We start from the raw sequence: 56,009 nt of genomic DNA, 5'->3' as shown, positions 1-56,009 counted from the left end.
GGCCTGCATCAGCGCGTAGCAGGTCGTCGGGCCGAGGAAGACGAAGCCGCGCTTCTTCAGCTCCTTGGCCATCGCCTTGGACTCGTCGGTGATGGCCGGGACGTCGGCCATCGTCTTCGGGCGCCGGTGCGAAGCGGGCGCGAACGACCACAGCAGCTCGTCCAGCGGCGTGTCCAGGGTGGCGATCGCCTGCGCGTTCTTGATCGCGGCCAGGATCTTCGCCCGGTTCCGCACGATCGATGCGTCCTGCATCAGCCGCTCGACGTCGGCGTCGCCGAACTTCGCCACTTTCGCCGGCTTGAACTGCTTGAACGCCTTCCGGAAGCCCTCCCGCTTGCGCAGGATCGTGATCCACGACAGCCCCGATTGGAACGACTCGAGGCAGAGCCGCTCGTACAGCTCGTCCTGCCCGTGGAGCGGGACGCCCCACTCCGTGTCGTGGTACTCGACGTAGTCCGGGGCCGAATTGCCCCAGCTGCACCGCGCGACGCCGTCGGCGCCGGCCAGCTCACTCATCCGCGCTCCCACCCACCGAATAGCTCTCCGCGAACCGCGCGAACCGCCGCAGCGACTGGCGCACGCCCAGCGCGAACGCCGGCCGCACGACCGGCCAGCCGAGCCGGCCCAGCGGCCCGAACGGCAGCCGCAGGTGCTCGGCCCAGACGAACGTCGAGTGCGTGCCGCCCTTCGGCACCACCTGGAACACGCCGGTGCCCTGCACGAAACTGCCGAGGTGCCGGACGCCGCACCGCACCGGCGGCTCCCAGCTGGTGATCTCCATGGTGTCGGTGAAGCCGATGCCGGCGACGCCGGTGAACGCCGACAACCGCGAGCCGACGCTGCGGCCGTTGCCCTCGACGACCTCGACCTCGGTGCCGAGCATCCACTCGCCCTGGCGCGTCCAGTCGGTCAGCGCGAGCCAGGTCGTCCCGGCCGGGGCGCGGACGTCGACCGAGAGGATCAGGTCCGTCACTGGGCGCCTTCCGGCGAGCTCTCCCGCTCCTGCTCGCGCTGCTCCAGTTCGGCGACGCGGGCGCGCAGCTCGTCGAGCTCGGCGCCGAGCCGCCGCATCACCCAGTCGACCTCGGACATCTTGTAGCCGCGCAGCACCATCTGGAACCGGACCTCGGCCATGTCCTCGCCGGTGATGTCCTCGGCGGGCAGCCGCGTCGGCGAGCTGCCGGGCGGCAGCGGGGCCAGCTCCTCACCCCGGCCGAAGACCACCGCGGCGAGCAGGAACACCACGGCGGCCACCAGCAGCATGACTACGAGGTAGATCAGCGCGGTCGTCACGCGACGATCGTGGCATACCCACCCCAGGATCGTCTCGCGAGCACGACGAGCCGGACGGAAAGCAGCACCCAGGCGACCATCAGCAGGACGCACGGAACGCTCAGGAACAGCCGCGAGACGTCGACGAGGCCGGTCGAGCCGATCACCAGCCCCACCGAGGCCAGGTTGATGCCGACGGCCAGCGCGATCAGCGCGCCGCAGAACCGGGCGAGCCGGACGGCGTCGAGCCGGCGTGACAGCCACCGGATGCCGAGCAGGGCGATCACGCCGATCACCGGCACGACGAACACGGCCCCGTGCGTGGCGTGCGCGATCACGCGGTACCACTCGGGCGTCGGGGTGGACAGCCTCGTCCACTCGCCGAAGGTGAGGATCCGCGCGTAGTCCCACGCGATCTGCATCGCCGGGACGCCGAGCACGAGCTTCCACAGCGTCCGGACGCCGCTGAGCATGCCGAGCTCGGCCTGGTAGTCGCGGGCGACGACGGCCGCGGGGCCGAAGTCGGCGACCGCCCGGCGCTGCGCGTCCTCGTCGCTCCAGCCGCCCGCGCGGTAGGCGTCGGCGGCGTCGTGCAGGCCGTCACGGGCCTCTTCGAGCAGGTCGGCCTTGAACTTGCCGCAGCCGTGCAGCCGGCGGTCCAGCTCCCCCAGGTACTCGTCGATCATGCGCCCAGCACTCCCCCGATGACCGCGGTGAACTCCCGCCACTCGGTGCGCTCGGCGGCCAGGGCCTGCTCGCCGGAGCGGGTGAGCCGGTACGTGCGGCGCTTGCGGCCGGACACGACGTCCCATTCGCTGGCCAGCCAGCCGGCCCGCTCGAGCCGGCGCAGCGCCGGGTACACGGTGCCGGTGGGCAGGTCGAGCGCGCCGTCGCTGCGCAGCTGGAGCGCCTCGATGATCGCGTAGCCGTGCAGTTTCCGGCCGTCGAGCACGGCCAGCAGCAACGCGTCGAGGTGTCCGCGCAGGGTGTCCGCCTTCATGAGTACGCAGTCTACACGTCGCCTTGCTACATGTAGCCAGACTATGTGTAGCCTGTCTACATGAACGCCCTCCCGGTCGCGAGACTCCAGTTCGCGACGACGACTTCGTTCCACTTCCTGTTCGTGCTGCTCACGCTGGGGTTGGTCACGCTGGTGGCCGTGATGCAGACGCGGTGGACGCTCGGCGGCCGGCCCGAGCTGCTGCGGATGACGCGCTTCTGGGGCCGGCTGTACGTGATCAACTACGCGCTCGGGATCGTCACCGGCATCGTGATGGAGTTCCAGTTCGGGCTGACGTGGACCGGTCTGTCGGCCTTCGCCGGTGACGTCTTCGGCGCGCCGTTGGCCATCGAGACGCTGGTCGCGTTCTTCCTGGAGTCGACCTTCCTCGGCCTGTGGATCTTCGGCTTCGGACGGCTGCCCAAGTGGCTGCACCTGACGCTGATCTGGCTGGTCACGCTGACCGCGTACGCGTCGGCGCTGTTCATCATGCTGGCGAACTCGTTCCTGCAGAACCCGGTCGGCAGCCACGTCGAGCACGGCACGCTGCGCCTCGACGACTTCGGCGCGCTGTTCTCGAACCCGGCGCTGGTGGCGTCGCTGCCCCACGTGCTCGGCGCCGCGCTGGTGACCGGCGGGTTCTTCGTCGTCGGCGTCAGCGCGTGGCACTTCCTCAAGCGCACCACCGAGGTCGAGTTCTTCCGGCGGTCGATGCGCATCGGCGTGGTCACCGCGCTGGTCGGCTCGATCTTCGTGGTCAACCAGGGCTTCGCGCAGTTCGGCGAACTGAAGATGTACCAGCCGGACAAGCTGGGCGTGAAAGCCGTCGGCGCGCCACTGGGGGCCATGATCGGGCTCGGGTTCCTGATGTTCCTCTGCGCGCTCCTGGGCACGCTGCTGCTGGTCCGGAACTGGCTCACGAAGGCGCGGTTCCTGCACTACCTGATGGTCGCCGCGATCCCGTTGCCGTTCATCGCCGCGATCATGGGCTGGCTCGTGCGCGAACTCGGCCGTCAGCCGTGGCTGGTCTGGGGGAAGCTGCGGACCGCCGACGCCGTCGCGGGCGTCCCGGCGGGCCAGATCCTGTTCTCCTTCATCGCTTTCACCCTGCTGTTCGCCGGGCTCGCGGTGGCCGACTGGGTGCTCATGGCGCGGGTCGCCAAGCGCGGCCCGGAGCCGGCCGGCGAGCCCGCCGAACTGCCCGTCCTGAGCGGAGTCTGACCCGTGGTGACCTTCTGGTGGTGTCTGCTGGGCCTGCTGACGTGCGGCTACTTCGCGCTGGCGGGGTACGACTACGGCGTCGGCATGCTCCTGCCCGGGTTCGAATCCGGCGAGCGGCGGCGACGGCTGACGCTCGGCGCGCTCGGGCCGTTCTTCCTGGCCAACGAGGTGTGGCTGGTGGCGGCGGTCGGCCTGCTGTTCGGCGCGTTCCCCCACTTGGAGGGCCGGGTGTTCGCCGGGGCGTACGTGCTGGTCGTGACGCTGCTGCTGGGCCTGGTGACGTTCACGGCGTCGATGCAGCTGCGCAGTCGCCGCCCGGACGCCCGGCGCGGCGCCTGGACGGCGGGCATCGTCGGCGGCGCGCTGGTGACGGCGCTGTCGTGGGGCCTGTTCCTCGGCAACCTCGTCGTCGGGCTGCCGCCGGTCACCGACGTGCTCGCCCTCTTCAACCCGTATGCGGCGCTGTGGGGGCTCGGGTTCGTCGCGCTGTTCTGCCTGCAGGGCGCGGTGTTCCTGGCGGTGCGGGCGCCGGCCGAGCTGACCGGCCGTGCGGTGCGGCTGGCCCGCGCCTTCTCGGCGCCGGTGTTCGCGTTCCTGGTGATCGCCTCGGGGTGGGGCTACCTCGCGCTCGACGGCGTTTCCGCGCTCGGCGCAGGAGTGGCCGTCCTGGCCTTCGCGGCGTTCGCCGTCACCCGCATCGGGCTGGCGGCGCGGCGGTACCGGCCCGCGCTCGTCGGCTCGATGGTGCTTTCGGCTTGCCCGGCGCTGCTCGCCGGCACCGTGCGGTTCCCGGCGGTGCTGGTGTCGGCGCAGGGCACGTTGAAGGTCGAGCAGGCGGCGACGGCGCCGGAGACGTTCGCGGTGCTGGCCTGGTTCGCGCCGCCGTCGCTGCTGGTGCTGCTGGTGGTGCAGTGGCTGACCTGGCGCGCGCACCGCCGTCCCGTCGACCAGCACTCGCTGCTGCACTTCTAGGGGGACGGCGTGCCTGCTCTGCCCGGACTGCGGCGGTATCTCTGCGTTTTGAGCGTGCTCGGGGTGTCGACCGCGTCGGCGGTGCTCCTCCAGGCCGAAGGTCTCGCCACCCTGCTGACCGGTGGCGGGGTGTCACTGTTCCTCGTCGTGGCCATCGCGGGACGGGTGGTGCTTTCGTGGGGCCACGGGTTCGTCGGTGCGCGCTTTGCGGCATCGGTCCGGGGTTCGCTGCGCCGCCGGCTGCTCCTGTCCACTTCGGACCGTGCGGGCGTCGTCGCGACGCAGATCACGCGCGGGGTCGACGCCACGGACAGCTACCTGACCGGGTACCTGCCTTCGCTGGTGGTTTCGGTCGCGGTACCGGCCGCGGTGGTCGTGCGGCTGTTCACCACGGACTTGACCTCCGCCTTGGTCGTGATGGCCACCCTGCCGCTGATCCCGGTGTTCGCGATCCTGGTCGGGAAGCACACGAAGGCGTCCACCCAGTGGCAGCTGCTGACGAAGCTGGGCGGGCACTTCCTGGACGCCGTCCGGGGTCTCGGGACGTCGAAGGTGTTCGGGCGGGCGGCGGCGCAGGCCGCGACGGTGCGGTCGATGGCGCAGGCCCATGCCGACGCGACGATGAAGACGTTGCGGGTGGCGTTCCTGTCGGCGTTGGTGCTGGAGCTGGTGGCGACGCTGTCGGTGGCGCTGGTGGCGGTGCCGATCGGCTTCCGGTTGCTTTCGGGCGGCATGGAGGCGCGTCCGGCGTTGCTGATCCTGTTGCTGACGCCCGAGGCGTACCTGCCGCTGCGGGCGGCGGGCGCGAAGTTCCACGCGGCGGCGGAGGGGCTGACGGCACTGCGGGAGGCGCTGGCGGCGCCGGTAGTTCCGGTTTTGTCCCGGGCGCGGTGCCGGCGGCGGGGTGCGCCTTCGGTGATCTTCGAACGGGTGTCCGTCGTTTACGACGGGGTACCGGCTCTGTCCGATGTGGACTTGGTGGTTCCGGCTGATTCGCGGGTGGCGCTGGTCGGGCCGAGCGGGTCGGGGAAGAGCACGTTGCTTGCCGTGCTGCTGGGTTTCGTGACGCCTTCTTCGGGACGGGTCCTGGTGGACGGGGTGGACCTGCGTTCGCTGTCGCCGTCGGACTGGCTGGCCGACGTGGCGTGGGTCCCGCAGCGGCCGACGCTGTTCCGGGGATCGCTGGCTTCGAACATCGCGCTCGGCGTTCCTTCGGCCGACATCGGCTCGGCGGCGAGGGCGGCGGCGCTGGACTCGGTCGCGGCGGGATTGCCGGACGGGTACCGGACGCCGGTGGGCGAGCTGGGCGAGGTGTTGTCGGCGGGCCAGCGGCAGCGGGTGGGTCTGGCGCGGGCGCTGGCCCGGACGTCGGCGGGGCTGGTGCTGCTGGACGAGCCGACGGCGCGGCTGGACTCGCGGACGGAGTCGGCGGTGCTGTCCGCAACCCGCCGGCTGCTGCCGGGGCGGACGGCAGTGCTGGTGGCCCACCGGCCGGCGATGGTTTCGCTGGCGGAGCGGGTGGTGGAGCTGCGCGGCGGGCGCGTTTGTACGGGGGTGGCGGCGTGATGTCAAGTTCGCCATCCACAGGCGGGCAGTTATCCACAGATCGCCGAGTGGTCCGGTTTTCCGGGCCGGTGGCGGTAGGCTGGGATCGGGGACGCCCCCCGGGATGGGCGGGGGCTGCGCTGGGAGTCTGGGGCGTGTCCACAAAGGACTTCCTCCGCCTTCTCCGCGCCGCTCTGCTCGGTGCCGGTGCCGAGCTCGCTGCCCTCGCTCTCCTGGCCACCGCTGCCTGGCTGCTCCTCCGCGCCGCCGAACGGCCTCCCCTCGGTGCCCTCACCCTCGCCATCGTCGCGGTCCGGACCCTCGCCCTGCTGCGCGGTGGCCTGCGGTACGCCGAACGGCTCGCCGGGCACGAAGTCGTCCTGCGGTGGCTCGGGGAGCTTCGGGCCCGCGTCTACCAAGCCCTCGTTCCCGGCTCCCAGTACTCCGGCGGGGACCTCGTCACCCGGCTTGTGTCCGATGTGGACGCTCTGCAGGACGCCATCCTGCGGTGGCTGTTGCCCGCTGGGGTTGCTGGCATCGTGGGTGTCGCTGCGGTTGCCCTTGCCGCCACCGCGTCGATGCAAGCCGCCGTTGCGCTGTGCGGTGGGCTGGTCGTTGCCGGGGTGCTTTTGCCGTGGCTGGTTGTTCGCAGCACCATGCGGGCCGCGCGGGAAGCCGCTCCTCAACGGGCCGAGCTCGCCGAACGGGCCGTCGAGCTCGTCACCGGGCACCGTGAGCTCGTCGCCGCCGGGGCGCTTGACGAACACCTCGGCCGGGCCGCCGCCGTCGTCGACGACATCGCCGAGAGTGAACGGACGTCCGCCCTGCCCGGGGCCGCCGGGGTGCTCGTCCAGCTCGGTACCGCCGTCGCCGTCGCGCTGCTCAGTCACGCCTCCGTTCCCTGGACCGCGGCCGTCACCCTGGCCGCCATGACCGCCTTCGAGGTCGTCCTCCCCCTGATCGGGTCCGCCCGGCGCGTACCGGAAATCCGCGCCTCCGCCCGCCGGGTGCGGGCCGTGCTGGACGAACCCGTTGCGGTCACCGGAACCCGTGGGCCGGGAAAAGGGCACTTCCGGCTGGAAAACGCCGGTGTCCGGTACCCCGGCCGCGCGCCCGCGCTCCGGGACGTCGATCTCGACCTGCCGCCCGGCAAGCGCGTCGGCGTCCTCGGGCCCAGCGGTGCCGGGAAGACGACCCTCCTGCGGCTGCTGCTCGGCAGCGAAACCGCCACCGACGGCCGGGTGACCCTCGACGGGCATCCGCTCACCGAGTACGCCGACCTGTCGGTGGTCATCTCGGGCGCCGAAGCCGACGCCCACGTCTTCCACACGACCGTCCGCGAGAACCTGCTGCTCGCGAAACCGCAAGCCGCCGACGAAGAACTACGAGCAGCCTGCGAAATCGCCGGCTTCGACCTGGACCTCGATCGCGACACCGGCCCGGACGGCGAGGCGCTCTCCGGTGGTCAACGGCAGCGGCTGGTCCTCGCCCGCGCCGTGCTCGCCCAGCCCCGGGTCCTGGTGCTCGACGAGCCCGTCGAAGGCCTCGACCCCGCCCACGGCGACGCCGTCCTGAAGCGGGTCCTCGCCGCGGCGACGGGCAGCGTCGTCCTCGTCACCCACCGTCCCGAGCACCTCGACGGCTTCGACGAGGTGCTCACCCTCGAAGACGGGCGAGCACTTCCCGCATCGGCGGCCGGTCGGCCACCCGGACGTCCGTGATGTCCGGCAGCCACTCCTCGTCCACCTGCACGAACTGGGTGAACGGGGCGTCCGCCGCCGGGACGCCGCAGCGGTCCAGGGCCGTGCCGAGGATCTGGCGGGACATCACGCCCAGCTGGTGCAGCGACCGGTTGCGGTGCTTGCGGACGCCGAGGTTGACCTGCGCCAGGCCGTCGAGGCCGTACCGCGCCTCCGCGTCGAGCAGCAGCCCGATCTCGACGCCGTAGCCGGCCGCGAACGGCACCGATCCGAGGAACTCCCGCGTGCCCGCGTACTCGCCGCCGAGGGGTTGGACCAGGCCGCCGAGAGCGGGGCGCAGCGCCGAGAGGACCGGGCGGGCGAGCAGCTCGGTGACGCGGCCGCCGCCGGTGCTCTCCAGCCGCAGCGGACGGCGGTAGAAGCCCTTGACCAGGTGCACCCCCGGTTCCGAAACCAGCGGGCCGAGCAGGGACGGCACGAACGCCGGGTCCGGGTCGACCAGGTCGGAGTCGAGGAACACGACGAAGTCGCCGCTGGTCGCGGCCAGCGAGCGCCACAGCACCTCGCCCTTGCCGGGCACCGGCGGCAGGTCCGGCAGGACGTCTTCGCGGCGCACGACACGCGCGCCCGCGGCTTCGGCCGTTTGCGCCGTGGCGTCCGTGGAACCCGAATCCATGACGACCAGCTCGTCGACGACCGAACCGAGCAGCGGCCGGACCGAGGCGACGACGTCGCCGACGGTCCGCTCTTCGTCCAGGGCCGGTAGCACGACCGAAACCGTCCGGTCACCCTTCGCGGCCAGGATGTCGTCGGGTGTCCACCCGGGCTCCTGCCACGTCCGCCGCTCGAACCAACTCACGAGTAACGATCGTGCCATGCTGGTGGCACCGCCACCGAGGAGGAGGACCACTTGATCGCGCTGCTTGTCCGGTTCGTACTGGGACCGCTGGCCAGGGCGGTGTACCGGCCCGAGGTGCACGGCGTGGAGAACGTGCCCGCCACCGGCCCGGTGCTCCTGGCGGCCAACCACCGGGCGGCGCTCGACACCGGCGTCATCACCTTCGCGACGCCGCGGCAGGTCAAGTTCCTCGGCAAGGCGGAGTACTTCGCCGGCAAGGGCCTCAAGGGCAAGGCGCTGGCCGGGTTCCTCGGCGGCCTCGGATACGTCCCGGTCGAGCGCGGCAACGCCCAGGCGGGGCTGGCCGCCCTGGAGGCGGCGCGCAAGGTGCTCGACGCCGGCGGCGTGTTCGCGATCTACCCGGAGGGCACCCGCTCCCTGGACGGCCGCCTGCACCGCGGCCACACCGGCGTCGCGGCGCTGGCCCTGGCGACCGGCGCGAAGGTGGTGCCGGTCGCACTGACCGGCACCGAAAACCTCCAGCCCGGCGGCGCGAAGATCCCGCGCCCGGCCAAGATCGGGATCACCTTCGGCAAGCCCCTCGACTTCTCGCGCTACGAGGGCCAGGACTACGCGCCGGCAATCCGCCGGTCGGTCACCGACGAGGTCATGTACGCGATCCTGGAGCTCTCGGGCCAGGAGTATGTCGACACTTACCACAAGCGCCCGAGCGAGGGCGTGGCCTAGATGCCCGGCGGTTCCTTCGTCCACTTCGGCGGGGCAGGCGGTTCGTACGTCTCGAAGCGGTCCAGCAGCGCCGCCGGGTCGGCGTCGGTGAGCAGGAGCTCTCGGTAGTCCGGTTTGACGAACCCCTCCGTCACCATGTGGTCGGCGAAGGCGACCAAGGGACCGTAGTAGCCGTCGACGTCGACCAGGCCGATCGGCTTGCCGTGCAGGCCGAGCTGGGCCCAGGTCCAGACCTCGAACAGCTCCTCCAGGGTGCCCGCGCCGCCCGGCAGGGCCAGGAAGCCGTCGGACAGGGCCGCCATCTTGGCCTTGCGCTCGTGCATGTCCGCGACCACGTGCAGCTCCGTCAGGCCGGCGTGGGCGATCTCGACCGACGACAGCGCCTCCGGGATCACGCCGATCACCTCGCCGCCCGCGGCCAGGGCCGCGTCGGCGACCACGCCCATCGTGCCGACGCTCGCGCCGCCGTAGACCAGGCCGATGCCGCGCTGGGCCAGCAGCTTGCCGAGCGCGGCCGCCTGCTCCGCGTACCGCGGCGAGAAGCCCATCGACGAGCCGCAGAAGACACAGATCCGCCGCATCAGTGGGTGTCCTCCCACGCCTGGTAGGACTCCTGGACCACGCGGACGGCGTCGTCGATGTCGTCGGTGACGTGCAGCAGGTCCAGGTCGTGCGGGCTGATCTTGCCCTCGGCCAGCACCGAGTTCTTGATCCACTCGTAGAGCCCGCCCCAGTAGTCGCTGCCGAACAGCACCACCGGGAACTTCGTGACCTTCTTCGTCTGCACCAGGGTCAGTGCCTCGAACAGCTCGTCGAGCGTGCCGAAGCCGCCCGGCAGGCAGATGAAGGCCTGCGAATACTTGATGAACATCGTCTTGCGGGCGAAGAAGTAGCGGAAGTTGACGCCGAGGTCGACCCACGGGTTCAGGCCCTGCTCGAACGGCAGCTCGATGCCGAGCCCGACGGAGAAGCCGCCGGCCTCGGCCGCGCCGCGGTTGACCGCCTCCATCGCGCCTGGTCCGCCGCCCGTCATCACCGCGAAGCCGGCGTTGGCCAGCGCCCCGCCGATCTTGCGGCCGAGCTCGTACTCCGGGTTGTCGCGCTTGGTGCGTGCCGAACCGAACACCGTGACCGCGCGCGGGACCTCGGCGAGCGCGCCGAAGCCCTCCACGAACTCGGCCTGGATGCGCAGGACGCGCCACGGGTCGGTGTGCACCCAGTCGCTCGGGCCGCGCGAGTCCAGGAGCCGCTGGTCGGTGGTGCTGCCCTGGTCGCGGCGGTCGCGACGCAGCACGACCGGGCCCTTGTGCCGCTCCACCGGGCGTTCGGGGTACTGGCCGTCCGGCCATTCAGACTGTTCGCTCACCCGGCCATGCTACGGCTTCCCCGCCAGTGAAAATGCGAGCAGCGCCGTGGCGGTGCCGTCGATGGCGGGCTCGTGACCGGGCCATGAACCCGGGCTGTCGGCGCAGCGGCTTCCCCGGCCGTCGAAGGATTCATACGGACGGGTGCATTCCCGGGCCCCCGCGCCGTGGGCCCACCGGCAGTCCAGAGTGGACAGATCGAGGCGTCCGTGCCCCGCCTTGCGCGGCTCTGTGTCCGTTTCCGCGATCGCCGCCTCGATGACCTACCGTGGGGAGATGACCAGCGCACCCGCCGAACCGCTCGGCGCGCGGATCCGGCGGCTGCGCACCGACCGCGGCTGGACCCAGCGCGAGCTGGCCGAGCCGGGTTACGACCGGGGCTTCCTGGCGAAGGTCGAGACCGGCAGCCGCCCGCCGTCGGAGGAGATGCTGGCCTACCTGGCGCAACGGCTCGGCCTCACCGTGGACGAGCTGCGGTTCGGCCGTCCGCCCGGGGTCGCCGCCGAGCTGCGCGCTTCGCTGGACGAGGGCTACCGCGACCTGGAGCAGGGCCGGGTCGCCGACGCGGGGACGCGGTTCGCCGCCGTGGCGAAGGAGGCCGCGGGCTACCACCTCGACGACGTCGAGTGCTACGCGCGGTTCTGCCAGGCCGAGGTGAAGTGGCAGCTGTTCGACGTCTCGGAGGCCCAGCGGGCGCTGGAGCATGCCGAGGAGCTGGCCGGCGCGGCGCCGCCGTGGTTGCGGGCGATGATCGTGCACCGCTGGTCCGGCTGCCGCTACCTCAGCGGCGACGCGGGCACCGCGATCGCGCGCGTCGAGGCGGAGCTGGCCGCCCGGCCTGCCGACCCGGACGCGGAGCTGTGCCTGCTCACGGCGTTGATCCACCCGCTGATGGAGATGGGCGGCCTGCACCGGGCCCGCCGCGCGGCCGACGACGGGCGACGGCTGGCCCGCGCGGCGTCGCGGCCGGACTTCGTCGCGCGGTTCCACCGCCAGGCGTCGCAGGTGTGGCAGGCGATCGGCCGCGCGGACCGGGCGGACGAGGATCTGACCGAGGCGTGCCGGCTGTTCGCGTCGGTGGGCTTCGACCGCGACGCGGCCCGCTGCCGCTGGGCCCGCGGGTACTTCCTGCGCCGGCTGGGCCGCTTGGACGAGGCTCGCGCGGAGCTGACGACGGCCCGCGACCAGCTGGCGGCGATCGGCGCGGACGAAGGCGTCGCCGGGGCGACCCTCGAGCTGGCCGAGGTCCGCCTGCGGCAGGGCGCGCCGGAGGAAGCGGCGTCGCTCGTTTCGGAGGTCTGGCCGCTGCTGGCCCGCGATGTGGAGGCTCTCGGCGAAGCCACCGGCCTGCGGGGCCAGATCGCCCGGGCCCAGGGCGACCCCGAGACGGCGACCCGGCTGCTGCGCGAGGCGTTCGAAATCCAGGCGAGGGCGTCCCTGCACGGGGCGGCGGTTTCGACGGCGCTGCGGCTCGGCGACGCGCTCCGACAACGTGGTCATCTCGACGAAGCCGTCGACGCCTACCGCCGCGGCCTCGACTCGGCAGCCGGTTCCGACAGCTGATCCCGGCGGACCAGCGGGCTCGGTGGTCCGGACCAAAGACACTTTCCTACGAAAGTCTGTGAATTGGTTCAGACCAGTACACGGTAGCCGTCTGACCTGCGAATATGCCCGAATTCGGGCGATCGTCGCGACACCGAGCTGCTCCGTTCGGCCCATTGACCCCTGCGCGGCCGGGACCTTTACTCGGACGCGTCCGGCGCAATAACAGCAGTTATTCCGCCGGGCACATTGCTCACGGTCCCCGGAAAGGTTCCCCCATGAGATCCCCACGAGGGCTGGCGGCGATCGCCGGCCTGGCCCTGACCTTCGCGGTGCCGGCGATCCCGGCCGCCGCCGCTCCCGCACCCCCCGCCGCCACCCCGCCCGAGGCGCTCGCCGCCCGCGCCGCCGACCAGGCCGCCCTCAACGGCGCCGACCGGCTCGCGAAAGGTGCCGGGGAGGCCTTCGTCCGCACCGGAGTCACCCCGGGTGGCGGCGGGCTCTACTACGCCTCCTACCAGCGCACCTACCACGGCCTGCCGGTCGTCGGCGGGGACGCCGTCGTCGTCGCCGACGGCGCCGGGCGCGTCCGCGGCACCGAAGCCGCGTCCACCGCCCCGATCACCGTCGGCACGCAGGCCGCGCTGCGGCCCGAGCAGGCCACGAAGATCGCCGCCGCCAATGTGTCCACAGTGGACAAGACGGAGGCGCCGAAGCTGGTCGTCCTGGCCGGGACCGCGCCGAAGCTCGCCTACGAGGTCGTCGTCAGCGGGCGCGCCCACGGCACGCCCACCCACCTGCACGTCTTCGTCGACAGCGCGACCGGCGCCGTCCTCGACACGCGCGACGACGTCCGCGAGGCCGGCACCGGCAACTCCTACTACGCCGGCACCGTCTCGATCGACACCTCGGGTTCCGGCAGCTCCTATTCGATGACCGACCCCGTCCACCGCGGCCTCGCCTGCGGCCGGGAGGGCGGCTCGATCTTCACCAAGAGCTCCAACACCTGGGGCAACGGCTCCGGCACCGACCTGGAAACCGCCTGCGTCGACGCCCTCTACAGCGTCCAGACCGAGTGGAAGATGCTCGGCGACTGGCTCGGCCGCAACGGCATCGACGGCGCGGGCGGCGGCTTCCGCGCGAGCGTCGGCCTCAACGACGTCAACGCCTACTGGGACGGCTCGTCGACGCACTTCGGCCACTCGCAGGACAACCAGCGTCAGGCGACGCCGATGGACGTCGTGGGCCACGAGTTCGGCCACGCGATCTTCCAGACGACGCCGGGCGGCGCGGGCTCGGGCAACGAGAACGGCGGGCTCAACGAGTCCACCGGCGACATCTTCGGCGCGCTGACCGAGTTCTACGCCAACAACCCGGTCGACCGGCCGGACTTCACCGTCGGCGAGGGCGTCAACCTGGTCGGCCAGGGCCCGATCCGCTACATGTACAACCCGAGCCAGGTCGGCGACCCGAACTGCTACTCGTCGTCGATCCCGAGCACCGAGGTGCACGCCGCCGCGGGCCCGCAGAACCACTGGTTCTACCTGCTCTCGCAGGGCAGCAACGCCTCGCCGGCCAGCCCGACGTGCAACGGCTCGTCGGTCACCGGCATCGGCATCCAGAAGGCCGGCAAGATCTTCTACAACGGCCTGCTGAAGAAGACCTCGTCGTGGAACCACAAGGCCGCCCGCAAGGCCACGCTGGAAGCCGCGATCGCGCTCTTCCCGGGCAGCTGCACGGAGTTCAACGCGACCAAGGCGGCGTGGGACGCGGTGAGCGTCACGGCCGTCAGCGGTGAGCCGACCTGCAGCGGCCAGCCGCCCGCCGGCAACGACTACTCGCTGACGCTGTCGCCGACGTCGGCGTCCGTCCAACCCGGACAGACGGCGACCACCACGGTGACCACCCGGGTCACCTCGGGCAACGCCCAGACCGTGCAGCTGGTGGCCTCGGGCCTGCCCGAGGGCGCGAAGGCGACGATCAGCCCGGCGAGCATCCAGTCCGGCGGCACGGCGACCCTGACCATCACCACTTCGGCGACCACGCCGCAGGGCACCAGCCAGGTGACGGTCAGCGGCGACGGCACCGACGCCGACCACACCGCGCAGTTCACCCTCACCGTCGGCACCGGCGGCCCGCCGCCGACCGGCTGCGACGGGCTCGCCGAGTGGGACTCCGCCAAGGCGTACGTGCCCAATGACGTCGTGGGCCACAACGGTCACAAGTGGACGTCGCTGTGGTACTCGACCGGGGCCGAGCCCGGCGCGCCCGGCTCCTGGGCCGTCTGGAGCGACAGCGGCGCCTGCTGAACCCGCACCGCGCGGTGGTGGCGTCCGCCACCACCGCGCGGCTTACCCTGGACACTCCTCCCCGGCGGAAAGGCACCTGTGTGAGCGAGAGCGTCGGCGAACGCCTGCGTGAGCTGCGCACCGAACGCGGGCTCACGCAGCGCGAACTCGCCGGGCCGCAGTATTCGGCGGCGTACGTGTCATCGGTCGAGACGGGCGCCCGGACGCCGTCGGGCGACGCGTTGCGGTTTTTCGCCCAGCAGCTGGGCATCGACCCGGGCGAGCTGCTCGGGGGCCGGTCGCCGCGCGAGCTGATCGAGCTGGACATCGAGCTGATCGAGACGGCGGAGCGGTTCCTGGCCGGCGACGCCCGCCGCGCGACCCCGCGGATGCAGCGGATCCGGCGCCGCGCCGAACGCCTCGACCGGCCGCGGCAGGCCGGGATCGCGCTGCTGTGGCTGGCCGGGTACTCGACCGGCGACGTCCGCACGAAGTACGTCGCCGACGCCGAGACGGCCTTGTCGGACGAGCCGCCGCCGGTGCGGGCGATGGTCGTGCCGCTGCGCGCGGCGGTGCTGTCCGGCTGGGGCGAGGTGCAGTATTCGGTGCACCTGCTGGAAACCTGCCACGCCGAGCTGCTGCGCGACGGCTACCCGCAGCCGTCGATCCTGCTGACGCTGCGGGCCTGCCTGGCCGAGCGGCACCTGCGCCAGGGCGACCTGGAACGCGCGGCCGAGTACGCCGGCTCGGCGTTGCGGCTCACCCGCGGCGGCCCGGCGGTGCTGGCGGAACTGACCCGCAGCCACGTCGAGGTGTGCCGCAGCCACCTGGCGGCGGACCGGTTCGCCGACGCGGCTGCGTCGGTCGCCGCGGCCTACGACCTGATGCAGGAACGGGCACTGCACCCGGCGATGGCGTACTGCCTGCTGGCCAGGGCCCGGGTCCGCGGCCGCGCGGGTGACGTCGAGGGCGCGCTGGCCGACCTCGGCGCGGCGCGGGAGACGGCGTGGCCGGACGACGTCCCGGCGATCACCGTCGAGCTCGCCGGGGAGTACCTCGCGGCGGGCCGGCTGGAGACGGCGGCCGCGTTGCTCGACCAGGTCCGCCCGGCCGTCGTGGCGGGCACGGCGCTGGCCGCGGAGCTGCGGCTGCAGCTGGGGTCGCTGGCCAGGGCCCGCGGCGACGCCCGGCGCGCGGCCGAGGACCTGCGGGCCGCCGTCGAGCTGGCCACCGGGCTGGGGGCGCGCGGGGTGCTGGTCCGCGCGCTGCGGCCGTTGAGCGAGCTGCTCGGCGAGACGGGGAAGCAGACGGAGGCGGCGGACGTGCTGCGCAACGGGCTCATCGCGCTGGGCGCGGAAGCCGACTGAAGCGATTCACCAGCGGTGGCAACGAAATCCCGGTGATCGAGATCGTCCGGCGTTCGGATGGTGTCGCGGACAATCCCTACGAAAGTCGTTCCGGGACGGAACGCGGTGAGAATCCCCAGCTGCGGCGGGGTTTGTACGAATTGATTCGATAATCCGGAACGCACCCTTGGTCCGTTCGGCGCATTGACGCCCGGATCCGCTGATCCTTTACTCGGATGCGTCCGGACGCATACCTGCTGTCAACCCGCCGGACACGTCTCCCCTTTCCCTTACCGGACCTCGATTCTGCCTTCATGGAAGGAAGACCTCGATGACCCATCGTGGGTTCAGCACGGGCTTGGCGGCCGCCGCCGGGTTCGCCATGACGCTCGCGTTACCGGTGACCCCGGCGAGCGCAGCGTCCCCCGCCCAGCCCGCCGCTCCCGAAGCGGCCGCCGCCCGCGCCGCCGACCCAGCGGCCGCCAGCGGTCTCGACGCCCTGCGCCGCGGCGCGGGCGAAGCGTTCCAGCGCGTCGGCCTGACCGCCGGTGGCGGTGGCCTCTTCTACGGCGCCTACCAGCGGACCTACCAGAGCCTGCGGGTGGTGGGCGGGGACGCGGTCGTCGTCGCCGACGGCGCCGGGCGCGTCCGCGGCACCGAAGCCGCGTCCACCGCCCCGATCACCGTCGGGACCCAGGCGCTGGTCGACGCGGCGAAGGCGGCCGCCACCGCGCGCGCTCAACTGCCCACTGTGGACAGTGTCAGCACGCCGGAGAAGGTGGTGCTGGCCGGGGCGAGCCCGAAGCTGGCCTACGAGGTCGTCGTCGCCGGGCGGACCGCCACGGCGCCGAGCAACCTGCACGTGTTCGTCGACGCGGCGACCGGCGCGGTGCTCGACAAGCGGGACGACGTGAAGACGTTCGCCTCCGGCGCTCGCACGCAGGCCAAGCCCGCCTCGGTGAACGTCGCCGGCACGGGCAACAGCTACTACGTCGGGAACGTCTCGATCGACACGACGCAGTCCGGCAGCACGTACACCATGCGTGACCCGGGCCGCACCGGCATCAGCTGCGGCCGCGAAGGCGGCTCCGTCTACAGTGGACCGGACAACAACTGGGGCAACGGCACCGGCACGGACCTCGAGACCGGCTGCGTCGACGTGCTCTACAGCGTCCAGACCGAGTGGAAGATGCTCGCCGACTGGCTCGGCCGCAACGGCATCAACGGCAGCGGCACCGGTTACCCGGCGAGCGTCGGCCTGGCCGACGTCAATGCCTACTGGAATGGCTCGTCGACGCACTTCGGCCACTCGCAGGACAACCAGCGCCAGGCCACCTCGATGGACGTCGTCGGGCACGAGTTCGGGCACGGCATCTTCCAGTTCACCCCGGGCGGCGCCGGTTCCGGCAACGAGAACGGCGGCATGAACGAGTCGACCGGCGACATCTTCGGCGCGCTGACCGAGGCGTACGCCAACAACCCGAAGGACACCCCGGACTACGAGGTCGGCGAGGGCGTCAACCTGGTCGGCCAGGGTCCGATCCGGTACATGTACCAGCCGTCGAAGGTCGGCGACCCGAACTGCTACTCGTCGTCGATCCCGAGCACCGAGGTGCACGCGGCCGCGGGCCCGCAGAACCACTGGTTCTACCTGCTGGCCGAGGGCTCGAACCCGGGTGGCGGCAAGCCGGCCAGCCCGACCTGCAACAACTCGTCGGTCACCGGCATCGGCATCCAGAAGGCCGGCAAGATCTTCTACAACGGCCTGCTGAAGAAGACCTCGTCGTGGAACCACAAGGCCGCCCGCAAGGCGACCCTCGAAGCGGCGATCGCGCTCTTCCCGGGCAGCTGCACCGAGTACAACGCCACCAAGGCCGCATGGGACGCCATCTCCGTCACGGCGGCGACCGGTGAGCCGACGTCGTGCAGCGGCGGCGGAGCGGACTTCTCGGTCGCGCTGAACCCGGCCTCGGGTTCCGTGCAGCCGGGCGCCTCGGCGACCACCACGATCAGCACCGCGATCACCTCGGGCGCGGCCCAGTCGATCACGCTGTCCGCCTCGGGCCTGCCCGCCGGCGCGACCGCGACGTTCAGCCCGGCCACGATCTCCTCGGGTGGCAGCTCGACGCTGACCGTCGCCACGACGTCGTCGACCCCGACCGGCAGCTTCCCGATCACCGTCACCGCCGACGGGGCCAGCACCGACCACACCGCGACGTACACCCTGACCGTGGGCACCACGTCGTCGTGCGCCCCGGTGACCAACTCGACCCGGCTGGACATCCCGGACTACCCGGGTGCCGCGGTCAGCAGCACCAGCACCGTGGCGGGCTGTGCGCGCAACGCGTCCGGCACCACCAAGGTCGAGGTGCACATCACCCACACCTACAGCGGTGACCTGGTCCTCGACCTGATCGCCCCGGACGGCACGGCGTACCGGCTGAAGAACTCCAGCAGCAGCTCGACGCCGAACATCAACACCACCTACACCGTCAACGCTTCTTCGGAAGCCGCGAACGGCGCGTGGAAGCTGCAGATCAAGGACGTCGGCCCGGCCGACACCGGTTACCTGTCCTCCTGGACGTTGACCGTGTAGCACCCCGACCCCGTGAAGGCCGCACCAGCCAGGTGCGGCCTTCACGGTCGTTGTCCCCAACCCCCACCGAAGGAATTCACCGCCATGAAGTGGAAGACACGACTCGGCGCCGGGGTCACCGCCCTCGCCGCCGTGCTGGGCGTCGTCAGCGCGCCGGCGGCCACCGCCGCACCCGCCGCGGCGCTCGCCGCGCCCGACATCTCGCTGGCCAACATCAAGGGCCACCTCAACCAGCTGCAGACCATCGCCAACAACAACGGTGGCACGCGCTCGGCGCGCGGCGGCGGGTACGCGGCCTCTGTGTCCTATGTGGAAAACCTCCTGAAGAACGCCGGGTACACCACGACCCGCCAGACCTGCACCAGCTGCCTCGGGCAGTCGCAGAACCTGATCGCCGAGTGGCCGCAGGGCGACGCGAGCCAGGTCATCATGCTCGGCGCGCACCTCGACTCCGTCAGCGCCGGGCCCGGCATCAACGACAACGGCTCGGGCAGCGCGTCGATCCTCGAGGTCGCGCTGACGCTGGCCCGCACCAACCCGGCGATGGCCAAGCGCGTCCGGTTCGCCTGGTGGGCCGACGAGGAGTCCGGCCTGGTCGGCTCGAAGTACTACGTCAACAACCTGCCGAGCAGCGAGCGCACGAAGATCAAGACCTACCTCAACTTCGACATGATCGGCTCGAAGAACTGGGGCTACTTCGTCTACGACGACGTCGCTTCGGTCAAGGCGATCTTCGACGAGTACTTCGCCTCCATCGGCATCCAGACCGAGGGCGACAGCGAGGGTGACGGCCGCTCCGACCACGCGTCCTTCAAGAGCGCGGGCATCCCGGTCGGCGGCCTGGCCACCGGCGCCGGCGACATCAAGAGCTCCGCGCAGGCGCAGAAATGGGGCGGCACCGCGGGTTCGCCGTTCGACAACTGCTACCACCGCGCCTGCGACACGACGGCGAACATCCCCGACCCGCCGCTGGAGAAGAACAGCGACGCCATCGGCTACGCGCTCTGGAAGCTGGCCGTCGCCCCGACGCAGGGCAACGACTTCTCCGTCTCGCTGAACCCGGCGGCCGGCACCGTCCAACCGGGACAGTCGCTGCAGGTCGCCGTCAGCACCGCGACGACGTCCGGCTCGGCGCAGTCGATCTCGCTGTCCGCCTCGGGTCTCCCGGCGGGCGCGACGGCGTCGTTCAGCCCGGCCACCGTGCAGTCGGGCGGTTCCTCGACGCTGACCATCACGACGTCGTCGAGCACCCCGACCGGCACCTTCCCGATCACGGTGACCGCGGACGGCGCGAACGCCGACCACACGGCGTCGTTCTCCCTCGGCGTCGGCAGCTCGTCGTGCGCGCCGGTGACCAACTCGACGCGCCTCGACATCCCGGACTACCCGGGTGCCGCGGTCAACAGCACCGCGAACGTGGCCGGCTGCGCGCGCAACGCGTCCGGCACCACCAAGGTGGAGGTGCACATCACCCACACCTACCGCGGTGACCTCGTCATCGACCTGGTCGCCCCGGACGGCACGGCGTACCGGCTGAAGAACTCCAGCAGCGACTCGACGCCGAACCTGGACACCACCTACACCGTGAACGCCTCCACCGAGGCCGCGAACGGTGCGTGGCAGCTCCGGATCCGCGACACCGGCCCGGCCGACACGGGCTACCTGTCCTCCTGGACCCTGACCGTCTGACCCCCGGCGGGGTGGGCACTTTCACGTGAAAGTGCCCACCCCGCGCAAATTTGTCTAGACCACCCGTTCGTAGGTAGTCAACGGATTCCCGCGGCGCTTATGTTGGGCGGACACGCCGCGTTCGCCCTTCAACGACGATGGGAGCCGGTATGCCCGGACGCAAAACCCGTTGGCTCGGAACCGTTCTGACGGCCCTGCTCGCCGTCCCGCTGTTCGTCCCGGCCTCCGCGCAGGGGGCGGTGCAGGCCGACACGTGCGCGGTCAAGTCACGGCCCGCCGGCAAGGTCCTGCAGGGGTACTGGGAGAACTGGGACGGCGCCGCGAACGGCGTTCACCCCGGCATGGGCTGGATCCCGATCACCGACAGCCGCATGGCCCAGCACGGCTACAACGTCATCAACGCCGCTTTCCCGGTGATCCGCTCCGACGGGACCGTGCTGTGGGAGGACGGGATGGACGCCGGGGTGAAGGTGTCCACGCCGGCCGAGATGTGCGCGGCGAAGGCCGCGGGCGCGACGATCCTGCTGTCCATCGGCGGCGCGGCCGCCGGGATCGACCTGTCGTCGTCAGCGGTCGCCGACCGGTTCGTCGCCACCGTCGTACCGATCCTCAAACAGTACAACTTCGACGGGATCGACATCGACATCGAGACCGGCCTGACGAACAGCGGGAACATCAAGACGCTCTCGGCGTCGCAGAGCAACCTGATACGGATCATCGACGGCGTGCTCGCGCAGATGCCGTCGAACTTCGGGCTCACGATGGCGCCGGAGACGGCGTACGTGACCGGCGGCAGCGTCGCCTACGGCTCGATCTGGGGCGCGTACCTGCCGATCATCAAGAAGTACGCGGACAACGGCCGGCTGTGGTGGCTGAACATGCAGTACTACAACGGGTCCATGTACGGCTGCTCCGGCGATTCGTACCAGGCCGGGACCGTGCAGGGCTTCACCGTGCAGACGCAGTGCCTGAACAACGGCCTGGTGGTGCAGGGCACGACGATCCGCGTCCCGTACGACAAGCAGGTCCCCGGCCTGCCCGCCCAGCCCGGCGCGGGCGGCGGGTACATGTCCCCGAGCCTGGTTTCCCAGGCGTGGCGGTCGGTTCCGGGCCTGAAGGGCCTGATGGACTGGTCGATCAACTGGGACGGCTCGAAGGGCTGGACGTTCGGCGACAACGTCAAGTCCCTGCAGGGCCGCTGACGCGGTCGTGAGTGGTAAGGCGAGTTCTAACTCGCCTTACCACTCACGAGTCGCCAGCTCGGAACGGACGAGCTCCAGGAGCCGGCCCAGCCAGTTGGCGCCGCTCGAGCTCCAGTACCTCGAAGCCCAGTCGCTGTAGAGCAGGCGGGCGTCGCCCGTGCCGAGCAACGTCGCCGCCATCGCGGGGTGACGCTCGAACTTGTCCCGCAGCAGCGCGGCCATCACGCCCAGCCGGGCCGCCGGCCAGCCCGCCCGCCGGGGCGCCTCCTCACCGAGGGACCGGGCATCGAGGCCACGCGCTGCGGCGGCGATCCGATCGTGCCAAGCGGCGTCGTCGGTGGACAGCGCCCAGTAGGCGTGCATGACGCTCGCGTACTCCCGGCCGCCGTGGATCACCGTCGCCGGGTAGTCGGTCTGCAGAACCTCCAGGCCCGCGGGATCGGGCCAGCCGCTCGGGTGGACGTGCCCGCCCACGACCAGCGGGAGGGTCGTTTCCGGTCCGTCCGCCACCCGCTGCGCCCGGGTCCTGGCGGCACCGGCCTCGCTCCGGCGGAAGTAGCCGAGTGCCTGCTCGCGGACCTCCGGGTTCACCGTGATCGTCCGGCCCGGGTTCCGGGCCGGGATCGTCTCGCCCGCCTCGGCGAGCAGGATCCGCACCGGTACGTCGTTCTGGTCCATGTCGCCGAGCACGTAAATCCGCCGGTGCTCGGGCACCGCGTGGTACGCCTCGCGGACGATCTCGAGGTTCGCCGGGGTCGGATCCGCGGCGTAATCCAGCAGCGCGTTCCAGCAGCGCCGGGAGGAATCCGGCCGGTCGTTGAGGTCGTCCACCTCGTCGGCGAGCTCGCCGATCACCAGCTCCGGGGTCAGCCACGACTCCAGTGCCGGCACGGTTCCCCGCGCCGTGCCGGTGATGAACAGCGGTGCGCCCTCGGGCGGGGTCAGGGTCAGCGTGCCGTCGTCGAACGCGGCGCGGAGACCGTCGAAATCGGTTGTTTCGTACTGCCAGCGGACGACGCCGTCCGCGAAGACGCCGAGCGTGGCGAGCGCGTAATAGTCACCTTTGTGCACGAAGACGAGGCGTTGCCGCCCCTCGACGACGTCACCGCCGGCCACGCGCGACGTCGGAGTGCTGTCCGGCATGCCGGCGAGCCTAACGGCAGATCACGAGTCGCCCGCCGGGATCGGGTCGTCGTACTCGCCCGGCGGGCCGGCGTACTCGCGGGCGCCGTCCGGGAACGGCCACGGGTTCGGGACGCAGCCGTGCAGCCCGAGCGTCTGCTGCTCCATCACCGGCGCCGGCTTGCCCGGGCCGGGGCACAGCTCGTGGCCCTGGCCCAGCCGGTGGCCGGTCTCGTGGGTGACCATGTACTGCCGGTAGACGTCGAGCGGGGCGCCGTAGTCCGGGACGGCGTTGGCCCAGCGGGCCACGTTGAGCACGACGTTGCTGCCGTTGCGGCAGGAGGTGTAGCTGTCCGGCGTGCCGCCGCACAGCTTGTCGCGGCTGGCCGGCGTCGCGAGGTAGATGGTGAAGTCGGCCATGTCGCCCGGCCCGACCTGCTGCAGCCGCCACTGCCCGCCGGCGGTCCAGCCCCGCGGGTCGCCGAGGATGGTGCGGATGCTCTTGGCGAACTCGGCGGCCCCGACACCGTCGATGTCGGTTTCGACGGCGATCCGGTAGCGCATCAGCCGGCCGGAGTTCCCGGCGACCTCGTCGCTGCCGGGGGTGAACATCCACTGGCCGGACCCGGTCCGCGGGAAGCTGATGGCGGCCGCGGCGGGCGCGGGCTGCGTCACCGGCGCCCGCTCGTCCGGCGGCGGCGGGACCGCGGTGGCGTCCCCGATGGCGGTGAGGACCGGCCCGGCCGCGGGCGCGGCCACGGGCTGTCTTTCCGCACCGCACCCGCCCACCGCCAGGGCGAGCACGGCGGCGGCCGCGGCCCGTCTCGCGGTTTTCGGCATGGGTCCTCCCGGGTGCGCGGTGTCAGAAGGACATACGGACCGCGGCCGGGAAAAGTTGCCGTGACCTGCGGTGGCGGAGCGTCACCGCAGTTCAGGACCCCTGGGTGTGACGGCGACCACAGCGGGTCAGGCCAGGAACTTGCGGAGCACCTCGGTGACCTGGCGGATCTCCGCCGTCCGGACGTTCTCCTGCTTCGTGTGCGCCAAAGTCGGGTTTCCCGGGCCGAAGTTCACCGCCGGCATGCCCCGCGCCGCGAAGCGGGCCACGTCCGTCCAGCCCAGCTTCGCCGCCGCGCGGCCGCCCGCCGCTGTCACCAGTTCCGCCGCCGCCGGGGCGGACAGGCCCGGCAGGGCGCCCGGCGACATGTCCACAACGGACAGTTCGAAGCCGGTGAACACCTCGCGCAGGTGACGTTCGGCCGCCGCCGGGTCGCGGTCCGGGGCGAAGCGGTGGTTCACCGTCAGCACCGCCGCGTCCGGGACGACGTTGCCCGCCACGCCGCCGCTGATCGACGTCGCCTGCAAGCCCTCGCGGTAGGTCAGGCCGTCGATGTCCACGATCCGCGGCGTGTACTCCGCCAGCCGCCGCAGCGGCTCGGCGAGCGCGTGGATCGCGTTCTCGCCCATCCACGCCCGCGCGGTGTGCGCGCGCGTACCGGAAAGCCGCAGCTCGACGCGCATGGTGCCCTGGCAGCCGGCCTCGATCACGCCGTTCGACGGCTCGCCGACGATCGCCAGGTCGCCCGCCAGCCACTCCGGCAGCTCGCGCTCGATGCGGCCGAGGCCGTTCTTGACCGCTTCGACCTCTTCGTTGTCGTAGAACACGAAGGTGACGTCGTGCTTGGGCGACGGCAGTGTCGCCGCCAGGTGCAGGAAGACCGCGTCGCCGCCCTTCATGTCGACCGTGCCCAGACCGTGCAGGATCTCCTCGTCACCGGTACCTTCGCGCCGCGAGGGCAGGTTGCCGTTCTCCGGCACGGTGTCCAGGTGCCCGGCGAGCACGACCCGCGACCCGCGGCCGAGGTCGGTCCGCGCGAGGACGGCGTCCCCGTTGCGGACGACCTCGAGGTGCGGTGCCTGCGCCTGCAGCGCCTCCTGCACCGCCGTCGCGATCTCGGCCTCGGCGCCGGACACGCTGAAGATGTCCACCAGCGCTGCGGTCAGGTCCACCGGGTCGGCGTGCAGGTCGAGGCTCATGCCCCGCACGCTACCGTGGGGGTGTGCGTAAGTTCCCGGTCGCCGTGGGTGGCGCGTTGCTGGTCCTGGTCCTGTCGGGCTGCGGGAACGAGGCAGGCCCGGCACCCAGGCCGCAGGCCGGCGAGCCCGGCCCGGACGCGCTCCCGACGAAGCTGGACGCGCTGACCGCCGACCAGTGCTACGCGAGCCCGCGCACCCAGCTGCCGAAGGGCTGTGAGAAGTACGTCACGGAGGTCGCGAACGTGCCGGGCGCGGCCCGCAAGCGCGCCGACGACCGCGACCCGCAGCTGGTCGCCGAGGCCGCCAAGCTGGAGCAGGCCGTCGGGTCGTTCCGGGGCGCGGGCTGCACCACCGTCCCGGCCGCGGGCGGCGACTGCTCGCAGGCGCTCGTCGACATCGCCGGCGCCCTCGCGGGCCTGAAGAAGCAGGTAGACGCCCGGCCCACGAGTGGTTGATCCGCGTCACTCCACTACGGTGAGGGCCGTGAGCGAGCAGAGCCCGAACCCCGAAACGACCGGCGCCAGCGGCGTCGGGCTGGCCACCGTCACGACCGACGGGACGGTCCTCGACACCTGGTACCCGCACCCGAAGCTGATCGACGGTGGCACCGCCGGCACGGAGCGGCTGAGCGCGGACGAGGCGAAGGAGCTGCTCGGCGAAGCCGCCGCGGCCCTGCTCGGCCCGGACACCGACCGCGGGGTCGAGGTCGTCGCCGTGCGCACCACGATCGGCAAGCTCGCCGATGCGCCCGCGGACACCCACGACATGTACCTGCGGCTGCACCTGCTCTCGCACCGGCTGGTCCGCCCGCACGGCCAGAACCTCGACGGCATGTTCGGCCTGCTGGCCAACGTCGTGTGGACCAACCACGGCCCGTGCCCGGTCGAAGGCTTCGAGACGACCCGGCTGCGGCTGCGGGCGCGCGGCCCGGTGACCGTCTACAGCGTCGACAAGTTCCCGCGGATGGTCGACTACGTCATGCCCTCCGGCGTCCGGATCGGCGACGCCGACCGCGTCCGGCTCGGCGCGCACCTGGCGTCCGGCACGACCGTCATGCACGAAGGCTTCGTCAACTTCAACGCCGGCACGCTCGGCGCGTCGATGGTCGAGGGCCGGATCTCGGCCGGCGTGGTCGTCGGCGACGGCTCGGACGTCGGCGGCGGCGCGTCGATCATGGGCACGCTCTCGGGCGGCGGCAAGGAGACCATCTCCCTCGGCGAGCGCTGCCTGATCGGCGCGAACGGCGGCGTGGGCATCTCGCTCGGCGACGACTCGGTCGTCGAGGCGGGGCTGTACGTCACGGCGGGCACGAAGGTCGTCGTCGAAGGCAAGGTCGTCAAGGCCCGCGAGCTCAACGGCATCTCGGGCGCGGTCTTCCGGCGCAACTCGGGGACGGGCGCGGTCGAGGTCGTGCCGCGCACCGGCGCCGGCGTCGAGCTGAACGCCGCATTGCACGCGAACGACTGAGGCTCCTCGTTCACCTACCATTCATGTGGTGACCACCGAATCGTTGCCTCGCACGCCGGCCGAGCTGGGTCTGCCGGAGCTCCCGATCGCGGCTCGGCCGGCCGATCCGGCGGTCCACCACGTCCGCGCCAAGCTCGACCGGGAGATCCGCGCCCTGCTCGCGCACGAACCCGGCACGCGCTCGGGCGCGGATCCTGAGGACCTGCACCAGATGCGCGTGGCGCTGCGGCGGATGCGCAGCGTGCTGAAGCTGTCCGGCAAGCTGGTCGGCGACGGCGCCGAGCCGGTGCGCGCGGAGCTCGGCTGGCTCGGCCAGTCGCTCGGCGAGGTGCGGGACTACGACGTGCTGATCGGGCACCTGCGCGAGGTCATCGCCGGCTTCGAGGTCCGGGACCAGGCGGCGGGCCGCCGCCTGGTCTCGAAGTTCGTCAGCGAGCGCGCCGCGGCGAAGCGGCGGCTGACCCGGGCGCTGTCCAGCGCCCGGTACTCGACGCTGCTGCGCGAGGTGAGCCTGCTGACCCGGGCCGAGCCCGCGCCGGAGGTCACCGGCCGGCACGACCTGATCACCGGCCTGGCGAAGCCGCACCGCAGGCTGGCGAAGGCGGTCGGCGCCCTGCCGGCCGACCCACCGGACGACGACCTGCACGCGCTGCGCATCCACGGCAAGAAGCTCCGCTACGCGGCCGAGCTGGCCCAGACGTCGGCGAAGAAGAAGCAGGCGGCCCGGATCAAGAAGCTGCTCAAGGCGACGAAGGACTTCCAGACGGTGCTGGGTGATCACCAGGACGCCGTGGTCGCGGCGGAGCGGATGCGCACGGTCCTGGAGTCGGTGGACGGCCCCGTCGGGTTCGTCGCGGGCCGCATCGCCGAGCGCGAGCTGAGCCGCCGCACCGAGGCCCGCGCGGTCTGGCGGAAGTCCTGGAAAGCGGTGGACGCGGCCGCCAAGGCCCTCCACGCCTGAGCGTCGTGAGTGGTAAGGCGCGTTAGAACTCGCCTTACCACTCACGAGCCGGTGATCGACCAGACGTAACCGTCGGGGCGGATCACCACCCGGCGGCCGGGTTGGGCCTCGTAGGCCGCGTACGCGTGGCCGCCCTCGTCGACCAGGTCGGTCCCCATCGCCGCGCTGCCCGCCGGCAGGATCCGGTACCCCGGCGTCTCGCCCGTCCCGAACAGCAGCTCCGTCGCGTGCGGGCCGCGGAACAGCTCGAACAGCCGGACCCGCTTCCCGTTCGCGTCGGCCAGCGGCGCATCCGGCGCCCGGTCGCCCGGCCGCAGCTCCCCGGTCCCCGCCGGCGACAGCGGGCCGCCCCGGTACGAGATGTCCAGCTGCTGCGTGTCCTCCCCGCGGCGGTGGGCGTCCTCGTCGCCGTCGACGTACTTCTGCAGCAGGTCCGCCGTGACCCCCAGGACCCGGGCCGCGACCGTGCGCCGCTCGATCTCGTAGCTGTCCAGCAGCTCCGGCGCGCCGTCCGCGAGCTTCCAGCCCAGGTTGTAGCCGTCCTGGACGCCGGTGTTCAGGCCCTGGCCGCCCGTCGGCGGGTGGACGTGCGCCGCGTCGCCGGCCAGGAACACCCGGCCGTCGCGGAAGCGGGCCGCCAGCCGGACGTTCGGCCGCCACACCGTCGACCACGCCAGGTCGGACAGCTTGACCTGGCCCCCGCTCAACGCGTCGAGCCGGGCCTGCACGGCGGGCAGGGCCGTCTCGACGTCCGTTTCGCCGTCGCGGAGCGACGCGCCGAACTGGAAGTGCGGCGTCCCCGGCAGCGGGCTGAACATCATGCCGCTCATCGGCTCGTCCGGCGTCGCGAACCAGTGGCCGTAATTCCGGTCGAGCCCTTCGGCCACGACGTCGCCGAGCAGCATCCGGATCGACTCGTCGGTCGTGCCTTCGAACGCGATCCCCAGCGTCTTGCGCACGAAGCTCTTGCCGCCGTCCGCGCCGACCAGGTACGCCGCGCGAACCGTCTCGCCCGTGCTCAGGGTCGCCGTGACGCCGTCGGCGTCCTGCTCGAACCCGGCCAGCGCGGTGTTCAGCTCGACGCGGACGCCGAACTCGGCCAGCCGGTCGCGCAGGATGCCCTCGGTCTGCGACTGGCCCAGGAACCAGCCGGTCGGGTACGGCCTGGCCGACGTCGGCTCGACCGGGTCGAACATCATCCGCTCGCCGACCACCTCGCCGCCGAGGTGGATCTTCAGCGGCACCGGGGCCATGCCCGCGGCCAGCACCGCGTCGAGCACGCCCAGGTCCTCGAACACCTCCAGCGTGCGCGGCTGGAGCCCGTCGCCGCGCGAGCCGGCGAAGTACGTCTCGGCCTTGTCGATGATCCGCACGGCGACGTCGCGCCGCGCCAGCTCGATGGCCAGCGTCAGCCCGGTCGGTCCCGCTCCCGCGATCAGCACCCGTGTGTCCATGTCGTCCTCCCAGTGAATTAATATTCAGTGAATCTAAATTCAGAATGGCGCTGCTAGCGTCCTCTGTCAAGGGAGGTGCCGATGACGGCGACGAGCCGCAGGGAGAAAGCCGCGGAGACCGAGAGCGCGCTCAAGGCCGCGGCCAAGCGCGTCTTCGCCCGGAAGGGCTACCTGAACACGAAGATCACGGACATCACCGCCGAAGCGGGCCGTGCCGCGGGGTCGTTCTACAACCACTTCGCGGGCAAGGAAGAGCTGCTCGAAGCGCTCCTGGCCGACATCGCGGCGTCCGGCGACGAGAGCGCCGACAGCGAAGACCATCTGGCCGACTTCAGCAACCCCGACGCGGTGCGCTGGCACGTCAAGCAGTACTGGGGCTTCTACCGGGACAACGCCGCGACCATGCTGGCCCTGCGCCAGGCGGCGATGGTCAGCGAGTCGTTCGCGCGCACGCTCGCGCAGTTCGGTGCGTCCCAGGCCGCCGACCTGGACGACCACCTCGCGCACATCACCCGCGCCGGGTTGAAGCTGCCCACGACGCCGGACCGGTGCGGGATGCTGATGTACAACCTCGTCGACGCTTTCGCGGCGACGTGGCTGCACGGCTCACCGCCGGACTGGACCCCGCCGACCGACGAAGAAGCCGTCGAACTGCTCACGCGGTTCGTCTACCGGGGCCTGACCGGCCGGGACTACTGAGTCAGCCGCTCCACGGCGGCGTCGACGCGCTCGTCCGTCGCGGTCAGCGCGACCCGGACGTGCTTGCCACCCTTCGGGCCGTAGAACGTGCCGGGCGCGACCAGGATCCCGCGCTCGGCGAGCCACTGGACCGTTGCGGAAGCGGTCTCGTCCCTGGTGGCCCAGAGGTAGAGCCCGGCTTCGGAGTGGTCGATGCGGAAGCCGTTGTCCTGCAGCGCCTTCCGCAGGACGAGCCGGCGGCGGGCGTAGCGCTCGCGCTGGACGTGCAGGGCCTCGTCGTCGGCCAGCGCGGCGACCATGGCCTCCTGGACCGGGCGCGGCACGATCATGCCCGCGTGCTTGCGGACGTCGAGCAGCCGCTTGATCAGCCGGGGGTCACCGGTGAGGAACCCGGCGCGGTAGCTGGCCAGGTTCGCCGACTTCGACAGCGAGTGGACCGCGATCAGCCCGTCGGTCCGGCCGTCGCAGACGTCCGGGTGCAGCACCGACAGCGGGTCGGTCTCCCAGCCGAGCGCCAGGTAGCACTCGTCGGAGACCACGACGACGTCCCGCTCGCGCGCCCATTCGACGACCTTGCGCAGGTGCTCGACGGGCAGCACCTTGCCGGTCGGGTTGGACGGCGAGTTCAGCCAGATCATCGCCGGTTTCTGCGGGCCGAGCGCGGTCAGGCCGTCGGTCCGCAGGATCGACGCGCCCGCCAGCAGCGCCCCGACCTCGTACGTCGGGTAGGCCAGCTCCGGGATGACGACGACGTCACCGGGCCCGAAGCCGAGCAGCCGCGGCAGCCAGGCCACGGCCTCTTTGGACCCGATCGTCGGCAGCACCGCGTCCGGCTCGATGCCCTCGACGCCGTGGCGCCGCGAAAGCGCCCCGCGCGCGGCTTCCCGGAGGGCCGGGATGCCGTGCGTGGTCGGGTAGCCCGGGATCTCCGAAACCGACGCGAGCGCCTCGCGGATCCCGGCCGGGACGGGGTCGACCGGCGTGCCGATGGAGAGGTCGACGACCCCACCGGGATGCGCCTGCGCCGTGGCCTTGACCTCGGCGAGCGAATCCCAGGGGAAGTCGGGCAGCGCGACCGGGCTCATTCGCCCTGCGGGGGCAGCGCCTTGATGAAGGCCGGGTCGTGCGCGGTCTTGCCCACCTTGGACGCGCCGCCGGGCGAGCCCAGCTCGTCGAAGAAGTCGACGTTGGCCTTGGTGTAGTCCGACCAGTTGTCCGGGACGTCGTCCTCGTAGTAGATCGCCTCGACCGGGCAGACCGGCTCGCAGGCGCCGCAGTCGACGCACTCGTCGGGGTGGATGTACAGCATCCGCTCGCCCTCGTAGATGCAGTCCACGGGGCACTCGTCGATACACGCCTTGTCGAGCACGTCGACGCAGGGCTCGGCGATCACGTAGGTCACTGCGCACTCCCGCATATCTCTGCAAAGACAGTCTCTGCAAACAGCCAGTCGGGGCCGACATTACGCGGCGTCGGCACCCGTTCGGTCGGTGAGGCAAGCCTTAGCCATACCCCGGGTATGGCGCTCACCTCTCCCGGCGGCGCGCGGGCGGGTTCGCCCGGGCGTCACCGGTGATGACGAAGCGCGGCTTGGGGGCTTCGTCCTCGGTCTTCTTCTCCCCCACAGCCCGGTTGAACCCCTCGGAGATCTCGTCGACGAGCTTCTCGCTGTGCCGCTCGTCCTTGCGCTGGATGCCCACCGCCACCTCCAGAAGAAATCCGCTCCCGCGACTTTCACCGCCTCCGTCACAATCTAGCGGTGAACGCCCCCGAAAGGCTCGAAACCACCTGCAGCAGAGCATGGCCACCGCTGGTCGAGGAACCCCTAGGTGAGTGGTCCCTGCGCTGGGCGGACGGGTTCACCGGCCGCGCGAACAGCGCACTTGCGGTCGGCGACCCCGGCCGCCCGGTCGGCGGCGCCCTGCGCGCGGTGTGTGACTTCGCCCACGCCAGGGGGATCGCCCCTATGGTCCAGGTGGTCCGGGACAGCCCGAACGAGCACGCGATCGCGGCCGCGGGCTGGGTGCCGGCGACCCACCACGGCGCCGGACACGAGGTCGCCGTCCTCACCGCCCCGCTGACCCCGGCACCTCCCATCCCGGGTTGCGCCGTCCACGACGAACCCACGCCCGGCTGGTGGGACCTCACGCTGAACCCGGGTGAAGACTCCCCCGTCGCGCGGCAGGTCCTGACCGGCGGGAAGGTCGGCTACGGCGTCGCGACCGAGGGTGCCGGCACGGCGGCGGTGGTCCGCGGTGCCCTGGTCGACGACTGGCTGCACGTCGGACGGCTCGAAGTCGCTCCCGCCTTCCGCCGCCGTGGGCTGGCGTCCGCGCTGATGGGCGCCGTGCAGACCTGGGGCACGGAACACGGGGCGGGCCACGCGGTGTTGCAGGTGGCGGAGGGGAACTCGGGCGCGCTCGCGCTCTACGCGGGGCTCGGCTACGCCCTGCATCACAGATACCGGTACTGGGTGCCCGCACCCGGCTCGTGCGAGGATTCGACGTCGTGAAGATCGTGGTAGTGGTCGGCGGAGTGGGCGGGGCCCGCTTCCTGCTGGGTGTCAAGGCAGCGCTGGGCATGGCACCCGAGGGTGCCTCCGAGTCGGAGCACGAGGTGACGGCGCTGGTCAACACCGGCGACGACGTCTGGATGCACGGGCTGCGGATCTGCCCCGACCTGGACACCTGCATGTACACCCTGGGCGGCGGGATCGACTCCGAACGCGGCTGGGGGCACTCGGGCGAGACCTGGGTCGTCAAGGAGGAGCTGGCGGCCTACGGCGCCGACCCGGACTGGTTCGGCCTCGGCGACAAGGACATCGCCACCCACCTCATCCGGTCGCGGATGCTGCGCGCGGGCTACCCGCTGTCGGCGGTGACCGAGGCGCTGTGCGACCGCTGGCAGCCCGGCGTCCGGCTGCTGCCGATGTCGGACGACCGCGTCGAGACGCACGTCGTGATCGACGACCCGGAGCAGGACGGCCAGCAGAAGGCCATCCACTTCCAGGAGTGGTGGGTGCGCTACCGCGCCGAGCCGAAGGCGCACTCGATCGTCGCGGTCGGGGCCGAGGAGGCCAAGCCCGCGCCGGGTGTCCTGGAGGCGATCTCGGGGGCCGATGCGGTGCTGTTCGCGCCGTCGAACCCGGTCGTGTCGGTGGGCACCGTGCTGGGCGTTCCCGGGGTGCGCGACGCGCTGCGCAAGACGTCCGCCGGCGTCGTCGGCGTGTCGCCGATCATCGGCGGCAAGGCGCTGCGCGGGATGGCCGACGCGTGCCTGACCGCGATCGGCGTCGAGACGTCGGCGGAGGCCGTCGGCCGGCACTACGGCTCGCGCAAGGACGGCGGCGTGCTGGACGGCTGGCTGATCGCCGAGGGCGAGACCGCCGACGTGCCGGGCGTGACCGTCCGCGACGTCCCGCTGCTGATGTCCGATGTGGACGCGACCGCGGCGATGGCCCGCGCCGCCCTCGAACTGGCTGGAGCCCCCGTTGAGTGACCACGCTTCCCCCAAGCTGGAGATCCTGCCCGTCACCGGGCTGCCGGAGTTCCGCCCGGGCGACGACCTGACCGGCGCGATCGTGACCGCCGCGCCCTGGCTGCGCTCCGGTGACGTCCTGGTCGTGACCAGCAAGATCGTCTCGAAGGCCGAGGGCAGGCTGGTGCGCGTGCCGTCGGACCCCGAAGCCCGCGACGCCGAACGCCGGAAGCTCGTCGAGCAGGAGGCCGTGCGGATCGTCGCGCGGATCGCGCGCACGGTGATCACCCAGAACCACCTCGGGATCGTGCAGGCCGCGTCCGGCATCGACGCGTCCAATGTGGCCGGTGACGAGGTCGCGCTGCTGCCCGCCGACCCGGACGCGTCGGCGCTGGCGCTGCGCAACGGGCTGCGGGACCGGCTCGGCGTCGAGGTCGCCGTGGTCGTCACCGACACGATGGGCCGCGCGTGGCGGGTCGGGCAGACCGACGCCGCCATCGGCTCGTCCGGGCTGCGCGTGCTGCACGCCTACCGCGGGGAGGTCGACGGGCAGGGCAACGAGCTGGCCGTCACCGAGGTGGCCGTCGCCGACGAGCTCGCCGCGGCCGCCGACCTGGTCAAGGGCAAGCTGGGCGGGACGCCGGTCGCGGTGGTCCGCGGGCTCCGCCTGGAGGACGACGGTTCGACCGCACGCGACCTCATCCGCCCGCTGGAGGAGGACCTGTTCCGGCTGGGCGCCAACGAAGCGGTCGCGCAGGGCCGGCGCGAGGCCGTCCCGGCCCGGCGCTCGGTGCGGCAGTTCGCCGACGAGCCGGTGTCCCCCACCTCGATCCGCCGGGCGGTGGGGTCCGCGCTGACCGCACCCGCGCCGCACCACACGCACCCGGTGCGGTTCGTCTGGCTGCGCGACCCCGGCGTCCGGAAGAAGCTGCTCGACGCGATGCGCGAGTCGTGGCAGGCCGACCTGACCGGGGACGGCTTCACGCCGGAGCAGATCGCGAAGCGGCTCGGCCGCGGCGACATCCTGTACCGGGCCCCGGAAGTGGTGATCCCGTTCCTCGTCCCGGACGGCGCGCACACCTACCGCGACGACCGCCGCAACGACTGCGAGAAGACGATGTTCACCGTGGCCGGGGGCGCCGCGGTGCAGGGCCTGCTGGTCGCGCTGGCGGCCGAGGGCCTGGGTTCGTGCTGGATCGGGTCGACGATCTTCGCCGCCGGCATCGTCCGGGAGGTGCTCGGTCTGGACGAGCGCTGGCAGCCGCTGGGCTCGGTCGCCATCGGCGTGCCGCTCACCGAGCCGGAACCGCGTGGACCGGCGCTGGCCGGGGAAGGGCTGCTGGAGCTGTGAGCCTGCACGCGGACGCCGTGGAGACGCTGTCGTCGTGGCGGCCCGGTCTCGCTTCCCAGGAGTCGCTGCGGCAGGCGTTCCTCGGGTTCCTGGCCGCCCGGGAAGATTCCTGTCAGCGCTCCTGCGCGGCCGGGCACCTGACGGCGTCGGCCGTGGTCCTGGACCACACCGGCACCCAGGTGCTGCTGACGCTGCACCCGCGGGTCGGCCGGTGGCTGCAGCTGGGCGGCCACTGCGAGCCGTCGGACGCGTCGCTGGCCGGCGCGGCGCTGCGGGAGGCGACCGAGGAGTCCGGGATGCCCGGGCTGCGGCTCGCCCCCGAGCCGGTGCACCTGGACGTCCACCCGATCACGTGCTCGCTCGGGGTGCCCACGCGGCACTTCGACGTCCGGTTCGCGGTGCACGCCCCGCCGGGGGCTTCGCCGGTGCGGAGCGACGAGTCCGACGACCTGCGGTGGTGGCCGGTGAACGCGCTCCCGGCGGGGTCGGACGATCTCGCCGATCTGGTGAAAGCGGCCGTTCCTGTCGGTGCCGGGCACTAACCTGGAGTGCGGACAGGGAGGGACCACATGGCTACGCAGTTCCCCGAGCGGGTGCACTTCCACTCCGGCGGCGGTGGCGGCGGCGGGGTGTTCGGCTACATCGTCGTCGGGTTGCTGATCCTGGCGATCATCGTGTTCGTGATCGTCGTGGTGGTGCGGGTGTCGAAGATGCGCCGCGAAGAAGCGATGAAGAACGGCGGGCAGTTCCCGCCGAACCCGGGTTTCCCGTCACAGCAAGGGTTTACGCAGCAAGGTTTTGCGCCACCGGGTCCGCCGCAGCAGGGGTTCACCCAGCCGGGGTTCGCGCCGCCGTCGCAAGGGTTCCCCCAGCAGCAGCCCGGTTACCCGCCCTCGCCGCAGCAGGGATTCCCGCAGCAGCCGACGACGCAGCAGTACTCGCCGCAGGGGCCGACGTTCCCGCAACAGCAGTTGCCGGGGCCGGGAGCGGGGCCGCAGAGCTGGTGATCGTCCCCTTCGACAGCGGATCGCCGGTCCCGCCGTACGAGCAGGTCCGGTCGGGGCTCGCAACGCGGATCAACGACCGCAGCCTGGCGGTGGGCACGAAGCTGCCCACCGTCCGGCAGCTGGCGGCCGACCTCGGCATCGCCCCGAACACGGTGGCCAGGGCGTACCGCGAGCTGGAGGAAGCGGGCCTGATCGAGACGCGCGGCCGGGCGGGCAGCTTCGTCGCGGCGGCGGGCGACCAGAGCCGCCGCCGAGCCCAGCAGGCGGCGGCGGAATACGCGAAAACCACCCGTAAGCTCGGCCTCGACGACGCCGAGGCGCTGTCGATCGTCCGCGCGGCACTCGACGAGGGGACCGGCTGATGCTCAGCGTCCTGGCGCTGCTGATCCTGCTGCTGGTGATCGGCGCCATCGTCGCGGTGGTGCTGGTCGTGGTGAACTCGAACAAGCCGAAGCAACCGCCGTACCCGGGGTACCAGCAGCACCCGCCGCAGCAAGGGTTCCCGGGCCAGCAGCCGCCGGGGTACCCGCCTCAGCAGCCGCCGTACCCGGGCCGGCCGGGTGGCTATCCCCCACAGCAGTAAGGGAAATCGGCTGCGGCCATCCGTGCCCCGCCTTCACATCGCGCGGTAGTCGCGCAGCTCGATCCGCGGTCCGAACCGGGGCCGCCGATGGCCGGCCGCCTCCAGGTACCGCACCGCCCGCTGCCGCTGCGGTGCGTACGGTGCCAGCAGCTCCGCCATCCCCGCGTCGTCGGTCTTCCGGCCCAGCAACGCGTTCCCCACCATCGACGGGATGTTGTAGTCGCCGAAGCTCACCGCGTCCGGGTCGCCCCACGCGCGCTGGGCGATCTCCGCCGCCGTCCACACCCCGATGCCCGGCACCTGGCGCAGCCAGTGCCGCCCCTCGAGTCCGCGCAGCTCCACCGCGCGCTCCAGGTGGTGGGCCACGCCGGCGGCGTTGAACAGCGCCGTCCGGCGCTTGATGTCCACGCCCGCCCGATGCCAGTGCCAGTCCGGCAAGGCCCGGATCTGCGCCGGCGTCGGGGGCACCCGCAGCTGCTCGGGGGCCGGCCCCGGCGCGCGCGAGCCGAACCGGCGGCACAGCTCGGCCCACGAGCGGATCGCCTCCTTGCCCGCCACCTTCTGCTCCAGCACCGCCAGCACCAGCCAGTCCCACACCACCCCAGTCGCGCCGAGCCGCAGGCCGGGGGCCGACCGGCGGGCCCGCGCCACGACGTCGTGGTGCGCGACGAACTCCGAGTCGTCGTCGTTCGCGCCGAGCAGCGCCGGGACGCCGCTGAGCAGGCGGTCCTTGCCGTCGCCCCAGGCCGCCGCCTCGATGTGGCCGTCCGGGTGGCGGCGCAGCGCCAGCGTTCCCTGGCCGTCGGGGGTGTTCGACGCCAGCCAGGTGATGCCGCGCTCGTCGGTCAGGATGTTGAGGGACCCGCGCCCGCGCTTCAGCGGACGCAGGACCCCGTCCAGGTCGACTTCGAACGCGGGACGCCAGTACATCGGCTAGGCGTCGCTCGAGAAGCGGATGGAGCCGTCGGGCAGCACGACGTCCGGCCAGATCCGGGCGCCTTCCAGCAGTTCGCAGCCCGCCCCGACGGACACGCCGTCGCCCAGCACCACCCCGCGCAGCACCGCACCGGCGCCGACGCGGGCGCCGTGGCCCAGCACCGAGCGCTCGACCACCGCGCCTTCGGAGACGGCCGCGCCGTCGAACAGGACCGAGCCGTCGATCTTCGCGCCCGAACCGACGACCGCCGCGACGCCGATCGTCGAACCGCCGCTGAGCTGGGCGTCTTCCGCCACCGACGCGCCGTCGAGCACCAGGAATTCGCCGGGGCGGCCGGGCAGCGCCGACGTCGGGGCCAGGCCGCGCACGAGGTCGGCCGAGCCGCGCACGAACGCTTCCGGCGTGCCGACGTCCAGCCAGTAGGAAGTGTCGACGAACCCCTGGATGTGCGCGCCCTGCTCCAGCAGCTGCGGGAACGTCTCGCGCTCCACCGAGACGCGGCGCCCGGCCGGGATGGCCTCGATCACCGGGCGGCGGAAGACGTAGCAGCCGGCGTTGATCTGGTCGGTCGGCGGGTTCGGCGTCTTCTCGAGGAACGCCTGGACGCGGCCGGTCTCGTCGGTCGGCACCGAGCCGAAGCGGCTCGGGTCCGGCACGCGCTGCAGGTGGAGCGTGACGTCGGCGGCCGACTCGCGGTGCACCCGCAGCTGCTCGCCGAGGTCCGAGCCGGAGATGATGTCGCCGTTGAAGACGATCACCTGCTCGGCGCGCAGCTTGTCGTAGACGTTCCGGATGGCGCCGGCGGTGTCGAGCGGCTCCTCCTCGACCACGTACTCGAGCTCCAGGCCGATCGACTTGCCGTCGCCGAAGTACTCCTCGAACACCTCCGCACGGTAGCTCGTGCCCAGCACGACGTGCCGGATCCCGGCCTCGCGGATGCGGGAGAACAGGTGACTCAGGTACGGCGTCCCGGCTGTCGGGAGCATCGGCTTGGGTGCCGACAGCGTCAATGGCCGGAGGCGCGTGCCCTTGCCCCCGACAAGGACGACGGCGTCGACAGCGTCGGTTCGGACCTCGGACGTCACGGAAATCTCCTCTTTTATCACGCACCGCTGAGCGACAAGCCGCGGGAAACCCTGACGGAGGTCGCCCGGAGGGCCTACCCTAGACAGGAAACAGGCGGGCCTTTCCCCAGAGGGCCCCGGGTCAGTCGGGAGGCCGAGGGGATGGACCCCCGCGATCGGGCGGACGCCCTGCTCGCACGAGCCCAGGCGCGCGGTGTGTTCGTCGTGACACCCGACAGCGCGACGTCACCGATGGACTCGTCGAACACCCAGCAGATCCCGCGCGCGCAGATCGACGGGCTCGACCGCAGCCGGGACCCCGACACGACCACGCAGCTGCCGGCGTCGCTGATCGAGGAGAACGACCACCCGCTGGCCGGCTCGGCGCCGACCCGGCGGATGGAGGTCCAGGGCGGCCGCCGCCCGCAGCAGACGACGCCGCTGAGCACGCCGTCGCCGACGACACCGCTGCCCACGCCGCTGTCGCGCCGGCCCCAGGCCGAGCAGATCACGAGCCCGCTGAAGGAGCCCGATCCGGAGGACACCGGCCTGGTGCCGACGGTGACGCAGAACATCGGCAAGTCCGACCTCTCGCGCCGGCTCGACGGGATCTAGCGGGTTTCGAGCTTCAGCCGCAGCGCGAGGCCGAGCTTCACGGCGGCCAGCACCGGCTTCCAGGCGAGCCCCTGGTGGCGGTCGGCGAGGTAGCGGTAGGCGCTGGCGTGGTGCGCGGCGAGCATCTTCTTCGACGCCTGCGACGTCGAGTGACCGCCTTCGTGCGTGACGCGCGACGACGGCGCGTAGACGTTCAGCCAGCCGGCCTTGGCCAGCCGGTCGCCGAGGTCGACGTCCTCGAAGTACATGAAGTAGCGCGTGTCGAAGCCGCCGACGGAGTCGAACGCCTCGCGGCGGATCAGCTGGCACGAGCCGGACAGCCAGCCCGAGACGCGCTCGACGGGGGCCCCGGTCTCCTGCCGGTACTGCTTCGTCCAGGGGTTGCCGGGCCAGACCTTCCCGAAGACGGCGTGCCCGATCCCGCGCCCGAAGGACGGCAGCAGCCGCGCCGAGGGGTAGACCGTGCCGTCGAGACCGTGGATGAGCGGCCCGAAGGCACCCCCGCGCGGCCACCGCTCGGTGACCTCCAGGAGGGCGTCGAGCGACCCGGGCTCCCATTCGAGGTCCGGGTTGACGACGACGACCCAGCCGTAGGAGTCGTCGAGCTCGGCGACGCCCCGGTTGGCGGCGGTCCCGTAGCCGACGTTCTCCCCGATGCTGAGCACCTGCACGTTCTTCCGGCCGTCGGCGACCCGCTCGAGGGCCCCCTCGACGGACGCGTTGTCCGCGACGACCACCTTGACCTCGCGCTCGGTGGCCTTCTCGAGGGTGTCGAGGAACCGCTCGATGGTGTCCTCGGAGAAGTAGGTCACGGTCACGACGCCGACACCGTCGCCATAGCGGGATTGCTCAGTCACCCGGCCATTGTCCACTCGTCACGCAGGGCAACCCCGCCACCCCGGAGGCCGTGACGGAAGCGCCGACACGCGTGATCAGAAAGCCGACACGCGTGATTGAGAGGTCGACACACTCCGCGAGCCGGTCGCCGCCGTGTCGACCCTTCGATCACGCGTGTCGACCTGCCAATCACGCGTGTCGACGCTTCGATCACGGTTCAGCGGGTGCGGAGGTGGCGGGACCAGGCTTTGGCGTACGCCTCGCGGTGCCGTTCCGCCGTCGTGGCCCACGAGAACTCCTTCGCGCGCTGCTGCGCCGCCGTGGCCAGCTCCGCGCGGCGGCCCGGGTCGTCCAGCAGCTCGCCCAGCGCTGCCGCGACGTCGCCCGCGCCGACGCCGCAGTACGCCACCGCGTCGCCGCCCACCTCCGGCAACGACAGCCTTCGCGTCGTCAGCACGCACGCGCCGCACGCCATCGCCTCCAGCACCGGCAGGCCGAATCCCTCGCCCAACGACGGATACGCCACCAGCTCCGCGCCGCCCAGGAACCCCGCCAGCGTGCCGAACGGCAGGTAGCCCGCCCGGATGACGCGCAGCCGGTGCGGGACCGCGTCCAGGGCCCGCTCCACCTGCGTGTCCCAGCCCGGCTGGCCCGCCAGGACCAGCGCCGGGGCGTCGCGGCGGCCGGCGACCGCGCGGGCGAAGCCGCGGATCAACGCCGGCACGTTCTTCCGGGGCTCCAGCGCGCCCAGGAACGCCACGTACGGGGTCCGCCCCAAGCCGACCGCCGCGCGCGCCGCGGCGACCTCCGCGGGGGACGGCGGGTGGAAGCGCTCGCTGTCCACTCCGTGGTGAATCACTTCCAAGGATGCGTGCCGGACCGGGCCGACGCGGGCCAGCTCCGTGGCCGTCGCGGCCGAGGGCACCACGCACAGCGTCGCGCGCCGGAGCGCCGTCGCCGTCCACGCGCGGAAGAAGCGGGCCTTCACCGACGAGTGCAGCACCGCGTCGGTGAAGAACGTCGCGTCGTGCAGCGTGACCACCGAGGCCGCCGACGTCGCGAGCGGCATCGTGTAGTGCGGTGAGTGGACGACGTCCGCGCCGAGGCGGCGGGCCAGCCGCGGCAGCGTCGCCTGTTCCCAGGTCAGCCGGGCCGTGCGGGTGGTCGTCGCCGGCGAGGCGGGCACGACGCGGGAGCGCGGGGCCAGCCGATCGTAAAGCTGCAGGTCGCGGGGCTGGCAGACGACGGTGATCCGGGCCCCGTCCGTGTCGAGGGCGGCGACGAGCGAATCCACGTACCGGCCGACCCCGCCGCGGTCCGCGGGAACCGCGGTCGCGTCGATCAGCACCCGGGGGTCATCGCTCACCCCAGCAGAGTACGGCGGCGCACCCGCGCCTTGGTGGGGAACTGGCAAACCGGGCAGGTGGCAGCCTCGGTGCGGCTCGTTCAGTCGTGCGCCCGCCGGTGGATCGCCCAGACGGCCTCCGCGGCGCGCCGCCAGGTGAAGGCGCGGGCCCGCTCCCGGCCCGACCGGACCAGCTCCGCCGCCAGCGACCGCGATCCCAGCACCTCGCGCAGCGCCTTCGCCAGCGCCGCCGCGTCCCCGCGGGGCACCATCACGCCCGCGCCGCCGGCCACTTCGGCCAGCGCCGGGACGTCGGTGTGCACCACCGGGACCCCGGCCGCCATCGCCTCGAGCAGGCCCAGCCCGAACCCTTCGGCGAGGCTCGGCACGGCCAGCACGTCGGCCCGGCGCAGCGCGGTCGCCAGCTGGGCGTCGGTCACCTTCCCGAGCATCCGCAGCCGCTCCGCGGGCAGGCCGCGTTCGCGCGCCAGCGCCACCGGGTCGACGCCGCCCCAGCCCGGCTGGCCGGCCAGCACGAGCGCCGTGCCGTCCAGCGCCGCGACCGCGTCGACCAGCACGTCGATCCCCTTGCGCGGCTCGATCGTGCCGACCGCCAGCACGTACTGCGCCGGGAGGTCCAGCTCGGCCGAGCCCGGCAGCACCCGCACGCCGTGCGGAACGACCCGCACCGGCACGTCGACGTCGATGAGCACCGCCAGCTCGTCGGCGACCGCCCGCGTCGGCACGACCAGCCCGGACGCCCTTCGCGCGGCCCGCGCGATCATCGACCGGTGCCAGCTGACGCCGCGCGCGGTGAGCGTCTCGGGGTGCGTCCACGGCACGGTGTCGTGCACGGTCACGCTCAGCGTCTTCCCGGCCGGGGCGCGCGGCGGCGCGAACGGCGTCGGCGCGTGCACGGCGTCGCCGCCCGGCCACCAGCGCAGGCCCAGCTGCCACGCGGCGACCAGCGCGCGCGGCGGGATCCGCAGCACCCGCGGCCCGTCGACGCCGTCCAGCCGGGCCGCGTCCACGTCGGCGTGCCGCGCGACGACGCTGGACACCGTCCAGCCCGGCGGCGCGGTCTTCGCGAGCGCGGGGAGCAGCTCGGCCGTGTAGCGCCCGGTGCCACCGGGCACGGGCGCGAGGAGCTGCTCGGCGAGCACGACCAGTTCGGGCACGCGGCTATTGTGCGGGACGTGACCGTCAATCCCGCCACCACGGTGGTAGTCGTGACCTGGCGGGGTGCCGGGCACGTCACGGCCTGCCTCGACGCGCTCGCCGCGCAGACGCGTCCACATCGGACGCTCGTGGTGGACAACGCCTCCGACGACGGCACCGCCGCCCTGCTCGCGGCCCATCCCTCGCGCCCCGAAGTACTCCGTCTCCCGCGCAACACGGGGTACGCGGGAGCGCTCGCCGTTGCCACCGGGAAGGTCGCAACGCCGTTCATGGCGTGGCTGAACGACGACGCCGAACCCGCGCCGGACTGGCTCGCCACCCTGGAGGACGTCCTCGAAAAGGCGCCGCTGGCCGCTGCGGCGACCTCGCTGCTCGTGCGGCCCGACGGCGGCACGCAGTCCGCCGGCGTCCGGCTGACCGCCGACGGCCACGGCGCCGACGTCACCGAGCCCGCCGGCGAGGTGTTCGGCTTCTGCGGCGGGGCGGCGCTGCTGCGCACCGACGCCCTGAAGAGCGTGCACGGCGTCCCGGCCGGATTCTTCTGTTATTACGAGGACACCGACACGGCGTGGCGGCTGCGGCTGGCCGGGTGGGACGTCGTCGCGGCGCCGGACGCCCGCGTCCGGCACGCCCACGGCGTCAGCAGCGACCTCGGCTCGCCCCTGTTCCACCGCTGGAACGAGCGCAACCGGCTGCTCATGCTGCTGCGCTGCGCGCCCCGCGACGTCGCCGTGAAACAGCTGATCAGGTTCGCGGCGCTGACGGCGGTGCTGCCGCTGCGGCCGGGGCGGCCGGCCGCGGCGAACTTCCGGTTCAGCCTGCGCTGCCGGGTGGTGGCCGAGGTGGCCCTGCGGCTACCAGCGACGTTGCTCGCCCGCCGCAAGATCACCCGCCGCGCGGCGCTCGGCCGAGGCGCGGTCTGGGAGGCGTGGGCGGGCCTTTAAGCTTGCCCTCTACCCGACGACGAGGAGCTGGCTTTGGCGCAGGGGGAACCGCAACCGCTCGTCTCGGTGATCGTGGTCAACTACCACGGCGCCGACGACACGATCACCTGCCTGCGCGCGCTCGCCGAGCACGACTACCCCGAACTCGAGCTGATCTGCGTCGACAACTCCGCCGGTGACGGCGAGGCCGTGCGCATCCGCGAAGCCGTCCCCCGGGCCCAGGTGATCGAAGCCGGCCGCAACACCGGGTTCGCCGGCGGCTGCAACCTCGGCGCGAAGCACGCGAGGGGCACCGTCCTCGGCTTCCTCAACAACGACGCCCGCCCGGCGCCCGGCTGGGTTTCCGCCGCCGTCGCCGAGCTGCGCGCCCAGCCGGCTGTCGCCGCCGTGGCCAGCAAGGTCCTCGACTGGGACGGCACCGGCACCGACTTCGTCGACGGCGGCCTGACCTGGTTCGGCATGGGCTACAAGCGGCACGCCGGGTCGCCGCTCGCAGACGTCCCGGCCGCCGAGCACGAGGTCGCCAAGGACGTCCTGTTCGGCACCGGCTCGGCGCTGTTCGTCCGGGCGAGCGTGTTCGCCGAGGTCGGTGGCTTCGACGAGCGGTTCTTCATGTTCTACGAGGACGTCGACCTCGGCTGGCGGCTCAACCTGCGCGGCTGGCGCGTCCGGTACGTCCCGGAGTCGCTGACGTATCACCGCCATCACGGCACGATGGCGTCGGTCGACGCCCCGGAGACCGGACGCGAGACGTTCCTCCTGGAGCGCAACGCCCTGGCCGCGCTGTACAAGAACCTCTCCGACGAGACCCTGGCCCGCGCGCTGCCCGCGGCGCTTGCGCTGGCCGTGCGCCGCGCCACCGCGCGCGGCGAGCTCGACGCGACCCAGCTGGACCTCGAACACGGCGTCGGCCCGATCGAGTCCGGCGACGTCGCCATCCCGCGCACCACGCTCGCCGGGCTGCTGGCCATCGACCAGTTCGTCGAGCAGCTGCCGTCGCTGGCCGCGTCCCGCGCGGTCGAGCAGGCCGCCCGCGTCCGCACCGACGCCGACCTGCTTCCGTTGCTGCGCAAGGCGTTGGAGCCCGCGTACCCGCTGCCGCGCTACCTGGCCGCGCACGACATCCTCGTCGAGGCGTTCGGCATCGAGAAGGCGTTCGGGCAGCGCCGGAAGATCCTCGTGCTGACCGGCGACGCGCTCACCGAGCGGATGGCGGGCCCGGCGATCCGCGCCTGGAACATCGCGCTGGCCCTGGCGGCCGAGCACGACGTCCACCTCATCACCACCAACCCCCTCGCGACGCCGCCGCCCGCGCCGTTCCGGGTCAGCGCGGGCAAGTTCCGCGAGCTCGACGCGCCGATCGCCTGGGCCGACGTCGTCGTCCTGCAGGGGCACGTGCTCGAACTGGCGCCGACGCTGAAGAAGCAGCACAGCGGCAAGATCGTCGTCGCCGACCTGTATGACCCGATGCACCTCGAGCTGCTGGAGCAGGGCAAGGGCGTCGCGGACGACAAGCGCGCGGCCGACCTCGCCGGCGTCACCCGCGTCCTGGACGCCCAGCTGGAGCGCGGCGACTTCTTCCTCTGCGCGTCCGAGCGGCAGCGGCACTTCTGGCTGGGCCACCTCGCCGCGATGGGCCGGCTGTCGCCGCGCCTCTACGACGCCGACCCGACGACGCAGTCGCTGCTCGCCGTCGTCCCCTTCGGCCTGCCGGCGGAGCCGCCGGTGCGCACCGGGCCGGGCCTGCGGTCCTCGCTCGGCATCGGCGGCACCGACCACGTCGTGCTCTGGGCGGGCGGGGTGTACAGCTGGTTCGACCCGTTGACGCTGGTCCGCGCGATCGACCGGCTCCGCCGCAACCGCGGGGACGTCCGGCTCGTGTTCCTCGGTATGAAGCACCCGAACCCCGAGGTCGCCGAGATGGACATCGGCACCCGGACGATCCGGCTCGCGGACTCGCTGGGGCTGACCGGCAAGCACGTCTACTTCAACGAGCAGTGGGTGCCCTACCACGAGCGCCAGAACTGGCTGCTCGACGCCAACTGCGGCGTCACGACGCACTACGAGCACGTCGAGACGACGTTCGCGTTCCGCACCCGCGTCCTCGACTACCTGTGGGCGGGCCTGCCGATCGTGACGACCGACGGCGACGCCTTCGCCGACCTGGTCCGGGCCGAGCGGCTCGGCGTCGTCGTCCCGGCCGAAGACGCCGCCGCACTGGCCGACGCGCTCGAAAAGGCGTTGTACGACGAGGAGTTCGCCGCGGGCTGCGTCGAGCGGCTCGCCGTCGTCGCGCAGCGGTTCGCGTGGCCCGAAGCGCTGAAGCCGCTGGTGGAGTTCTGCCGCGACCCGCGCCCGGCGGCCGACCGGCTGCCCGGGTCGGCGGACCTGGTGACGACGCCGGCGGTGCGCGGGCGGGCGATGCTCAAGCGGGACGCCGACCTGGTGCGCGAGTACCTCGCCGCCGGCGGCGCGGCCGAGCTGGCGCGGCGCGTCGGCGGCCGCGCGCTGAAGGTCGCGAAGCAACGGCTCCGCCGTGGCTAGGTCACTGAGCGTCCTCCTCGACGGCACTCCCCTGCTCGGTGCGCGCACCGGGATCGGCCGGTACACGGCCGCGCTGAGCGAAGAACTGGTGTCGATCCCGGAGGTCGACACGCGCGCGGTGGCGTTCACGCTGCGCGGCTGGCGGCGGCTGCGGCACGTGCTCCCGTACGGCGCGCGGGCCCGCGGGATGCCGGTGGCGGCGCGGCTGCTGCGGATGGCGTGGCTGCGGTCGGACTTCCCGCCGGTGGAGCTGTTCGCCGGCCCGACCGACGTCGTGCACGGCACGAACTTCGTGCTGCCGGGCCGGTTCCGCGCGGCGGGCGTGGTGACGATCCACGACCTGGCCTTCCTGGACAACCCCGAGGAGCTCGCCCCGAGCGACCGCGACCTGCCGGCCCTGGTCCGCCGCGGCGCCCGCCGGGCCAACGTCATCTGCACCCCGACGGCGGCGGTGGCGGACGCGGTGGCGGAGCGCCTGGACGTCTCCCGCGACAAGATCGTGGTGACGCCGCTGGGCGTGAACCCGGCGTGGTTCACCGCGCGCCCCCCGGACGACGAGCGCCGGGCGCGGCTCGGCCTGCCTTCGCGCTATCTGCTGTTCGCCGGCGCGGCGGGGCCCCGGAAGGGCCTGGACTGGCTGACCCGCGCCCACGACGCGGCACCGGACCTGCCGGACCTGGTGTTCGCGGGCCCGGGCCCGTTCCCCCGCGGCGCCCGGCGCTTCCAGACCGGCTATCTGTCCGATGTGGACCTGCGCACGGTGGTCGCGGGCGCGTCGGCGCTGGTGCTGCCCTCCCGCGACGAGGGCTTCGGCCTGCCGGTGCTGGAGGCGATGGCCTCGGACGTCCCGGTGGTCTGCACGGACATCCCGGCCCTGCGCGAGGTGGCGGGCGAGTGCGCCAGCCTGGTCCCGTACGGCGACGTGGACGGCCTGGCGGAGGCTCTCCGGACGGCGGTGACGGACCCGCACGCGGTGGCGACGTCGGCGTCCCGGCGAGCGCACGCGGCGAACTTCACGTGGCGGACGTGCGCGGAGCTGACGGTGGGCGCGTACCGGCTGGCCTCAGGGCGTCACTGACCAACGGCCCGGACGATCGATCCGGGCCTACGCCGTGGCGAAGTAGGCGGCCAGCGCTTCTTCCCACGGCCGCATCGGGGTCAGCCAGGCTTCGCGCCACGAAGCCGGGGACAGCACCGAGTACGCCGGGCGGGCCGCCGGACGCGGGAACTCCGCCGTCGTGCACGGCTTCACCCGGGCCGGGTCCGCGCCCAGGTGGCCGAAGATCGCCTTCGCGAACCCGCACCAGCTGACCTCGCCCGCGTTCGTGCAGTGCAGGATCCGCCGCTCCGGGCCGTCGCCCGCCGCCACGCGGGACGCCAGCTCCAGCAGGCCCGCGGCCAGGTCGGCCGTCCACGTGGGACCGCCCACCTGATCGTCCACAACGGACAGCACGTCCTGCGACGACTCCAGGCGGGCCATCGTCTTCACGAAGTTCGTGCCGGTCCGGCCGTACAGCCACCCGGTGCGCACCACCCACGACGACGCGCCCGAGCCGAGGACCGCGTCCTCACCCGCCGCCTTCGTCCGGCCGTACGCCGAACGCGGGCCCAGCTCGTCGGACGGCTCGTACGGCGACGACGCGTCGCCCGGGAAGACGTAGTCCGTCGACACGTGGACCAGCGGCACCCGGCGGGCCGCGCAGGCCGCCGCGAGCACGCGCGGCCCGTCGGCGTTCACCGCGAACGCGCGTTCTTCGTCCGTCTCCGCCGCGTCGACCGCCGTGTACGCCGCCGCGTTGATCACCACCGGCGCCGAGCCCGATTCCCGCGCCCGCTCGGCCAGCGCCCCGACCGACGCCAGCACCTGGCCCGTCAGCGTCACGTCCAGCTCGGCCGAGCCCGGGGCCACGACCTCCACCGAAGGGGACGCCAGCGCGGCCAGATCCCGGCCGAGCTGCCCGGAACCCCCGGGCACGAGCACCGTCAGCCGCACAGGCACTTCCTCTACTTCCGGAGCGCGGTCCGCTCGGCCAGCGGTTCCCACCACGCGCGATTGTCCGTGTACCAGGCCACTGTCGCGGCCAGACCGTCCTCGAAGGACACGCGCGGAGCGTACCCCAGCTCCTCGCCGATCTTCGTGATGTCCACCGAGTACCGGCGGTCGTGGCCCTTGCGGTCCTCGACCGGCTCGACGCTGTCCCAGCTCGCGCCGACCGCGTCGAGCAGCTTCTGCGTCAGCTCGCGGTTGGTGAGTTCGGTGCCGCCGCCGATGTTGTAGATCTCGCCCGGCCGGCCCGCCTCGGCGACCAGCTGGATGCCGGCGCAGTGGTCGTCCACGTGCAGCCAGTCACGGACGTTGAGCCCGTCGCCGTAGAGCGGCACCTTCCCCCCGTCGAGGAGGCGGGTGACGAACAGCGGGATGACCTTTTCCGGGAACTGGTACGGACCGTAGTTGTTGGAGCACCGGGTGATGCACACCGGCAGCCCGTGCGTGCGGAAGAACGACCGCGCCACCAGGTCCGAGGACGCCTTCGACGCCGAGTACGGCGAGTTCGGCTCCAGCACGTGGTCTTCGGTCCACGAACCGTGCTCGATCGAGCCGTACACCTCGTCGGTGGACACGTGCACGAACTTGCCGACGCCGGCTTCCAGGGCCGCCTGCAGCAGGTTCTGCGTGCCGAGCACGTTCGTCAGCACGAAGTCGGCGGCGCCGAGGATCGAGCGGTCCACATGCGACTCGGCGGCGAAGTGCACGACCAGGTCCACCCCGGTCATCACCTCCGTGACCCGGGCGGTGTCGCAGATGTCGCCGCGCACGAACCGCAATCGCGGGTCGGCGGCGACCGGCGCCAGGTTCGCCTCGTTGCCGGCGTAGGTGAGTTTGTCCAGCACGACCACCTCGGCATCGCGCAGCGCCGGGTAGGCGCCGGTCAGCACCTGCCGGACGTAGTGCGACCCGATGAAGCCGGCACCACCGGTGACCAGGACCCGCATCTTCCCGCCTTTCCCTCGCGCCCCGGGCGGGGCATACCGCCCCCAGCCTACGGAGGTCCCACAACACCCTCAGTAGAGTCTGCGCGGAGGCACACGGGTGTCCTGGGGGAAGCACGGGGTCACAGGGGAGGAAGCGCGTGACCGAACAGGCTGCGCCGACCATCCCGGCGCGCCGCGGCAACGGCGCCACGGTTTTCGCCCGCCGCGGCGGGAAGGCCGTGGTCTCCCTGTTGTCGGTGGCCGTCCTGGCCCTGACCTGGTACGGCTGGCACTACATCGGCGACCCGAACTCCGGCCTGACGACCACGAACGTCTTCGCCGACACCGAGGCGCACGCGAAACCGCTCGACGGCGCGATCGACATCCTGCTGGTCGGGCAGGACAGCCGCACCGACGCGCAGGGCAACCCGCTGCCCCGCGAGGTGCTGGACATGCTGCACGCCGGCGTCTCCGACGGCGAGCTGAACACCGACACGATGATCCTCGTGCACATCCCCCAGAACGGGAAGCGCGCGATCGCCGTCTCGTTCCCCCGCGACTCGTGGGTCGAGCTGGCCGGCGGCTACGGCAAGCACAAGCTCAACAGCGCGTTCGTCTACGCGTACACGGACACTTACAAGACGTTGCAGCGCCAGGGCATGACCGACCTCAAGGAGGCCGACGCGCAGGCGAAGGTCGCCGGCCGGAAGAACCTGATCGCCACGCTCGAGAAGTTCATCGGCAAGCCGGGCATGATCGACCGCTACGCCGAGGTCAACCTGGCGAGCTTCTACGAGATCACCCAGTCGATCGGCGGCGTCGAAGTCTGCCTCAAGGGGCCGGTCAAGGAGATCAAGTCCGGCGTGGACCTGCCGGGCGGCCGCCAGACGATCGAGGGCGTGCAGGCGCTCGCGTTCGTCCGCCAGCGCTACGGCCTGCCCAACTACGACCTCGACCGGATCGCGCGCCAGCAGGCGTTCCTGTCCGGGCTGGCCCGCAAGGTGATCTCGACCGACGTGCTCACCAGCCCGGCGAAGATCGCCGATCTGGTCGCCGCGGTGAAGAAGTCCGTCGTGGTGTCGCAGGGCTGGGACCTGACCGAGTTCGCCGAGCAGATGCGCGGCCTGACCGGCGGCAACATCGAGTTCCACACCATCCCGACGCTGGGCAACGCGGTGATCGGCGGCGCCGACGTGCTGCGCGTCGACCCGGCCGCGGTGGCGGCCGAGGTGACGCGGCTGACGTCGGACGGCAGCTCCCCGGCGGCCTCGACGCCGGCGGAGGTGCCCGGCGCGAAGGCCGTCACGGTCGAGCTGTTCGACGGCTCGGGCTCGCCGGCGCTGGCCGGCCAGACGCACACGATGCTGCAAGGCAAGGGCTTCACGCTCGCCGCCGACCAGCGGCTGAGCACCCGCAACACGACCGTGGTCCGCTACAACCCGGCCGACGACACCGCGCTGGGCCTGGTCAAGCAGGCACTGGGGACGACGGTCCAGGCCGAACCGGACCGGGACGTCCCGGCCGGGCACGTGCGCGTACTGCTGGGCAGGGACTTCCGGAACTCGGCCGCCGGCCCGGGTGGCGCGCCGACGTCGCCGGCCACGAAGCCGCCGTCGGTCCCGACGCCCGCATCCACCCCCGCCGCGCCGCCCATCACCGCGGGCGACGTCCCCTGCGTCAACTAGACTGCGTACGCAGGGTGTTCGGGGGAGGTAGGCCAGGGTGGCGGACGAGCAGGAAAAACCGGAGGCGGACGCCGATCCGGTGACGCAGAGCGACGACTTGGCGCCGTCGCCAGAGCCTAGTCAAGAGAGTGCCGCGGCGCCGTCGCGGGCGCGCCGCGCCGGGCGGGCGACGCGCCGGATCGCGCTGGCTCTGGCGTCCCTGCTCGCGCTCGGCGCCAGCGGCTACGCCTACGTCACGAAGGACCAGCTGCAGAGCACGATCCCGACGACGGACGCGCTGACCCCGCGCGCCGGCGAGCCCGCGCCGCCGCCCGCGGACGACGGCGCCGAGGACATCCTGCTCGTCGGCAGCGACGCCCGCACGGACGCGCAGGGCAACGCGCTGCCGGCGCGGGTGCTGCGCCAGCTGCGCACGGAAGCCAACAACGGCGCGGTGAACACCGACACGGTGATCGTGCTGCGGGTGCCGAAGAACGGCGGCAAGCCGTCGGCGGTCTCGATCCCGCGCGACACGTGGACGGCCATCCCGGGCCGCGGCGAAGCCAAGATCAATTCGGCGTACGGCGTCGCGAAGGCGCACGCGGCGCAGGAGCTGCGCGGGCAGGGCGAGCGCGACCAGGCGAAGATCGAACGCGACTCCGACACCGAGGGCCGGCGGGTGCTGGTGCAGGCGGTGCAGGACCTGACGCAGGTGCGGATCGACCACTACGCCGAGATCAACCTGCTGGGCTTCTACCTGCTGACCGAGGCCCTCGGCGGCGTCAAGGTGTGCCTGAACCACGCGACCGAGGACAAGGACTCGGGCGCGAACTTCCGCCGCGGCGAGCAGACGGTGTCCGGCGGCGAGGCGCTGTCGTTCGTCCGCCAGCGCAAGAACCTGCCGCGCGGCGACCTGGACCGGATCGTCCGGCAGCAGGCGTTCCTGTCCTCGGCGCTGCACCAGCTGCTCTCGGCCGGCACGCTGACCAGCCCGGGCACGATGACGGACCTGATGGACGCGGTCCACCGGTCGCTGACGCTGGATCCGGGCCTCGACCTGCTGCAGTTCGCCCAGCAGGCGAAGGGCATCGCATCGGGCGACCTGACGTTCGCGACGATCCCGGTGGTGACGGCGAACGGCCGGAGTGCGGACGGCCAGAGCATCGTCCAGATCGACGTGAAGGCGGTCCGCGAGTTCGTGGCCGGCCTGGCGGGCCGGGCAGCCCCGGCGGCCCCGGCGGGCGGCGGCTCGGGCGGCGGCTCGGGCAGCGGCGCCGCCCCCGGCGCGGCGCCGCTGCTCCGAGACTCCCCCGGGGTCCCCTGCGTCAACTGAAGTCGGCGCGGTGCTCCTCGGCCCACTGCCGGAAGGTCCGCGGCGCGTTCCCCGTCACCTCGCGCACCACATCCGTCACCGTCGACGGCTCCCGCGTCGTCCGCTCCATCGCGCGCAGCACCTCCGGGGGCACCTCGGGCGGCCAGCCCAGCGCCACCATCCGCGCGGCCGCCTGCTCCGGTGTCAGCTCCTCCACCCGCAACGGCCGCCCCAGGACGTCCGCCAGGACCGCGGCCTGCTCCCGGAAGCTGATCGGCTCGGGCCCGCTCAGCTGCAGCGCCTCCCCCGCGTGCGAGCCGTCCGACAGGATCTTCGCCGCCACGTCGGCGATGTCGCGCTCGTGGATCGCGCCGATCCGCGAGTCCGCGTACGGCGTGCGGACCACGCCCTCGGCGATGTCCGCGCGCCAGCCCAGCGCGTTCGTCGCGAAGGAGCCCGGGTTCAGCAGCGTCTCCGCGAACGGTGCCGCGATCAGCGCCTCCTCCACCGCCCGGTGGAGGCGCGCGATGCGGCTCTGCGCCGACCGCGGCTCGAGCGTCGCCCCCGACGACAGCAGCACGACGTGCCGCACGCCGGCCTCTTCGGCCGCCTTCACGAACCCCTCGATGCCCTGCGGGCGCGTGTAGAGGAAGACCGCGGAGACGCCGTCGAGCGCGGGTTCCAGCGTTGCAGGGTCTTCCAGGTCGGCGCTCACCTTCGCGACGCCGTCCGGGACGTCGAGCTTCGAGGTGTCGCGGCTCGACGCGCGGACGTCCTGACCTGCGGCGACGAGCGCGTCGACCACCGCGTGCCCGACGTGTCCGGTGGCTCCGGTGACCAGGATGGTCATGCTGTCCCCCAGCTCCGAGATAGGTTTGCTTTCAAAGCAAACCTACTGAGCTCGGAGATCCGGTGTCAACCGGCACACCGCGTGGTCCGCGCTTTAGCCTTGTCCCCATGAGCCTGACCGACGAGCTGCTGCGGCCGCTGCTGGCCTCGCCCGCCAAACCGTTGATCACCCATTACGACGACCAGCTGGGCAGCCGCGTCGAGCTGTCCGTGGCGACCACGGCCAACTGGGCGGCGAAGACCGCCAACTGGCTGACGGAGGAGTTCGACGTCGAACCGGGCGACGCCGTGGCGGTGCAGCTCCCGGCGCACTGGCAGACCGTCGGCGTGCTGCTCGGGGCGTGGTGGTGCGGGGCGCGGGTGGTGACCGAGGGCGCCGGCGCACGGGTGGCGTTCGTCGGCCCGGACGACCCGGAACCGACCGGCGCGGCGGCCACCGCCGTCGTGACGCTGGACCCGATGGGCCGCGGCCTCGCCGAGCCGCCCGGTGGCGGCGCGTTCGACTACCTGACCGAGTCGCGGACCGCGGGCGACCAGTACAGCCCGCTCTTCCCGGTGCCCGGCGAAACGACGGCGCTCTTCGAGTCCACAGTGGACGAGGTGCTGGCCGAAGCCAGGGCCCGGGCCGCGAAACTCGGCCTCACCGCGGACGACCGCGTGCTGTCCACCCGGGACTGGAGCGGCCCGGAAGGCATCCTCGACGGCCTGCTCGTCCCGCTGGCGGCGGGTGCCCACCTGGTCCACGTGAGCAACGCGGACCAGGCGAAGCTGGGGGCCCGCCGCGATGCGGAGCGCACCACGGCGGACCTCCCCGCGTAACGCAGTCTGCCGCAGCCGGTCGTGAGTGGTAAGGCGAGTTCTAACTCGCCTTACCACTCACGACAGCCGCGGCAGCGTGCGGAACTCAGGCGTTGGCCAGCTCGCCCGCCTCGACGTCGCGGCGGCCGCGCTTGCGGCCCCACAGCAGGTGGTCGAGCGAAAGCCGCCCGCCGTTGAAGCCGAGAGCGAGCCCGGCGAGCGCGAGCACGAGGACCAGCTCGTAGCCGCCCTGGCCGGTCAGGCCGTTGTCGATGTGCACCGAAAGCAGCGCGCCGACCGAAATCACGACGTAGCCGATGCCGACGAGCGGCAGCAGGAAGCCGGCGATGAACGCGATCGAACCGAGGATCTCCACGGTCATCGCGAAGACCGCGGCGGCGGTGGGCAGCGGGATGCCCGTCATCTCGAAGAACTTCGCCGTGCCGCCGATGCCGTTGTTCCACTTCTGCAGCCCGTGCGCGAGGAAGACGACCGCGACGCCGATCCTCCCCAGCAACAGGGCCACGTCCTTGAATCGTCCGAACATCCGGTTTCAGCTCCCGAGTAGGTGAAAGTTCAACTGACCCGACCCAAAGTAGGGCACCGGGCACCCACATCCGAAGCTCCGGAGGGTGATCGACAGGAAACCGACAGGAGCCGATCAGCGTTTGTGCGCCCGCGCGGCGCCGAAGCAGTAGACGCCGAAGGCGGCGAGCCCCAGGGCCACGACGGTCAGCAGCACGGTGCCGAAGGGCTGCGCGGCCAGCGTCTTGAGCGCGCTGTCGAGGCCGCCCGCCTTGTTCGGGTCGGCCTTGAAGCCGGCGATGGCCAGCAGGAACGCGACGATGGCCAGGACGACGCCCTTGGCGAGGTAGCCCGCGGTGCCGATCCAGCCGATCCAGCGCTTCGTCTTCCCCGGCAGCTCGGAGGTGTTGAGGTCTTCGAGGAACTTCTTCTTCGCGCCCTTGACGCCCGCGGCGATGGCCACGCCGAGGACGCACGCCGCGGCGATGACGACCAGCGCCGGCCCGGCCGGCAGCTGGAGCAGCTTGGCCGTGAACTCCTGCTGCTTCTGGTTGCTGGACCCGCCGCCGCTACCGGTGGCGATGCGGATGGCGGAGACGCCGAGCGCGATCACGACGACCCCGCGCGCGGCGGCGCCGATCCGCTTGCGCGTCCGCTTCCCGCCGCTGACCCACTCGTAGCCGGTGGCGGCCATCAGGAACTGCCAGAGCCCGAACAGGATCAGGCCGACGGCGACGATCCACAGCAGGATCTGCCCGAAGGCGGTCGAGCCGATCTGCTGCAGGGCGCCCTTCTGGTCGGCCTGCTCACTGTCGCCGAAGGCGACTTGCAGGGCGAGGTAGGCGATCACGATGTGCACAACGCCGTAGCAGGCCATCCCGGCCCGGCCGAGCAGCTGTGCGGTGTTGCTCTTCTCGCCGCGTTCGGCGGTGGCCTCTGTCCGGTTCATGCTTTCTGAGGTACCCAGCCCGGCCCGTGATCAGTTCCGCCGAGTGGCCCAACGTCACTGCGACGTTGGGAGGACACCCACCCGGTTCGGCAACGGCCCGGCTACGGCCGGTCGCGGCGGACGTCCCGGTCGAGCCCGGTCCACCCACCGTTGACGGCGAGCACCGTCAGCACCCGTTCGGCCTGCCCGGCGAACCGCGCGAGATCCTCGTGCAGCAGGGCGGCCCGATCGTCATCGAGTGGTTCGAAGTCGTCGAACCAGAGCTCGATGGCGGTACCGGCGGTGACGACGAGCCCCTGCACGAGCCGCAGGAAACCGGCCGACGGTTCCCCGACGGCAGCCCGGTACCCGGTCTCGATCTCATCACAGGCATCCAGCAGTTCCCGAAGCCGCCGAACAGCCCCGGCAGGCGTCCCATCCCAGGCGGCGGTGGGCCACCCCCGATCGGACAGTTCGAGCCACAGCCGCCAGCCGGCAACGAGCTCGGCTTCGTCGTGGGGCGTCCAGGACGCCGGAACCGGCCAGTACATGGGTTCGAGAGTGACACCGGCAGAGCCCGGAAGGGCCCCGCCGGTGGGTTATGTCTCATGTGGCGAACTCAGCTGATGACGGGCGCCACGGGCACGCACGGCGGCGTCTTGGCGTGCGCGGGATCAAGGGCGTTGAGCACGAGCCCGGCGGCCACGGGGTCGTAGGTGATCCCGAGGTGATCGGTGAAGTCGAGCCCGCAGACGTTCTGCAGCAGAATGTTCTTGACGTTGGGCCCGGGCGCCAGGAAGGCACTGGTGTACGGAGTGACGACATCGTCGTACCGGGTCTGGATGACGGTGTACTGAATGCCGGGCACGGTCTCCCCACCGGCATTGAGATCGGCGAGGAAGTCGGACCCGACAGCCTGCTCGTTGCAGGCCTGACAGACGGTCCCGAGCGCGGCCGGAACCCCGGGAACCATCTCAAGGGTGCTGAGAAGCCCGAAGAGATCGGTCCCGTGGTTGGACGGCGACAGCCCGACAACCCGGCTGATCTTCCCGGAGCCACCGAGGTACTTGATCCAGTACCGCACGTTCATCCCACCCTGCGAGTGCCCGACGACATCGAGCTTGGCGGCCCCGGTGGCGGCAAGGATCCGGTCCCCGAAGGAGGCAAGCGCTTTCGCAGTGTCGGCAATAGGGCCCACGGTCTGCAGGAAGGCCCCAGGAGCCCCGCCGAAGTTCCCGGCGAAGACGCAGTAACCGGCCGAGGCAAGCTTCTGCGACAGGTTGGCCCAGTTCTCATAGGCGTTGGCGGTGGTCCCGTTGGAGAGAAGAACGGGATTGGGATGCAGAGCGGAGGGCCGGCAACCCCAGTCGTTGGCCCCCGGAGGAGCAAGGGTGGGATCCCCGAGCGAGTAGACGGCAGCGGCGAGAATATTGGGCTGAACAGGCCCGGAGGGCTCCCGTTCAGCGGCAAGACCGGTCCCGGCCCCCACCCCCAGCAGAGCCACCGAAGCAGCAGCGGCCACGACGAGCCCGCGCACCATTGCGCCCATCCGTTTCACCTCTCTGTGAACCGATGGTGACCAGCATCACCGAGAGGTTTAACGCACGAGTAGCCAGCAAGAAGCTCACCCTAGTGAGTGAATCCCCCACGCACGCCCAAGCTCAAGCAGGCCGCCAGCCCAAGGCGACGGCACAAGCCCCAGGCGACCACAGGGTCCACCCAAGGCGACGACACAACGCCCAAGGCGACCACAGCGGCACCCAGTGCCCCCCCCGTTACCTTTTTCGTGGCTCCCGACCAGGGAGTGGTGGTCACCAGGCCCGGCATGACTTGCGCCCCCAGTCGAAGGCATGATCCGGGGGGTGGTGTCACCGGGTCTGGTGGCATCGAGGGACCGCTGATAGGGACACGGCCACCAGTTTGGTAGGTCTCGTCGTAACGTGGGTGCCGGCCATCGATGCCCAACCCGGTGATCACTCGCGGCGAACGAACGGCTGGTGGATGAGCAGCAGCTT

Annotated in this window: 56 protein-coding genes (1 of these 56 running past the window's edge); 29 read left to right on the top strand and 27 right to left on the bottom strand. The window is 72.2% G+C overall.

Going from position 1 to position 56,009, the window contains the following annotated elements; all coding sequences use genetic code 11:
- The 5 genes in view from AB0M93_RS46580 to AB0M93_RS46560 are tightly spaced (each overlapping or abutting the next) and all read right to left on the bottom strand, a layout consistent with a single transcriptional unit that may run on beyond the window.
- Positions 1 to 516, bottom strand: partial view of a DNA-3-methyladenine glycosylase I gene (locus AB0M93_RS46580; protein WP_364287236.1) — the 5' portion only. Its footprint begins 48 nt before the window's first position; 516 of the gene's 564 nt are visible here — the first part of the coding sequence; the start codon lies at positions 514 to 516; its stop codon lies off the left edge, out of view.
- Complete coding sequence (locus tag AB0M93_RS46575) at positions 509 to 973, bottom strand: SRPBCC family protein (RefSeq protein ID WP_364287233.1); 465 nt, start codon at positions 971 to 973, stop codon at positions 509 to 511. Before AB0M93_RS46575 ends, AB0M93_RS46580 begins: the two co-directional genes overlap by 8 nt.
- Entirely contained in the window at positions 970 to 1,293 is a 324-nt protein-coding gene (locus AB0M93_RS46570; protein ID WP_364287230.1) for a DivIVA domain-containing protein, read from the bottom strand. Before AB0M93_RS46570 ends, AB0M93_RS46575 begins: the two co-directional genes overlap by 4 nt.
- Positions 1,290 to 1,958: a permease prefix domain 1-containing protein gene (locus AB0M93_RS46565; protein WP_364287227.1), complete on the bottom strand. Its 669-nt coding sequence runs from the start codon at positions 1,956 to 1,958 to the stop codon at positions 1,290 to 1,292. Before AB0M93_RS46565 ends, AB0M93_RS46570 begins: the two co-directional genes overlap by 4 nt.
- A complete protein-coding gene (locus tag AB0M93_RS46560) occupies positions 1,955 to 2,272 on the bottom strand; it encodes a helix-turn-helix transcriptional regulator (protein ID WP_285988430.1) in 318 nt (105 codons plus the stop codon). Before AB0M93_RS46560 ends, AB0M93_RS46565 begins: the two co-directional genes overlap by 4 nt.
- Before the next feature lie 60 nt (positions 2,273 to 2,332).
- Here AB0M93_RS46560 and AB0M93_RS46555 point away from each other — a divergent pair, with 60 nt between their 5' ends.
- From AB0M93_RS46555 to cydC, 4 genes are all read left to right on the top strand, one after another.
- Positions 2,333 to 3,493, top strand: a complete 1,161-nt coding sequence (locus AB0M93_RS46555) for a cytochrome ubiquinol oxidase subunit I (RefSeq protein WP_364287224.1) — start codon at positions 2,333 to 2,335, stop codon at positions 3,491 to 3,493.
- Positions 3,494 to 3,496: 3 nt separating this feature from the next.
- On the top strand, positions 3,497 to 4,465 hold the full coding sequence (locus AB0M93_RS46550; RefSeq protein WP_364287221.1) for a cytochrome d ubiquinol oxidase subunit II: 969 nt from the start codon (positions 3,497 to 3,499) through the stop codon (positions 4,463 to 4,465).
- A 9-nt stretch (positions 4,466 to 4,474) separates the two neighbouring features.
- Complete coding sequence (cydD, locus tag AB0M93_RS46545; protein WP_364287218.1) at positions 4,475 to 6,031, top strand: thiol reductant ABC exporter subunit CydD; 1,557 nt, start codon at positions 4,475 to 4,477, stop codon at positions 6,029 to 6,031.
- 134 nt (positions 6,032 to 6,165) lie between these two features.
- A complete protein-coding gene (gene cydC / locus AB0M93_RS46540; protein ID WP_364287215.1) occupies positions 6,166 to 7,731 on the top strand; it encodes a thiol reductant ABC exporter subunit CydC in 1,566 nt (521 codons plus the stop codon).
- On the opposite strand, the gene AB0M93_RS46535 is transcribed toward cydC, so the two are convergent.
- Positions 7,667 to 8,569 (bottom strand): glucosyl-3-phosphoglycerate synthase, encoded by a 903-nt coding sequence (locus AB0M93_RS46535; protein WP_364287212.1) that lies wholly within the window; start codon positions 8,567 to 8,569, stop codon positions 7,667 to 7,669. The two genes, cydC and AB0M93_RS46535, sit on opposite strands and share 65 nt — an antisense overlap.
- 51 nt (positions 8,570 to 8,620) lie before the next feature.
- Between AB0M93_RS46535 and AB0M93_RS46530 the strand changes: the two genes are divergently transcribed.
- Positions 8,621 to 9,295, top strand: a complete 675-nt coding sequence (locus tag AB0M93_RS46530; RefSeq protein ID WP_364287209.1) for a lysophospholipid acyltransferase family protein — start codon at positions 8,621 to 8,623, stop codon at positions 9,293 to 9,295.
- On the opposite strand, the gene AB0M93_RS46525 is transcribed toward AB0M93_RS46530, so the two are convergent.
- The gene (locus AB0M93_RS46525; protein WP_364287207.1) at positions 9,292 to 9,876 is read right to left on the bottom strand and encodes a TIGR00730 family Rossman fold protein; all 585 of its coding nucleotides are present in this window, start codon (positions 9,874 to 9,876) and stop codon (positions 9,292 to 9,294) included. The two genes, AB0M93_RS46530 and AB0M93_RS46525, sit on opposite strands and share 4 nt — an antisense overlap.
- Positions 9,876 to 10,661, bottom strand: coding sequence for a TIGR00730 family Rossman fold protein (locus AB0M93_RS46520; protein ID WP_003099749.1), 786 nt, complete (start codon positions 10,659 to 10,661; stop codon positions 9,876 to 9,878). The genes AB0M93_RS46525 and AB0M93_RS46520 overlap by 1 nt, the downstream gene beginning before the upstream one ends.
- A 274-nt stretch (positions 10,662 to 10,935) precedes the next feature.
- Between AB0M93_RS46520 and AB0M93_RS46515 the strand changes: the two genes are divergently transcribed.
- The 6 genes from AB0M93_RS46515 (at position 10,936) to AB0M93_RS46490 (ending at position 21,322) form a co-directional block, all read left to right on the top strand.
- On the top strand, positions 10,936 to 12,222 hold the full coding sequence (locus tag AB0M93_RS46515) for a tetratricopeptide repeat protein (RefSeq protein WP_364287205.1): 1,287 nt from the start codon (positions 10,936 to 10,938) through the stop codon (positions 12,220 to 12,222).
- 257 nt (positions 12,223 to 12,479) lie between these two features.
- The gene (locus AB0M93_RS46510; RefSeq protein ID WP_364287202.1) at positions 12,480 to 14,510 is read left to right on the top strand and encodes a M4 family metallopeptidase; all 2,031 of its coding nucleotides are present in this window, start codon (positions 12,480 to 12,482) and stop codon (positions 14,508 to 14,510) included.
- Between the two features lie 80 nt (positions 14,511 to 14,590).
- A complete protein-coding gene (locus AB0M93_RS46505) occupies positions 14,591 to 15,856 on the top strand; it encodes a helix-turn-helix transcriptional regulator (protein WP_364287199.1) in 1,266 nt (421 codons plus the stop codon).
- 310 nt (positions 15,857 to 16,166) lie between these two features.
- Positions 16,167 to 18,431 (top strand): M4 family metallopeptidase, encoded by a 2,265-nt coding sequence (locus AB0M93_RS46500; RefSeq protein ID WP_364287196.1) that lies wholly within the window; start codon positions 16,167 to 16,169, stop codon positions 18,429 to 18,431.
- 84 nt (positions 18,432 to 18,515) lie between these two features.
- Complete coding sequence (locus AB0M93_RS46495; protein ID WP_364287193.1) at positions 18,516 to 20,120, top strand: M28 family metallopeptidase; 1,605 nt, start codon at positions 18,516 to 18,518, stop codon at positions 20,118 to 20,120.
- Between the two features lie 149 nt (positions 20,121 to 20,269).
- Positions 20,270 to 21,322, top strand: a complete 1,053-nt coding sequence (locus AB0M93_RS46490; RefSeq protein WP_364287190.1) for a chitinase — start codon at positions 20,270 to 20,272, stop codon at positions 21,320 to 21,322.
- 36 nt (positions 21,323 to 21,358) lie between these two features.
- Here the strand turns inward: AB0M93_RS46490 and AB0M93_RS46485 are convergent, their stop codons facing one another.
- The 3 genes from AB0M93_RS46485 to dapE form a co-directional block, all read right to left on the bottom strand.
- Positions 21,359 to 22,465, bottom strand: coding sequence for an NADAR family protein (locus AB0M93_RS46485; RefSeq protein WP_364287187.1), 1,107 nt, complete (start codon positions 22,463 to 22,465; stop codon positions 21,359 to 21,361).
- A gap of 21 nt (positions 22,466 to 22,486) precedes the next feature.
- Positions 22,487 to 23,284 carry a DUF3152 domain-containing protein gene (locus AB0M93_RS46480; RefSeq protein WP_364287184.1) on the bottom strand — a complete coding sequence of 266 codons (798 nt, stop codon included), beginning with the start codon at positions 23,282 to 23,284 and terminating at the stop codon, positions 22,487 to 22,489.
- 126 nt (positions 23,285 to 23,410) lie between these two features.
- On the bottom strand, positions 23,411 to 24,481 hold the full coding sequence (gene dapE, locus AB0M93_RS46475; protein WP_364287181.1) for a succinyl-diaminopimelate desuccinylase: 1,071 nt from the start codon (positions 24,479 to 24,481) through the stop codon (positions 23,411 to 23,413).
- A 44-nt stretch (positions 24,482 to 24,525) separates the two neighbouring features.
- On the opposite strand from dapE, the gene AB0M93_RS46470 reads away from it, so the two are divergent.
- The 3 genes from AB0M93_RS46470 to AB0M93_RS46460 are packed head-to-tail and all read left to right on the top strand — an operon-like array spanning position 24,526 to position 26,909.
- A complete protein-coding gene (locus AB0M93_RS46470) occupies positions 24,526 to 24,936 on the top strand; it encodes a hypothetical protein (protein WP_364287260.1) in 411 nt (136 codons plus the stop codon).
- Positions 24,937 to 24,964: 28 nt separating this feature from the next.
- Complete coding sequence (gene dapD / locus AB0M93_RS46465; RefSeq protein ID WP_364287178.1) at positions 24,965 to 25,948, top strand: 2,3,4,5-tetrahydropyridine-2,6-dicarboxylate N-succinyltransferase; 984 nt, start codon at positions 24,965 to 24,967, stop codon at positions 25,946 to 25,948.
- 28 nt (positions 25,949 to 25,976) lie between these two features.
- The gene (locus AB0M93_RS46460) at positions 25,977 to 26,909 is read left to right on the top strand and encodes a CHAD domain-containing protein (protein ID WP_364287175.1); all 933 of its coding nucleotides are present in this window, start codon (positions 25,977 to 25,979) and stop codon (positions 26,907 to 26,909) included.
- A gap of 41 nt (positions 26,910 to 26,950) precedes the next feature.
- On the opposite strand, the gene AB0M93_RS46455 is transcribed toward AB0M93_RS46460, so the two are convergent.
- Positions 26,951 to 28,363 carry an FAD-dependent monooxygenase gene (locus AB0M93_RS46455; protein ID WP_364287172.1) on the bottom strand — a complete coding sequence of 471 codons (1,413 nt, stop codon included), beginning with the start codon at positions 28,361 to 28,363 and terminating at the stop codon, positions 26,951 to 26,953.
- 81 nt (positions 28,364 to 28,444) lie between these two features.
- On the opposite strand from AB0M93_RS46455, the gene AB0M93_RS46450 reads away from it, so the two are divergent.
- Positions 28,445 to 29,062: a TetR/AcrR family transcriptional regulator gene (locus AB0M93_RS46450; RefSeq protein ID WP_364287169.1), complete on the top strand. Its 618-nt coding sequence runs from the start codon at positions 28,445 to 28,447 to the stop codon at positions 29,060 to 29,062.
- Here the strand turns inward: AB0M93_RS46450 and dapC are convergent.
- The 3 genes from dapC to AB0M93_RS46435 form a co-directional block, all read right to left on the bottom strand.
- Entirely contained in the window at positions 29,056 to 30,147 is a 1,092-nt protein-coding gene (dapC, locus tag AB0M93_RS46445; protein WP_364287166.1) for a succinyldiaminopimelate transaminase, read from the bottom strand. The two genes, AB0M93_RS46450 and dapC, sit on opposite strands and share 7 nt — an antisense overlap.
- Positions 30,144 to 30,464, bottom strand: a complete 321-nt coding sequence (fdxA, locus tag AB0M93_RS46440) for a ferredoxin (protein ID WP_003083029.1) — start codon at positions 30,462 to 30,464, stop codon at positions 30,144 to 30,146. Before fdxA ends, dapC begins: the two co-directional genes overlap by 4 nt.
- Before the next feature lie 124 nt (positions 30,465 to 30,588).
- Complete coding sequence (locus AB0M93_RS46435; RefSeq protein ID WP_364287163.1) at positions 30,589 to 30,762, bottom strand: hypothetical protein; 174 nt, start codon at positions 30,760 to 30,762, stop codon at positions 30,589 to 30,591.
- Between the two features lie 59 nt (positions 30,763 to 30,821).
- Here AB0M93_RS46435 and AB0M93_RS46430 point away from each other — a divergent pair, with 59 nt between their 5' ends.
- The 7 genes from AB0M93_RS46430 to AB0M93_RS46400 are packed head-to-tail and all read left to right on the top strand — an operon-like array spanning position 30,822 to position 35,480.
- A complete protein-coding gene (locus AB0M93_RS46430; protein WP_364287160.1) occupies positions 30,822 to 31,574 on the top strand; it encodes a GNAT family N-acetyltransferase in 753 nt (250 codons plus the stop codon).
- Positions 31,571 to 32,560, top strand: a complete 990-nt coding sequence (cofD, locus tag AB0M93_RS46425; RefSeq protein WP_364287157.1) for a 2-phospho-L-lactate transferase — start codon at positions 31,571 to 31,573, stop codon at positions 32,558 to 32,560. The genes AB0M93_RS46430 and cofD overlap by 4 nt, the downstream gene beginning before the upstream one ends.
- Complete coding sequence (locus AB0M93_RS46420) at positions 32,496 to 33,890, top strand: coenzyme F420-0:L-glutamate ligase (RefSeq protein ID WP_364287154.1); 1,395 nt, start codon at positions 32,496 to 32,498, stop codon at positions 33,888 to 33,890. Before cofD ends, AB0M93_RS46420 begins: the two co-directional genes overlap by 65 nt.
- Positions 33,887 to 34,432: an NUDIX hydrolase gene (locus tag AB0M93_RS46415; protein WP_364287151.1), complete on the top strand. Its 546-nt coding sequence runs from the start codon at positions 33,887 to 33,889 to the stop codon at positions 34,430 to 34,432. Before AB0M93_RS46420 ends, AB0M93_RS46415 begins: the two co-directional genes overlap by 4 nt.
- A 27-nt stretch (positions 34,433 to 34,459) precedes the next feature.
- Entirely contained in the window at positions 34,460 to 34,897 is a 438-nt protein-coding gene (locus AB0M93_RS46410) for a hypothetical protein (RefSeq protein ID WP_364287148.1), read from the top strand.
- Positions 34,894 to 35,259 (top strand): GntR family transcriptional regulator, encoded by a 366-nt coding sequence (locus AB0M93_RS46405; RefSeq protein WP_364287145.1) that lies wholly within the window; start codon positions 34,894 to 34,896, stop codon positions 35,257 to 35,259. Before AB0M93_RS46410 ends, AB0M93_RS46405 begins: the two co-directional genes overlap by 4 nt.
- Positions 35,259 to 35,480, top strand: coding sequence for a hypothetical protein (locus AB0M93_RS46400; RefSeq protein WP_364287142.1), 222 nt, complete (start codon positions 35,259 to 35,261; stop codon positions 35,478 to 35,480). Before AB0M93_RS46405 ends, AB0M93_RS46400 begins: the two co-directional genes overlap by 1 nt.
- Positions 35,481 to 35,513: 33 nt before the next feature.
- Here AB0M93_RS46400 and AB0M93_RS46395 read toward each other — a convergent pair whose 3' ends face one another.
- Together AB0M93_RS46395 and AB0M93_RS46390 are read right to left on the bottom strand one after the other, a co-directional pair.
- Complete coding sequence (locus AB0M93_RS46395) at positions 35,514 to 36,410, bottom strand: DNA-3-methyladenine glycosylase 2 family protein (protein ID WP_364287139.1); 897 nt, start codon at positions 36,408 to 36,410, stop codon at positions 35,514 to 35,516.
- Between the two features lie 3 nt (positions 36,411 to 36,413).
- Positions 36,414 to 37,502, bottom strand: coding sequence for an NDP-sugar synthase (locus tag AB0M93_RS46390; protein ID WP_364287136.1), 1,089 nt, complete (start codon positions 37,500 to 37,502; stop codon positions 36,414 to 36,416).
- A gap of 141 nt (positions 37,503 to 37,643) precedes the next feature.
- Here AB0M93_RS46390 and AB0M93_RS46385 point away from each other — a divergent pair, with 141 nt between their 5' ends.
- Complete coding sequence (locus AB0M93_RS46385; RefSeq protein ID WP_364287131.1) at positions 37,644 to 38,096, top strand: hypothetical protein; 453 nt, start codon at positions 37,644 to 37,646, stop codon at positions 38,094 to 38,096.
- Here AB0M93_RS46385 and AB0M93_RS46380 read toward each other — a convergent pair.
- The 3 genes from AB0M93_RS46380 to AB0M93_RS46370 form a co-directional block, all read right to left on the bottom strand.
- Positions 38,093 to 38,953 carry a glycosyltransferase family 2 protein gene (locus AB0M93_RS46380; RefSeq protein WP_364287125.1) on the bottom strand — a complete coding sequence of 287 codons (861 nt, stop codon included), beginning with the start codon at positions 38,951 to 38,953 and terminating at the stop codon, positions 38,093 to 38,095. The two genes, AB0M93_RS46385 and AB0M93_RS46380, sit on opposite strands and share 4 nt — an antisense overlap.
- A gap of 197 nt (positions 38,954 to 39,150) precedes the next feature.
- Positions 39,151 to 40,281: a glycosyltransferase family 1 protein gene (locus tag AB0M93_RS46375; protein WP_364287257.1), complete on the bottom strand. Its 1,131-nt coding sequence runs from the start codon at positions 40,279 to 40,281 to the stop codon at positions 39,151 to 39,153.
- Between the two features lie 98 nt (positions 40,282 to 40,379).
- Complete coding sequence (locus AB0M93_RS46370; RefSeq protein ID WP_364287123.1) at positions 40,380 to 41,456, bottom strand: glycosyltransferase family 1 protein; 1,077 nt, start codon at positions 41,454 to 41,456, stop codon at positions 40,380 to 40,382.
- A gap of 9 nt (positions 41,457 to 41,465) precedes the next feature.
- Between AB0M93_RS46370 and AB0M93_RS46365 the strand changes: the two genes are divergently transcribed.
- The 3 genes from AB0M93_RS46365 to AB0M93_RS46355 are packed head-to-tail and all read left to right on the top strand — an operon-like array spanning position 41,466 to position 46,023.
- Positions 41,466 to 42,401 carry a glycosyltransferase family 2 protein gene (locus AB0M93_RS46365; RefSeq protein ID WP_364287120.1) on the top strand — a complete coding sequence of 312 codons (936 nt, stop codon included), beginning with the start codon at positions 41,466 to 41,468 and terminating at the stop codon, positions 42,399 to 42,401.
- 33 nt (positions 42,402 to 42,434) lie between these two features.
- A complete protein-coding gene (locus AB0M93_RS46360; RefSeq protein WP_364287117.1) occupies positions 42,435 to 44,945 on the top strand; it encodes a glycosyltransferase in 2,511 nt (836 codons plus the stop codon).
- Positions 44,938 to 46,023 (top strand): glycosyltransferase family 1 protein, encoded by a 1,086-nt coding sequence (locus AB0M93_RS46355; RefSeq protein WP_364287114.1) that lies wholly within the window; start codon positions 44,938 to 44,940, stop codon positions 46,021 to 46,023. Before AB0M93_RS46360 ends, AB0M93_RS46355 begins: the two co-directional genes overlap by 8 nt.
- A gap of 27 nt (positions 46,024 to 46,050) precedes the next feature.
- Here AB0M93_RS46355 and rfbD read toward each other — a convergent pair whose 3' ends face one another.
- Complete coding sequence (gene rfbD, locus AB0M93_RS46350) at positions 46,051 to 46,944, bottom strand: dTDP-4-dehydrorhamnose reductase (RefSeq protein ID WP_364287112.1); 894 nt, start codon at positions 46,942 to 46,944, stop codon at positions 46,051 to 46,053.
- A gap of 5 nt (positions 46,945 to 46,949) precedes the next feature.
- Positions 46,950 to 47,939, bottom strand: coding sequence for a dTDP-glucose 4,6-dehydratase (gene rfbB, locus AB0M93_RS46345; protein WP_364287109.1), 990 nt, complete (start codon positions 47,937 to 47,939; stop codon positions 46,950 to 46,952).
- Positions 47,940 to 48,076: 137 nt separating this feature from the next.
- Between rfbB and AB0M93_RS46340 the strand changes: the two genes are divergently transcribed.
- Positions 48,077 to 49,603, top strand: coding sequence for an LCP family protein (locus AB0M93_RS46340; protein WP_364287107.1), 1,527 nt, complete (start codon positions 48,077 to 48,079; stop codon positions 49,601 to 49,603).
- Between the two features lie 178 nt (positions 49,604 to 49,781).
- The gene (locus AB0M93_RS46335) at positions 49,782 to 50,915 is read left to right on the top strand and encodes an LCP family protein (RefSeq protein WP_364287255.1); all 1,134 of its coding nucleotides are present in this window, start codon (positions 49,782 to 49,784) and stop codon (positions 50,913 to 50,915) included.
- Here the strand turns inward: AB0M93_RS46335 and AB0M93_RS46330 are convergent.
- Positions 50,908 to 51,744: an NAD(P)H-binding protein gene (locus AB0M93_RS46330; RefSeq protein WP_364287104.1), complete on the bottom strand. Its 837-nt coding sequence runs from the start codon at positions 51,742 to 51,744 to the stop codon at positions 50,908 to 50,910. The genes AB0M93_RS46335 and AB0M93_RS46330 overlap by 8 nt on opposite strands.
- A gap of 107 nt (positions 51,745 to 51,851) precedes the next feature.
- Between AB0M93_RS46330 and AB0M93_RS46325 the strand changes: the two genes are divergently transcribed.
- On the top strand, positions 51,852 to 52,562 hold the full coding sequence (locus AB0M93_RS46325; RefSeq protein ID WP_364287101.1) for a TIGR03089 family protein: 711 nt from the start codon (positions 51,852 to 51,854) through the stop codon (positions 52,560 to 52,562).
- A gap of 85 nt (positions 52,563 to 52,647) precedes the next feature.
- Here the strand turns inward: AB0M93_RS46325 and AB0M93_RS46320 are convergent, their stop codons facing one another.
- The 4 genes from AB0M93_RS46320 to AB0M93_RS46305 all read right to left on the bottom strand — a co-directional run bounded on the left by AB0M93_RS46320 (position 52,648) and on the right by AB0M93_RS46305 (position 55,543).
- Positions 52,648 to 53,088: a DoxX family protein gene (locus AB0M93_RS46320; protein WP_364287098.1), complete on the bottom strand. Its 441-nt coding sequence runs from the start codon at positions 53,086 to 53,088 to the stop codon at positions 52,648 to 52,650.
- A 114-nt stretch (positions 53,089 to 53,202) separates the two neighbouring features.
- Complete coding sequence (locus AB0M93_RS46315) at positions 53,203 to 54,015, bottom strand: DUF1206 domain-containing protein (RefSeq protein ID WP_364287095.1); 813 nt, start codon at positions 54,013 to 54,015, stop codon at positions 53,203 to 53,205.
- 101 nt (positions 54,016 to 54,116) lie between these two features.
- Positions 54,117 to 54,545 (bottom strand): hypothetical protein, encoded by a 429-nt coding sequence (locus AB0M93_RS46310; protein WP_364287092.1) that lies wholly within the window; start codon positions 54,543 to 54,545, stop codon positions 54,117 to 54,119.
- A gap of 68 nt (positions 54,546 to 54,613) precedes the next feature.
- Entirely contained in the window at positions 54,614 to 55,543 is a 930-nt protein-coding gene (locus AB0M93_RS46305; protein WP_364287089.1) for an alpha/beta fold hydrolase, read from the bottom strand.
- Between the last annotated feature and the right edge of the window lie 466 nt (positions 55,544 to 56,009).

The organism is Amycolatopsis sp. NPDC051102 (assembly GCF_040682815.1).
In the GTDB taxonomy this organism is placed as follows: domain Bacteria; phylum Actinomycetota; class Actinomycetes; order Mycobacteriales; family Pseudonocardiaceae; genus Amycolatopsis.
This window is presented reverse-complemented; position numbering and strand designations above follow the sequence as displayed.

Excerpts from the sequence above, each read along its gene's own strand:
- AB0M93_RS46565 (WP_364287227.1), bottom strand. The coding sequence starts at position 1,958 with ATGATCGACGAGTACCTGGGGGAGCTGGACCGCCGGCTGCACGGCTGC.
- AB0M93_RS46560 (WP_285988430.1), bottom strand. The coding sequence starts at position 2,272 with ATGAAGGCGGACACCCTGCGCGGACACCTCGACGCGTTGCTGCTGGCC.
- AB0M93_RS46555 (WP_364287224.1), top strand. The coding sequence starts at position 2,333 with ATGAACGCCCTCCCGGTCGCGAGACTCCAGTTCGCGACGACGACTTCG.
- AB0M93_RS46525 (WP_364287207.1), bottom strand. The coding sequence starts at position 9,876 with ATGCGGCGGATCTGTGTCTTCTGCGGCTCGTCGATGGGCTTCTCGCCG.
- AB0M93_RS46515 (WP_364287205.1), top strand. The coding sequence starts at position 10,936 with ATGACCAGCGCACCCGCCGAACCGCTCGGCGCGCGGATCCGGCGGCTG.
- AB0M93_RS46510 (WP_364287202.1), top strand. The coding sequence starts at position 12,480 with ATGAGATCCCCACGAGGGCTGGCGGCGATCGCCGGCCTGGCCCTGACC.
- AB0M93_RS46500 (WP_364287196.1), top strand. The coding sequence starts at position 16,167 with ATGACCCATCGTGGGTTCAGCACGGGCTTGGCGGCCGCCGCCGGGTTC.
- AB0M93_RS46495 (WP_364287193.1), top strand. The coding sequence starts at position 18,516 with ATGAAGTGGAAGACACGACTCGGCGCCGGGGTCACCGCCCTCGCCGCC.
- AB0M93_RS46490 (WP_364287190.1), top strand. The coding sequence starts at position 20,270 with ATGCCCGGACGCAAAACCCGTTGGCTCGGAACCGTTCTGACGGCCCTG.
- AB0M93_RS46485 (WP_364287187.1), bottom strand. The coding sequence starts at position 22,465 with ATGCCGGACAGCACTCCGACGTCGCGCGTGGCCGGCGGTGACGTCGTC.
- AB0M93_RS46480 (WP_364287184.1), bottom strand. The coding sequence starts at position 23,284 with ATGCCGAAAACCGCGAGACGGGCCGCGGCCGCCGCCGTGCTCGCCCTG.
- dapE (WP_364287181.1), bottom strand. The coding sequence starts at position 24,481 with ATGAGCCTCGACCTGCACGCCGACCCGGTGGACCTGACCGCAGCGCTG.
- AB0M93_RS46455 (WP_364287172.1), bottom strand. The coding sequence starts at position 28,363 with ATGGACACACGGGTGCTGATCGCGGGAGCGGGACCGACCGGGCTGACG.
- AB0M93_RS46450 (WP_364287169.1), top strand. The coding sequence starts at position 28,445 with ATGACGGCGACGAGCCGCAGGGAGAAAGCCGCGGAGACCGAGAGCGCG.
- dapC (WP_364287166.1), bottom strand. The coding sequence starts at position 30,147 with ATGAGCCCGGTCGCGCTGCCCGACTTCCCCTGGGATTCGCTCGCCGAG.
- AB0M93_RS46420 (WP_364287154.1), top strand. The coding sequence starts at position 32,496 with ATGTGGACGCGACCGCGGCGATGGCCCGCGCCGCCCTCGAACTGGCTG.
- AB0M93_RS46410 (WP_364287148.1), top strand. The coding sequence starts at position 34,460 with ATGGCTACGCAGTTCCCCGAGCGGGTGCACTTCCACTCCGGCGGCGGT.
- AB0M93_RS46400 (WP_364287142.1), top strand. The coding sequence starts at position 35,259 with ATGCTCAGCGTCCTGGCGCTGCTGATCCTGCTGCTGGTGATCGGCGCC.
- AB0M93_RS46395 (WP_364287139.1), bottom strand. The coding sequence starts at position 36,410 with ATGTACTGGCGTCCCGCGTTCGAAGTCGACCTGGACGGGGTCCTGCGT.
- AB0M93_RS46385 (WP_364287131.1), top strand. The coding sequence starts at position 37,644 with ATGGACCCCCGCGATCGGGCGGACGCCCTGCTCGCACGAGCCCAGGCG.
- rfbB (WP_364287109.1), bottom strand. The coding sequence starts at position 47,939 with ATGCGGGTCCTGGTCACCGGTGGTGCCGGCTTCATCGGGTCGCACTAC.
- AB0M93_RS46330 (WP_364287104.1), bottom strand. The coding sequence starts at position 51,744 with ATGACCATCCTGGTCACCGGAGCCACCGGACACGTCGGGCACGCGGTG.
- AB0M93_RS46325 (WP_364287101.1), top strand. The coding sequence starts at position 51,852 with ATGAGCCTGACCGACGAGCTGCTGCGGCCGCTGCTGGCCTCGCCCGCC.
- AB0M93_RS46320 (WP_364287098.1), bottom strand. The coding sequence starts at position 53,088 with ATGTTCGGACGATTCAAGGACGTGGCCCTGTTGCTGGGGAGGATCGGC.
- AB0M93_RS46315 (WP_364287095.1), bottom strand. The coding sequence starts at position 54,015 with ATGAACCGGACAGAGGCCACCGCCGAACGCGGCGAGAAGAGCAACACC.
- AB0M93_RS46310 (WP_364287092.1), bottom strand. The coding sequence starts at position 54,545 with ATGTACTGGCCGGTTCCGGCGTCCTGGACGCCCCACGACGAAGCCGAG.
- AB0M93_RS46305 (WP_364287089.1), bottom strand. The coding sequence starts at position 55,543 with ATGGGCGCAATGGTGCGCGGGCTCGTCGTGGCCGCTGCTGCTTCGGTG.